At 70.7% G+C, this 57,671-nt stretch carries 47 protein-coding genes (2 of these 47 cut by a window edge); 27 read left to right on the plus strand and 20 right to left on the minus strand.

Translation table 11 applies throughout. The features are described from left to right. Both QJS31_RS20910 and QJS31_RS20915 read left to right on the plus strand, forming a co-directional pair. Positions 1 to 212, plus strand: the 3' portion of a protein-coding gene (locus QJS31_RS20910) for a sensor histidine kinase (protein ID WP_282786087.1). 1,027 nt of this gene lie to the left of the window's left edge; the window shows 212 of its 1,239 coding nt (coding positions 1,028–1,239); its start codon lies beyond the left edge, outside the window; the stop codon is at positions 210 to 212. Between the two features lie 31 nt (positions 213 to 243). Beyond that, on the plus strand, positions 244 to 906 hold the full coding sequence (locus tag QJS31_RS20915; protein WP_282786086.1) for a response regulator transcription factor: 663 nt from the start codon (positions 244 to 246) through the stop codon (positions 904 to 906). 184 nt (positions 907 to 1,090) lie between these two features. Here the strand turns inward: QJS31_RS20915 and QJS31_RS20920 are convergent, their stop codons facing one another. Further along, positions 1,091 to 1,585 carry an FxsA family protein gene (locus QJS31_RS20920; protein ID WP_306357477.1) on the minus strand — a complete coding sequence of 165 codons (495 nt, stop codon included), beginning with the start codon at positions 1,583 to 1,585 and terminating at the stop codon, positions 1,091 to 1,093. Positions 1,586 to 1,825: 240 nt separating this feature from the next. On the opposite strand from QJS31_RS20920, the gene QJS31_RS20925 reads away from it, so the two are divergent. The 6 genes from QJS31_RS20925 to ctaD all read left to right on the plus strand — a co-directional run bounded on the left by QJS31_RS20925 (position 1,826) and on the right by ctaD (position 23,516). Beyond that, positions 1,826 to 3,418 carry an amidohydrolase gene (locus QJS31_RS20925; RefSeq protein ID WP_306357478.1) on the plus strand — a complete coding sequence of 531 codons (1,593 nt, stop codon included), beginning with the start codon at positions 1,826 to 1,828 and terminating at the stop codon, positions 3,416 to 3,418. A 605-nt stretch (positions 3,419 to 4,023) separates the two neighbouring features. After that, positions 4,024 to 5,673: an apolipoprotein N-acyltransferase gene (gene lnt / locus QJS31_RS20930; RefSeq protein ID WP_306357574.1), complete on the plus strand. Its 1,650-nt coding sequence runs from the start codon at positions 4,024 to 4,026 to the stop codon at positions 5,671 to 5,673. A 424-nt stretch (positions 5,674 to 6,097) separates the two neighbouring features. Further along, positions 6,098 to 19,723, plus strand: coding sequence for a non-ribosomal peptide synthetase (locus QJS31_RS20935; RefSeq protein ID WP_306357479.1), 13,626 nt, complete (start codon positions 6,098 to 6,100; stop codon positions 19,721 to 19,723). Further along, a complete protein-coding gene (locus tag QJS31_RS20940) occupies positions 19,720 to 20,706 on the plus strand; it encodes an ATP-binding cassette domain-containing protein (protein WP_282780804.1) in 987 nt (328 codons plus the stop codon). The genes QJS31_RS20935 and QJS31_RS20940 overlap by 4 nt, the downstream gene beginning before the upstream one ends. Before the next feature lie 66 nt (positions 20,707 to 20,772). Beyond that, on the plus strand, positions 20,773 to 21,660 hold the full coding sequence (locus QJS31_RS20945; RefSeq protein ID WP_081872167.1) for an ABC transporter permease: 888 nt from the start codon (positions 20,773 to 20,775) through the stop codon (positions 21,658 to 21,660). Between the two features lie 119 nt (positions 21,661 to 21,779). Continuing rightward, positions 21,780 to 23,516 carry a cytochrome c oxidase subunit I gene (ctaD, locus tag QJS31_RS20950; protein WP_282780800.1) on the plus strand — a complete coding sequence of 579 codons (1,737 nt, stop codon included), beginning with the start codon at positions 21,780 to 21,782 and terminating at the stop codon, positions 23,514 to 23,516. Positions 23,517 to 23,543: 27 nt separating this feature from the next. Here the strand turns inward: ctaD and QJS31_RS20955 are convergent, their stop codons facing one another. Then, positions 23,544 to 23,879: an RNA polymerase-binding protein RbpA gene (locus tag QJS31_RS20955; RefSeq protein WP_029927898.1), complete on the minus strand. Its 336-nt coding sequence runs from the start codon at positions 23,877 to 23,879 to the stop codon at positions 23,544 to 23,546. Positions 23,880 to 24,068: 189 nt separating this feature from the next. On the opposite strand from QJS31_RS20955, the gene QJS31_RS20960 reads away from it, so the two are divergent. After that, on the plus strand, positions 24,069 to 24,395 hold the full coding sequence (locus QJS31_RS20960) for a hypothetical protein (RefSeq protein ID WP_282780797.1): 327 nt from the start codon (positions 24,069 to 24,071) through the stop codon (positions 24,393 to 24,395). On the opposite strand, the gene QJS31_RS20965 is transcribed toward QJS31_RS20960, so the two are convergent. Next, a complete protein-coding gene (locus tag QJS31_RS20965; protein ID WP_306357480.1) occupies positions 24,346 to 25,446 on the minus strand; it encodes a hypothetical protein in 1,101 nt (366 codons plus the stop codon). The genes QJS31_RS20960 and QJS31_RS20965 overlap by 50 nt on opposite strands. A 204-nt stretch (positions 25,447 to 25,650) precedes the next feature. Beyond that, positions 25,651 to 26,331 (minus strand): M23 family metallopeptidase, encoded by a 681-nt coding sequence (locus QJS31_RS20970; RefSeq protein ID WP_052373053.1) that lies wholly within the window; start codon positions 26,329 to 26,331, stop codon positions 25,651 to 25,653. A 183-nt stretch (positions 26,332 to 26,514) separates the two neighbouring features. Between QJS31_RS20970 and QJS31_RS20975 the strand changes: the two genes are divergently transcribed. After that, the gene (locus QJS31_RS20975; RefSeq protein WP_282784780.1) at positions 26,515 to 26,847 is read left to right on the plus strand and encodes a helix-turn-helix transcriptional regulator; all 333 of its coding nucleotides are present in this window, start codon (positions 26,515 to 26,517) and stop codon (positions 26,845 to 26,847) included. 14 nt (positions 26,848 to 26,861) lie between these two features. Here the strand turns inward: QJS31_RS20975 and QJS31_RS20980 are convergent, their stop codons facing one another. Continuing rightward, entirely contained in the window at positions 26,862 to 27,854 is a 993-nt protein-coding gene (locus tag QJS31_RS20980) for a glycosyltransferase family 9 protein (protein ID WP_306357481.1), read from the minus strand. A gap of 494 nt (positions 27,855 to 28,348) precedes the next feature. Here QJS31_RS20980 and QJS31_RS20985 point away from each other — a divergent pair, with 494 nt between their 5' ends. Beyond that, positions 28,349 to 28,699, plus strand: a complete 351-nt coding sequence (locus tag QJS31_RS20985; protein ID WP_282784784.1) for a hypothetical protein — start codon at positions 28,349 to 28,351, stop codon at positions 28,697 to 28,699. Positions 28,700 to 28,764: 65 nt separating this feature from the next. On the opposite strand, the gene QJS31_RS20990 is transcribed toward QJS31_RS20985, so the two are convergent. From QJS31_RS20990 to QJS31_RS21000, 3 genes are all read right to left on the minus strand, one after another. Then, entirely contained in the window at positions 28,765 to 29,658 is an 894-nt protein-coding gene (locus QJS31_RS20990; protein WP_306357482.1) for an oxygenase MpaB family protein, read from the minus strand. 281 nt (positions 29,659 to 29,939) lie between these two features. Continuing rightward, on the minus strand, positions 29,940 to 30,635 hold the full coding sequence (locus QJS31_RS20995; protein WP_306357483.1) for an SGNH/GDSL hydrolase family protein: 696 nt from the start codon (positions 30,633 to 30,635) through the stop codon (positions 29,940 to 29,942). Further along, a complete protein-coding gene (locus QJS31_RS21000) occupies positions 30,632 to 32,050 on the minus strand; it encodes an MFS transporter (RefSeq protein ID WP_306357484.1) in 1,419 nt (472 codons plus the stop codon). The genes QJS31_RS20995 and QJS31_RS21000 overlap by 4 nt, the downstream gene beginning before the upstream one ends. 109 nt (positions 32,051 to 32,159) lie before the next feature. Here QJS31_RS21000 and QJS31_RS21005 point away from each other — a divergent pair, with 109 nt between their 5' ends. After that, positions 32,160 to 32,774 (plus strand): TetR/AcrR family transcriptional regulator, encoded by a 615-nt coding sequence (locus QJS31_RS21005; protein WP_282784792.1) that lies wholly within the window; start codon positions 32,160 to 32,162, stop codon positions 32,772 to 32,774. A 169-nt stretch (positions 32,775 to 32,943) separates the two neighbouring features. On the opposite strand, the gene QJS31_RS21010 is transcribed toward QJS31_RS21005, so the two are convergent. The 4 genes from QJS31_RS21010 to QJS31_RS21025 form a co-directional block, all read right to left on the minus strand. Further along, on the minus strand, positions 32,944 to 33,279 hold the full coding sequence (locus QJS31_RS21010) for a YnfA family protein (protein ID WP_282784794.1): 336 nt from the start codon (positions 33,277 to 33,279) through the stop codon (positions 32,944 to 32,946). A 174-nt stretch (positions 33,280 to 33,453) separates the two neighbouring features. Continuing rightward, a complete protein-coding gene (locus QJS31_RS21015; protein WP_372341624.1) occupies positions 33,454 to 34,659 on the minus strand; it encodes a Dyp-type peroxidase in 1,206 nt (401 codons plus the stop codon). Continuing rightward, the gene (locus QJS31_RS21020) at positions 34,652 to 35,245 is read right to left on the minus strand and encodes a copper chaperone PCu(A)C (protein ID WP_306357486.1); all 594 of its coding nucleotides are present in this window, start codon (positions 35,243 to 35,245) and stop codon (positions 34,652 to 34,654) included. Before QJS31_RS21020 ends, QJS31_RS21015 begins: the two co-directional genes overlap by 8 nt. Positions 35,246 to 35,408: 163 nt before the next feature. Continuing rightward, positions 35,409 to 35,951: a hypothetical protein gene (locus tag QJS31_RS21025; RefSeq protein WP_282786365.1), complete on the minus strand. Its 543-nt coding sequence runs from the start codon at positions 35,949 to 35,951 to the stop codon at positions 35,409 to 35,411. A 101-nt stretch (positions 35,952 to 36,052) separates the two neighbouring features. On the opposite strand from QJS31_RS21025, the gene QJS31_RS21030 reads away from it, so the two are divergent. Then, positions 36,053 to 36,748: a helix-turn-helix domain-containing protein gene (locus tag QJS31_RS21030; RefSeq protein ID WP_306357487.1), complete on the plus strand. Its 696-nt coding sequence runs from the start codon at positions 36,053 to 36,055 to the stop codon at positions 36,746 to 36,748. 32 nt (positions 36,749 to 36,780) lie between these two features. Beyond that, positions 36,781 to 37,464, plus strand: coding sequence for an arsenate reductase ArsC (locus QJS31_RS21035; protein WP_306357488.1), 684 nt, complete (start codon positions 36,781 to 36,783; stop codon positions 37,462 to 37,464). Here QJS31_RS21035 and QJS31_RS21040 read toward each other — a convergent pair. Next, positions 37,461 to 38,294 carry an SGNH/GDSL hydrolase family protein gene (locus QJS31_RS21040; protein ID WP_306357489.1) on the minus strand — a complete coding sequence of 278 codons (834 nt, stop codon included), beginning with the start codon at positions 38,292 to 38,294 and terminating at the stop codon, positions 37,461 to 37,463. The genes QJS31_RS21035 and QJS31_RS21040 overlap by 4 nt on opposite strands. Before the next feature lie 118 nt (positions 38,295 to 38,412). On the opposite strand from QJS31_RS21040, the gene QJS31_RS21045 reads away from it, so the two are divergent. The 3 genes from QJS31_RS21045 (at position 38,413) to QJS31_RS21055 (ending at position 42,886) form a co-directional block, all read left to right on the plus strand. After that, positions 38,413 to 39,099, plus strand: a complete 687-nt coding sequence (locus QJS31_RS21045; protein WP_282785917.1) for a response regulator transcription factor — start codon at positions 38,413 to 38,415, stop codon at positions 39,097 to 39,099. 448 nt (positions 39,100 to 39,547) lie between these two features. Further along, positions 39,548 to 40,600: an ATP-binding protein gene (locus QJS31_RS21050; protein ID WP_282785918.1), complete on the plus strand. Its 1,053-nt coding sequence runs from the start codon at positions 39,548 to 39,550 to the stop codon at positions 40,598 to 40,600. Positions 40,601 to 40,705: 105 nt separating this feature from the next. Beyond that, positions 40,706 to 42,886, plus strand: coding sequence for a DUF4153 domain-containing protein (locus QJS31_RS21055; protein ID WP_306357490.1), 2,181 nt, complete (start codon positions 40,706 to 40,708; stop codon positions 42,884 to 42,886). 9 nt (positions 42,887 to 42,895) lie between these two features. On the opposite strand, the gene QJS31_RS21060 is transcribed toward QJS31_RS21055, so the two are convergent. The 3 genes from QJS31_RS21060 to QJS31_RS21070 are packed head-to-tail and all read right to left on the minus strand — an operon-like array spanning position 42,896 to position 45,099. Next, entirely contained in the window at positions 42,896 to 43,285 is a 390-nt protein-coding gene (locus QJS31_RS21060; protein WP_282786655.1) for a nuclear transport factor 2 family protein, read from the minus strand. Between the two features lie 53 nt (positions 43,286 to 43,338). Continuing rightward, entirely contained in the window at positions 43,339 to 44,235 is an 897-nt protein-coding gene (locus QJS31_RS21065) for a TIGR03619 family F420-dependent LLM class oxidoreductase (protein ID WP_306357491.1), read from the minus strand. Between the two features lie 60 nt (positions 44,236 to 44,295). Next, the gene (locus QJS31_RS21070; RefSeq protein WP_306357492.1) at positions 44,296 to 45,099 is read right to left on the minus strand and encodes an SGNH/GDSL hydrolase family protein; all 804 of its coding nucleotides are present in this window, start codon (positions 45,097 to 45,099) and stop codon (positions 44,296 to 44,298) included. Positions 45,100 to 45,360: 261 nt separating this feature from the next. Here QJS31_RS21070 and QJS31_RS21075 point away from each other — a divergent pair, with 261 nt between their 5' ends. Continuing rightward, a complete protein-coding gene (locus QJS31_RS21075) occupies positions 45,361 to 45,927 on the plus strand; it encodes a sugar O-acetyltransferase (protein WP_372341620.1) in 567 nt (188 codons plus the stop codon). Positions 45,928 to 46,121: 194 nt separating this feature from the next. Here the strand turns inward: QJS31_RS21075 and QJS31_RS21080 are convergent, their stop codons facing one another. Then, complete coding sequence (locus tag QJS31_RS21080) at positions 46,122 to 46,958, minus strand: SDR family oxidoreductase (RefSeq protein ID WP_306357494.1); 837 nt, start codon at positions 46,956 to 46,958, stop codon at positions 46,122 to 46,124. A 243-nt stretch (positions 46,959 to 47,201) separates the two neighbouring features. Between QJS31_RS21080 and QJS31_RS21085 the strand changes: the two genes are divergently transcribed. The 8 genes from QJS31_RS21085 (at position 47,202) to QJS31_RS21120 (ending at position 53,404) form a co-directional block, all read left to right on the plus strand. Beyond that, positions 47,202 to 48,071: an NAD(P)H-binding protein gene (locus QJS31_RS21085; RefSeq protein ID WP_306357495.1), complete on the plus strand. Its 870-nt coding sequence runs from the start codon at positions 47,202 to 47,204 to the stop codon at positions 48,069 to 48,071. Positions 48,072 to 48,168: 97 nt separating this feature from the next. Beyond that, positions 48,169 to 48,465, plus strand: coding sequence for an antibiotic biosynthesis monooxygenase (locus QJS31_RS21090; RefSeq protein WP_306357496.1), 297 nt, complete (start codon positions 48,169 to 48,171; stop codon positions 48,463 to 48,465). Next, the gene (locus QJS31_RS21095; RefSeq protein WP_306357497.1) at positions 48,458 to 49,309 is read left to right on the plus strand and encodes an RNA polymerase sigma factor; all 852 of its coding nucleotides are present in this window, start codon (positions 48,458 to 48,460) and stop codon (positions 49,307 to 49,309) included. Before QJS31_RS21090 ends, QJS31_RS21095 begins: the two co-directional genes overlap by 8 nt. An 88-nt stretch (positions 49,310 to 49,397) precedes the next feature. Further along, a complete protein-coding gene (locus QJS31_RS21100; RefSeq protein ID WP_306357498.1) occupies positions 49,398 to 50,189 on the plus strand; it encodes a helix-turn-helix domain-containing protein in 792 nt (263 codons plus the stop codon). A 347-nt stretch (positions 50,190 to 50,536) separates the two neighbouring features. Then, positions 50,537 to 51,265, plus strand: a complete 729-nt coding sequence (locus tag QJS31_RS21105) for a fructosamine kinase family protein (protein WP_306357575.1) — start codon at positions 50,537 to 50,539, stop codon at positions 51,263 to 51,265. Between the two features lie 222 nt (positions 51,266 to 51,487). Further along, on the plus strand, positions 51,488 to 52,300 hold the full coding sequence (locus QJS31_RS21110) for a VOC family protein (RefSeq protein ID WP_306357499.1): 813 nt from the start codon (positions 51,488 to 51,490) through the stop codon (positions 52,298 to 52,300). A 51-nt stretch (positions 52,301 to 52,351) separates the two neighbouring features. Continuing rightward, on the plus strand, positions 52,352 to 52,738 hold the full coding sequence (locus QJS31_RS21115; RefSeq protein ID WP_306357500.1) for a VOC family protein: 387 nt from the start codon (positions 52,352 to 52,354) through the stop codon (positions 52,736 to 52,738). A 174-nt stretch (positions 52,739 to 52,912) separates the two neighbouring features. Then, a complete protein-coding gene (locus tag QJS31_RS21120; protein ID WP_282786539.1) occupies positions 52,913 to 53,404 on the plus strand; it encodes a peptidylprolyl isomerase in 492 nt (163 codons plus the stop codon). An 89-nt stretch (positions 53,405 to 53,493) separates the two neighbouring features. On the opposite strand, the gene QJS31_RS21125 is transcribed toward QJS31_RS21120, so the two are convergent. From QJS31_RS21125 to QJS31_RS21135, 3 genes are all read right to left on the minus strand, one after another. Beyond that, positions 53,494 to 53,988, minus strand: coding sequence for a phosphoribosyltransferase (locus QJS31_RS21125; protein ID WP_282780040.1), 495 nt, complete (start codon positions 53,986 to 53,988; stop codon positions 53,494 to 53,496). 88 nt (positions 53,989 to 54,076) lie between these two features. After that, complete coding sequence (locus tag QJS31_RS21130) at positions 54,077 to 54,787, minus strand: metal-dependent hydrolase (RefSeq protein WP_306357501.1); 711 nt, start codon at positions 54,785 to 54,787, stop codon at positions 54,077 to 54,079. 187 nt (positions 54,788 to 54,974) lie between these two features. Continuing rightward, on the minus strand, positions 54,975 to 56,852 hold the full coding sequence (locus QJS31_RS21135) for a serine/threonine-protein kinase (RefSeq protein WP_282780038.1): 1,878 nt from the start codon (positions 56,850 to 56,852) through the stop codon (positions 54,975 to 54,977). Positions 56,853 to 57,012: 160 nt separating this feature from the next. Here QJS31_RS21135 and QJS31_RS21140 point away from each other — a divergent pair, with 160 nt between their 5' ends. Continuing rightward, positions 57,013 to 57,671, plus strand: partial view of a sodium:calcium antiporter gene (locus QJS31_RS21140; RefSeq protein ID WP_306357502.1) — the 5' portion only. Its footprint extends 364 nt past the window's final position; 659 of the gene's 1,023 nt are visible here — the first part of the coding sequence; its start codon is at positions 57,013 to 57,015; the stop codon falls past the right edge of the window.

The raw sequence follows: 57,671 nt of genomic DNA on the forward strand, positions 1-57,671 counted from the left end.
CGCGAGCGACCGATACCCCGGCGGGTGGGGTCGCCACCGTCGCCACCGTCGCCCCCGCGAACGGCCTGGCCACCGTCGGCAGCGGCCTGGGCCTGGTCGGCATGCGTGAGCGCATGGCCGTGCTCGGCGGCACCCTGAGCGCGGGCCGCCGCCCCGAGGGCGGGTGGCGGGTGCGCGCCACGATCCCGCTGGAACGCGCACCGGACGAGTGAATCGGTGGCGCGGGCCGATAGATTGATCTACGTGCCGATCACCGTTCTCGTAGTCGACGACCAGGAACTCATGCGCGCGGGATTGAAGATGGTGCTCGGCGCGCACCCCGACATCGAGGTGGTGGGGGAGGCCGACAACGGGGCCGCCGCCATCTCCCACGCCGCCGAACTGCGGCCCGACGTGGTGCTCATGGATGTGCGCATGCCGGTCACCGACGGCGTCACCGCCACCGGGCAGATCGTCGACTCCGGGTGTGGCAGCCGGGTTCTGGTCATGACCACCTTCGACCTCGACGAGCACGCCCTCGGCGCGCTGCGCGCCGGAGCCAGCGGCTTCCTGCTCAAGGACACCCCGCCCGAGGACCTCATCTCCGCCATCCGCAGCGTCGCCGCCGGTGACGCCGTGGTCTCCCCGAAGGTCACCAAACGCCTGCTCGACCGATTGATCGCCGACGATCCGGCCGCCGGTCGCGATCCGGGCGTACTGGACGTCCTCACCGCCCGGGAACGCGAGGTGCTCGAACACATCGCCGCCGGACGCTCCAATGCCGAGATCGCCTCGGCCCTCTATCTCTCCGAGGCCACCGTCAAGACGCATGTCGGCCGGGTGCTCACCAAGCTGGGGCTGCGCGACCGGGTGCAAGCGGTGGTGCTGGCCTACGAGACCGGACTGGTCCGCCCCGGCAGCGCGTGAACCCGGGTCGGATCGGGAGGCAGTCCTGACCGCTCGGGAGGTGGCCCGCGACGGTCCGGGGCCGCTACGCCGGGCGCACCCGGTGCGGCACCGCCCGGACGCCGTGGCCGTGCTGCCCCACCGCATGGAAAGGCCCGGTGGGTGATCCGGGTGCGGATCGCCCACCGGGCCGGTACGGGAGCGCTCAGTGCGGGTCGATCATGCGACGGGCTGAGCCCTGGCCGTCGTCGTACCACTCGGTCACCACGGTGGCGTCGACGATGTCGCCGTCCGGGTCGATCACCACATTCCGGTGTCCGTACGGGCCGACCGCGGTGGCAACCCGGCCGAGGCGGCGAGCGGCGAACGCGGCTACCAGCGGGCGGAGCAGGAAGCGGGTCGGCGGCGCCAGCGCCAGCAGACCGAGCAGCGAGGTGAGCAGGCCCGGAACGAACATGAGTACCGCGCCCACGGCGACCAGCGCGCCGTCGGCGACCGCGGAACCCGGGTCGACCTCACCGCGCGCGGCCCCGCGGAACCGCTCGAAGACGCGCCGACCCTGCGAACGCACCAGGATCAAACCGGCCGCCGACCCGCCGATCAACAGCAGGATCGTGGGGAAAACGCCGATGAGGTGGCCGAACGCCACCAGCGTGGCGACCTCGGCGACCAGATAGGCAAGGAACAACAGTGCGGGCATGGGGCGATCCTTTCGGACGATCTACCCGGACAACGTCCGAACGCGCGAAATTTCTCCCGAACGGAACTGTGGTGCGGGGCACCCGGCCGGGCTGCGCCCCCTGGCAGGGAGTGGCCGCGGCGGCATCCGGTGGGTGTGCGACCGGGTCGGGTGTCTCTCGCGCTCGCGTCGGGAGATGGCGTGGTCGAGGCCGGAGGCTGGTCGGGGGCGCGGGTGAGGCGTGCGGCAGACTGGGGACTCGTGAGTACCCAGTTGCTTGTCGGTGGCCGTATCTACAGTTCGAGTAATCCCGACGCGACCGCCATGGCGGTGAGCGACGGGATCGTGGTGTGGGTGGGTCAGGACAAGCCGGGGCGGGCGCTGCATCCGGACGCGGAGATCGTCGATCTCGACGGCGCGTTCGTGGCACCGGCGTTCGTGGATCCGCACGTGCACATCACCGCGCTGGGGTTGCAGCTCACCGGACTCGATCTGTCGCGGGCCGCGTCGCTGGCCGAATGCCTGGAACTGGTGCGGGAATTCGCGCGCACCCGGCGGGGGGCGATCCTCGGCGACGGCTGGGACGAGACGCGCTGGCCGGAGCGGCGAGCGCCGACCTCGGCCGAGATCGACGCTGCCGCCCCCGGCCGCCTGGTGTATCTGGCCCGGGTGGACGCGCATTCGGCCGTGGTGTCCAGCGCCCTGCTCGACGCCGTGCCCGGCGTGACCGAAGCCGCCGGATTCACGCGCGGAGAACCGTTGCGGGAGAACGCCCATCACCGGGTGCGTGCCGCCGTGCTGGACGGACTCGACCGCGCCCAGCGCGACCGCGCCCGGCGGGCCGCCCTCGACCACGCCGCCGCGCACGGCATCGTCGCCGTCCACGAATGCGCCGGACCCGAGATCAGTGGGCATGCGGACGTGGCCGAACTGCTGGAGTTCTCGCACGGTGTCGAGGTGCGCGTGTACTGGGGCGAGGCCGTGCGCACCGCCGATGCGGCCCGCACCCTGGTGAAGGAACTCGGCGTGCACGCCCTCGGCGGTGATCTGTTCGTCGACGGGTCCCTCGGCTCGCACACCGCCCGGCTGCGCACCCCCTACGCCGACCGCGATACCCACGGCACCGCCTTCCTCGACGCCGACGCCGTGGCCGCCCACCTGCGCGCCTGCACCGAAGCGGGTATCCAGGCCGGATTCCACGTCATCGGCGAGGCCGCCATGGATATCGTGGTGGACGGATTCACCCGCGCCGCCGCCGAACTCGGCGGCCCGGCCGTCGCCACCCGCGGCCACCGCGTCGAACACGCCGAGATGGTCGACGCCGAGCAGATCGCGCAACTCGCCGCCTGGGGCGTGATCGCCAGTGTGCAACCCGGATTCGACGCCGCCTGGGGCGGGGCCGACGGCATGTACGCCGCCCGCCTCGGCGCGGACCGCGCCGCCACCCTCAACCCCTTCGCCGCCATGGCCGCCGCGGGCATCTCCCTCGCGATCGGTTCGGACGCACCGGTGACACCGCTGAATCCCTGGGCGGCCGTCCGCGCCGCCGCCCACCACCGCACCCCCGGCCACGGCATCTCCCCGCGCGCCGCCTTCACCGCCGCCACCCGCGGCGCCTGGCGCGCGGGCGGCGTCCGCGACGGCGTCAGCGGCACCCTGGTCCCCGGCGCCCCCGCCTCCTACGCCGTCTGGGCGGCGGACGACCTGGTGGTCGCCGCGTCGGCCGACTCCGTCCAGCGCTGGTCCACCGACCCCCGCTCCCGCGTCCCCGGACTCCCACCCCTCGACCCCACCGCGCCACTGCCGCGCTGCCTGCGCACCGTGCACCGCGGGGTCACCATCCATGGCGATTGAATCCATGGCGAATGGACCCCTGCGGCACAGCGCCCCGAAGCCCAGCTTCCCGCGGCATGGCGCCGTCACTCGCGGCTGTGTCGAAAGCTGCTCGTCCACCCCGCCGCGCCGCCGCTCGTCCGTCGTGGGTCCGACGGCTGCGGCGTGCGTCATCCCCACCCGCAGGTCCGGCGAAACACGCTCCGCTCCTGCCGGATTCGGTGCCACCACGCGTCGACACCCATCGGGCGTGCCCGGTGCGGCGGTGAGCATCGGTGGTGGCAGCCGGTTCGCTGCGGTCCGGTCGTCGGCGCCACCGTGTCCCGTCGAACCGCAGGATCACGCGGGCTCCGTAGCCGAGGCGAGTCGACCGGGCGCGAAATTCGACTGCGGGCACCGCCTGCACTCTGGGCATCGGGATCTCGGGACCGTGGATTTCGACGGCGGTCGTCGTGTGCGCCTTCTTCACCTCGGCACGCGGGGGCGACCTCGGTGGGCATCGGTGCCACCCGAGGCGGTCGGCAGTGTGGTCTGCCGGGTCATCGGTAGCGGGACCGATCAACTGCGTGGAGGGCACGGCCGTGAGTGACGGTGGGGCGGTGACGGACGCGGTGGACCTCGGTGGGGTGCGTGGCCGCGTCGAGGGTGTGGTGCGGCGGTATCCGGTGGTGGCGCGATCGTTGGCCGCCGCGGTGGCCGGGCTGTTGCTGTTCGCGAGCTTTCCGCCGCGGACGCTGTGGTTCCTGGCCCCGGTGGGCATTGCCGTGCTGACGCTGGTGGTACGCGGCAGTGGGCGGGCGCGTGCGGGATTCGGGTACGGGATGCTCGCGGGGCTGGGATTCTTCCTGCCGCTGCTGCCGTGGACCGGGATCTATGTGGGACCGGTGCCGTGGTTGGCGCTGTCGGCGGTGTGCGCGGTGTACGTGGGGCTGTTCGGCGTGGTCGCGCGGTGGGTGGGGTGGCTGCCGGGGTGGCCGCTGTGGGTGGCGGCCGGATGGTCGCTCACCGAGTGGCTGCGGTCGAGTTTCCCGTTCGGCGGATTTCCTTGGGGGAGGCTGGCTTTCGGTCAGGGTGACGGCTGGTACCTGCCGTACGCCATGCTCGGCGGCGCACCGCTGGTCAGTTTCCTGGTGGCGCTCACCGGTACCGGGCTGGCCGCGCTGGCGGTCGCGGTGCGGCGGTGGCGGGCGGGTGCGGAGGCCCCGGCCAACTCCCCGCGTCGTCCCAGATGGGGAGCTTGGCGTCCCACATCCTGGAACTTGATTATTTCCGCGACCATGCTTGTGGCTATCATTCCACTCACCGGAGTGATCCTCCGGACCGCGCTGCCCGGCCCGGAGGACGGCAACCGGCCGATCACGGTCGCCGCGATCCAGGGCAGCGTGCCCCGCCTCGGCCTGGACTTCAACGCCCAGCGCCGCGCGGTTCTGGACAATCACGTCCGGCGCACCGAGGAATTGGTCCGCGAGGTGGCCGCCGGTCGCGTCCCGCGCCCGGATGTGGTGATCTGGCCGGAGAATTCGTCGGATATCGATCCGCTGCGCAACGGCGACGCCGCCGCGCTCATCACCCGGGCCTCCGAGTCGATCGGGGCCCCGATCCTGGTCGGCGCGGTGCTGGTCAACTCCGACCGCACCACCACGAATTCGGTCATGGTGTGGGACGGCGCGAACGGTCCGGTCGACCGCCACGACAAGAAGATCATCCAGCCCTTCGGCGAATACCTGCCCTACCGTGAGTTCTTCCGGCACTTCTCCGAATACGCCGACCGCGCCGGATATTTCGTGCCCGGCGCGGGAGACGGTGTGGTGGACGTGCCGACCGCGGCCGCCGGGAGCGTGCCGATCGGCGTCGCCACCTGCTACGAGGTCGCCTTCGACCGCGCCTTCGAACAGTCGCTGCGCGCGGGCGCGGAAATCCTCACGGTGCCCACCAACAACGCCACCTTCGGCAAGAGCGAGATGACCTACCAGCAGCTCGCCATGTCGCGGGTGCGCGCGGTGGAGCACGGTCGCGCACTGGTGGTCTCGGCCACCACCGGGGTGAGCGCGATGATCGGCGCGGACGGCCGAATCCAGCAGCAGACTGCCCAGTTCGTGCCCGCGGCGCTGGTGGCCGAGCTGCCGCTGCGCACCGAGACGACACTCGCCACGCGGATCGGCCCCGCGCCGGAGTATGTCTTGTGTATTCTGGCCGCGGCCGCACTCGTGGCGGCAGCGATCCGCCGGCGAACGACCACCCCCGCACCGCCGGCCGACCAGGACGCAGCCGGATAACCGTCCGGCTCCACACGCGAGGTGGCCCGTGCCCGGCGCGGGGTGTGATCGGTCCGAGCCGGAGCAGCCCTGCCGTTCGTGGCGGCGGCGCGTATGAGGGACGCCCGCCGAACCCGCCTGCCGCAGCTTCACCTGATGTTAGCTAAGTCACAGTAGCACCGCTGGTATCGCGCACTCTGAATCCTATCAATACTGGTAGATCACGATTTTCGCGAAGTTTGCGGTGAGATAGCTAATCAATAATCCACTCCGCCAACGAGGTTCGTTGCCGGACAACTCGAGATCGCCACCAGTCCGGTCGGCGGGATGCACCGAATCATAGGGCGTGGATCACGTCCTACGACTACACGCGTGCGCGTGGCAGTCGCAGCGTCGGGTGCGGTGCTCGGGGAGTTGCGTCAACAGCGGCAGAACGGAGTGATTGATGAGTTCATTGGCCACGGATCGCGTCGACCAATGCTCTTCTGGTGAATTCTCAGCACAACCTTTCGCGCTGTCGCCCGCGCAATCGGCCCTCTGGTATGCCCAGCGCATCCGGCCCGATATTCCGCTCACCATCGCGCAATACGTGGAGATCCACGGCGATCTCGATGTCGGCCGCCTGCTCTACGCCATCGAGCGCTTCGGCTCCGAAACCCAGGTGGGCCATGTGCGACTCGCGGAGATCGACGGCATCCCGCACCAGGTGGTCGACCCCAGCTGGCGGCCCGGCTGGGCGCGCATCGACCTGCGCGCCGAACCCGACCCCCGGGCGGCCGCGCTGACCTGGATGAACGAGCACGCCAGCTCGGCCATCGACATCGAACACGATCCGCTCACCATCAATGTGGTGCTGCGGGTCGGGGATTCGGAGTACTTCTGGTACTCGCGCGCCCACCACATCGTCATCGACGGCTACGGCGCGATGAACGCCGTCACCCGCACCGCGGAGATCTACAGCGCGCTGGAGAACCACACCGAACCGGTGGTCTCCCGCGCGACCCCGCTGGCCGGCATCTACGCCGACGAATCCCGCTATCGCGAGACCACCCGCTTCCTCAAGGACGGGGAGTACTGGCGCGAACAGCTCGACGGTGTGGGCGATCCCATCACCCTGTCCGCCGCGGGCGCGGTCGCCACCGTCGCCGACGCCGGTCGCCGACTCGCGACCGCGGTCCTGGCCCCGGCGCTCGAGGACACCGTCGCCGCCACCGCCGCGGCCCTGGGCACCAACTCCTCCACCCTGTTCGTGGCGGCGCTGGCCGGCTACGTACGCGGTGTCACCGGCACCCAGGACGTGGTGCTCAGCCTGCCCGTCTCCGCCCGCACCACCGTGGCGCTGCGGCGTTCGGCCGGTGTGGTGTCCAATGTGGTGCCGCTGCGCATCCGCTTCACCGACGAGAGCACCGTCGCCGATACCGTGCGCGCGGTCGAACTCCAGATCACCGGCGCGCTGCGGCATCAGCGCTACCGCAGCGACGACATCCGGCGCGACTGCGGCTACTCGCGGGACGCGCGCGGCTTCTTCGGGCCGATGGTCAACATCATGCTGTTCCACAGCGAATTGCGCTTCGGCAGCCTGGTCGGCTCGCTCAACATCATCTCCACCGGCCCGGTCGAGGACCTGTCCATCAACCTCTACAACGGGGAGGGCGGGCGCACCCACATCGACTTCGAGGCCAATCCGCGGCTCTATGGTCCCGCCGAACTCACCACCCACCACGGCCGTTTCCTCGACTACCTGGACCGATTCCTCTCCGCCGCACCCGAGACCGGCGTCGCCACCCTGCCGGTGCTCACCGACGACGAACGCGATCGCGTACTGCGCGAATGGAATTCGACCCGGGTGGCCCGACAGGAGGGCACCCTCGCCGGACTCTTCGCCGACCGGGCCGCCGCCTGCCCGCACCGCGTCGCCCTGGAATTCGAGGGCGAGACGCTCACCTACGCGGCCTTCGACGAGCGCGCCAACCGCCTCGCCCGCGAACTCGTCGCCCGCGGCGCGGGCCCGGATACCGTGGTGGCCCTGGCCATTCGGCGCGGCATCGACCTGCTGGTGGGCATGTACGCCGTCGTCAAGGCGGGCGCGGCCTACCTGCCCCTCGATCCGGACCACCCGGCCGAGCGCATCGGACAGGTGCTGGAACAGGCGCATCCGCTGTGCGTGCTCACGGTCACCCGCGACGCGCTGGACCTGCCCGTGGCCGAGCGGCTCGATATCGACACCGCCGACCTGTCCGGGCACAGCCCGCGCCCGATCACCGACGCCGATCGGCGCGCCCCGCTGCGCGCCGAGCACCTGGCCTACGTCATCTTCACCTCCGGCTCCACCGGTAAGCCCAAGGGCGTCGGCGTGAGCCACGCCGCCATCGTGAACCGACTGCGCTGGATGCAGCACGCCTATCCGCTCGACAGCGGCGATGTGGTGCTGCAGAAGACCCCCGCCACCTTCGACGTCTCGGTGTGGGAGTTCTTCTGGCCCTTGCAGATCGGCTCGCGGCTGGTCATCGCCACCCCGGACGGCCACCGCGACCCCGCCTACCTCGCCCGGGTCATCGCCGAGAAGGGCGTCACCACGGCGCATTTCGTGCCGTCCATGCTGTCGGTCTTCCTCACCGACACCGATGTGCGCGGCTGCACCGGGCTGCGGCGGGTGTTCTGCAGCGGTGAGGGACTGCCCGCCGCCACCGTCGCCGAATTCCACGCCGCCCTGGGTTCCGGGCCGGATGCCCCGCAGCTGCACAACCTGTACGGCCCCACCGAGGCCGCCGTGGACGTCACGGCCTGGCATTGCGCGCCCGGCGCGACCGATGTGCCCATCGGCTCGCCCATCTGGAACACCAGCACCTATGTGCTCGACGCACGGTTGCAGCCGGTCGCTCCCGGGGTGGTGGGTGAGCTGTATCTGGCGGGCGTGCAGCTGGCCCGCGGCTATCTGGGCCGGGCGGGCCTGACCGCCGACCGGTTCGTGGCCAACCCCTTCACCCCCGGCGCGCGCATGTACCGCACCGGCGACCTGGTGCGCTGGCGGGTCGGCCGCGTGGGTGTGCTGGAGTACCTGGGCCGCAGCGACTTCCAGGTCAAGATTCGCGGCCTGCGGATCGAACTCGGCGATATCGAGGCCGCCCTGCTGGCGGATGCCCGGGTCGCCCGCGCGGTCTGCGTGGCCCGGCGCGGCCGCGGCGGTGACGATCTGGTCGGCTATGTGGTGGCCGCGCCCGGCGTCGCCGAACTCGACACCGCCGAGCTGACCGCCGCCCTCCAGCGCACCCTGCCCAGCTACATGGTGCCGTCGGTGCTGGTTCCGCTGGACGAACTACCGCTCAGCGCCAACGGCAAGGTGGACCGCAAGGCCCTGCCCGATCCCGGGGCGGGGCCGCGGCGACCGGTGCCCACCCCGGCCGCGCCCCGCACCGACGTGGAGCAGCGGCTCACCGGCATCTTCGCCGAGGTGCTCGGCGTCGACGAGATCGGTGTGGGGGAGAGCTTCTTCGACCTCGGCGGCAATTCGCTGTCGGCGGCCCGCGCCGTCGGCCGGATCAACGCCGCGCTCGGCGGCACGCTCACCATCCGCGACCTCTTCGAACACCCCACGGTCGCGGCACTGGCCGCGCACTTCGACGACCACGGCCCCGACGATTCCTCGCCGCGACTGGTGGCCGGGCCGCGACCGCGGCACATCCCGCTGTCGCAGGCCCAGCAGCGACTGTGGATCCTCAACCGCTTCGACGAGCACGCGGCCGCCTACAATATGCCCCTGGCCGTGGAACTGACCGGGGCGCTGGACATCTCGGCACTGCGCGCCGGTCTGCTCGACGTGCTGGAACGGCACGAGGCGCTGCGCACCACCTTCCCGGACTCGCCGGAGGGTCCCTGCCAGCTGGTGCACCCGGCCTCGGAGATACCGCTCACTCTGGACCCCATCGACGCCACCGACGCCGATGTGGTCGCCCTGGCCACCGAATACGCCGGGTACGGCTTCGATCTGCGCAGCCAGGCCCCGATCCGGGTGGCGCTCTACGCCACCGGCCCGGACACGCACGTCTTCCTGGTGGTGCTGCACCACATCAGCGGCGACGGCTGGTCCATCGCACCCCTGGCCCGCGACATCATGACCGCCGTCGCCGCCCGTACCGCCGGGCACGCCCCGGGCTGGACGCCACTGCCGGTGCAGTACGCGGATTTCGCGCTGTGGCAGCGGGAACTGCTCGGCGACGAGTCCGATCCGGCCTCGGCACTGGCCCGGCAGCTGGCCTACTGGCGGTCGGCCCTGGCCGAGCTGCCCGATCAGCTGGACCTGCCCCTGGACCGGCCGCGCCCGCGGCAGCGGTCCACCGCGGGCGGCCGCGTCGAATTCACCATCGCCGCCGAAACCCGGCGTGCCATGGCCGAATTGGCCGCCGAACGCGGCGTCAGCGTGTTCATGGTGCTGCACGCGGCGCTGGCCGCGGTGCTGGCGCGGCTGTGCAATACCGGTGATATCGCCATCGGCACCCCCATCGCGGGCCGCACCGATCCGGCGCTCGAGGATGTCGTCGGCATGTTCGTCAACACCCTGGTGCTGCGCACCCGGGTGGATCCGGCGGCCGGATTCGACCGCATGCTCACCGAGGTCCGCGATACCGACCTCGATGCCTTCGCCAATGCCGACGTGCCGTTCGAACGCCTGGTGGAGGTGGTGAATCCGGAGCGCTCCGCCGCCCGGCATCCGCTGTTCCAGGTCATGCTGTCCTACGACAACACCCCGGACCTGCGCATCGACCTGGCCGGACTGTCGTCGCGGGTGCTGCCCATGGCCGTGGACGTGGCGAAGTTCGACCTGCAGCTCACCGTGCACGAGCCCGGCCCGGGCGGCGACGGTGCGCCGGACGGTCCGCTCACCGCCGAATTCGGTTATGCCACCGATGTGTTCGACCATGCCACGGTGGAGGCCATCGCCCGGCGCTTCACCGCGGTGCTCACCGCGGGTGTCGCCGATCCGAGCGTCGCCGTCGGCGATCTGCCGCTGCTGGACGTCCGCGAAACCGCGAAACTGGTGCCCATCATGGGATCTCCGGCCGAACCGGCGGTGACCCTGGCCCGGCTGCTCACCGACACCGCCGAACGCGTGCCCGACGCGGTGGCGGTGCGCTACCTGGGCGTCGACACCACCTACCGCGAACTCGACGAGCGATCGAACCGGTTGGCCCGGGTGCTCATCGAACACGGTGCGGGCCCGGAGGTGGTGGTGGCCATCGCGCTGCCGCGCACCCTGGACTGCGTGCTCGCGGTCTGGTCGGTCGCCAAGACCGGCGCCGCCTACGTGCCGATCGACCCGGACTATCCGGCCGACCGCATCGCGCACATGCTGTCCGACTCCGGGGCCATGCTCGGGCTCACCGATCCCGAATACCGCGATGCCATGCCGGACTGGCCGGGCAGCCGCGGCCGCCACCGCAAGTCCTACGTGGACTGGCTGCTCATCGGCTCCGCGGAACTGGCCGCCGAATGCGCCCGATTCCCCGATACCCCGCTCACCGACGCCGACCGGCACCACCCGCTGCGCATCGCGCATCCGGCCTACCTCATCTACACCTCCGGATCGACGGGCAAGCCGAAGGCCGTGGTGGTGACGCATGCCGGTCTGGCCTCGCTGGCACATGAGCAGATGCATCTGTTCCGGGTCACCGACAGCGCCCGCACCCTGCACTTCTCCTCACCCAGCTTCGACGCCTCGGTGCTGGAACTGCTGCTCGGCTTCGCGGCCGGCGCCACCATCGTGGTCGCGCCCGCGGGGATGTACGGCGGCGCGGAACTGGCGCGCCTGCTGCGCGAGGAGCGGGTGACGCACGCGTTCATCACGCCCGCCGCGCTCGGCACCGTGCCGCCGGAGGATCTGGACGACCTCGAAGCCGTCATCGTCGGCGGTGAAGCCTGCCCGGAGGAACTGGTCCGGACCTGGACCGATCCGCTGGCACGCGGCGGCGCGGGCCGCCGCATGCACAATATGTACGGCCCGTCCGAGGCCACCGTCGCCGCCACCGCCACCGGACCCATGGTGGCTGGCCGTCCGGTGCCCATCGGCCTGCCCGTGCGCGGTATGCGGCTGTTCGTGCTCGACGGGCGACTGCATCCGGTACCGCCCGGCGTGGCGGGGGAGCTGTATCTGTCCGGGCCCGGCCTGGCGCGCGGCTACCTGGGTCGCCACGGTCTGACCGCGCAGCGCTTCCCGGCCAATCCGCACGGCCGCCGCGGCGAACGCATGTACCGCACCGGCGATCTCGTGGTCACCGACGGCACCGGGCAACTGCGCTTCCTGGGCCGTGCCGACGATCAGATCAAGATCCGCGGCTTCCGCATCGAACTGCGCGAGATCGACCATGTGCTGCGCGCGCATCCGGGCGTCACCTTCGCGCTCACCGTGGTGCACTCCGACGAGCGCGGCACGCCGCGCCTGGTCGGCTACCTCACCGCGGAGGGCGATGTCGACACCGCCGCGGTGCTGGAGACCGCGCGCGGTCGCCTGCCCGGGTACATGGTGCCCGCGGCACTGGTGATGCTCGACGCCATGCCGGTCTCGCCGTCCGGCAAACTCGACCGCAAGGCCCTGCCCGCACCGGATTTCGCCGCCGCGACACCCTCGCGCGCGCCGGAGACCGACACGGAGAAGCGGGTGGCGCAGACCTTCGGCGCCGTCCTCGGCATGCCGGTGGCGGGCGCCGACGACAACTTCTTCGATATGGGCGGCAATTCGCTGCTCGCCACCCGCCTCACCGCCGCCCTGCACGCCGAGTTCGGGGTGGAGTTGCCGGTGCGCGCCATCTTCGAGGTGCCCACCGTGGCGGGGGTGGCCGCGCGGTTGGCGGAAGCGCCCCGGACGCGACGGGCGGCGCTGGCTGTGCATGCCCCGCGTCCGGAACGCATCCCGCTGTCGCTGCCCCAGCAGCGACTGTGGTTCCTCAATAGATATTCCCCCGAATCCAGCGCCTACAACATCGCTTTCGCGCTGCGAATCAGCGGCGACCTGGATGTGGCGGCGCTGCGGGCGGCCCTGGCCGACCTGATGCGGCGGCACGAGGTGCTGCGCACCGTCTTCCCGGAGGATGGCGACGGCGCGCACCAGGTGGTCCTGGACGCCGCGGGCTGCCTGCCCGACCTGGCGGCCGTCGAGCTCGACGCGGCCGAGGTCGACGCCGAACTGGGCCGGTTCGCCCAGCGCGGCTTCGACCTCGCCCGGGAGATCCCGCTGCGGGTCAGCCTGCTGCGCACCGGATTCCACCAGCACGTGCTCGGCATCGTGCTGCACCACATCGCCGCCGACGGCTGGTCGCTGGGACCGCTCACCCGGGATCTGGCCAATGCCTACACCGCGCGGCGCGGCGGCGCGGCCCCGGTCTGGTCGCCGCTGCCGGTGCAGTACGCGGATTTCAGTCTGTGGCAGCGCGACTGCCTGGGCGCGGAATCCGATCCGGACAGCGCCGCCGCCACCCAGCTCGCCTACTGGCGGCACGCACTGGTCGATCTGCCGGAGGAACTGCCGCTGCCCTACGACCGGCCGCGCCCGAGCGAGCCGACCCAGCACGCGGCGGCCGTGCGCTTCGAGGTGGCCGGCGACATGCAGCAGCGGCTCGCCGATATCGCCCGTGCGCACGGGGTGTCCACCTTCATGATGCTGCGCTCGGCGCTGGCGGTGCTGCTGCGCATCGTCACCGGCGGGCGCGACATCGTCATCGGTACCCCGGTGGCCGGACGTACCGACACCCGACTCGACGACCTCGTCGGCATGTTCGTCAACACCCTGGTGCTGCGCTCGGATGTGCACCCGGACCGGCACTTCGGTGAACTGCTGCAGGCCGACCGCGATACCGAACTCGCGGCCATGGCCCATGCCGAGGTGCCCTTCGAACGGGTGGTGGAGGCGCTCGGCGCGACCGCCGGCGGCCTGCGGCCGCTGCTGCAGGTGGCGCTCACGGTGCAGGACACGCCGCGTCCGGTGCTGCAACTGCCGGGGCTGGCGCTCGAGGCCTCCGAACTCGATATCGCCCGCGCCAAATTCGATCTGGAGCTGCGGGTGCTGCCCGGTCCCGACGCCGAGCAGCGGGCCTACGAATTCGTCTATGCCACCGAACTTTTCGATCGGCACACGGTCGAGACCCTGGCCGAGCGGCTGGTGCGCGTCCTGGACGCGATCAGCCTCGACCCGCGGGTGCGCATCCGCGATATCGACGCCCGCACCGACGCCGAATGCGAACTGCTCGCCCCGGCGTGGGGACCCGCGCCGGAACCGCAGTGCAGCCTGGCGGCCTACTTCGCCGCCACCGCGCACCTCAACCCGGACCGGGTGTTCCTCAGCGCCGACGGCACCGAACTCACCTACGCCGAGGCCGACGCCTACTCGAACCGGCTGGGCCGCGCCTTCATCCGGCGCGGTATCGGACCCGGCGACCGGGTGGCGCTGGGCCTGACCCGCTCCCTGGAATCGGTGCTCACCGTGCTCGCGGTGGCCAAGGCCGGGGCGGCGTTCGTGCCCGTGGATCCCAACTATCCCGCCGACCGGATCCGGCACATGCTCACCGACTCCGGATGCCGAGTGGGCGTGAGCATGTCCGATCACGCCGCCCGGCTGGAGGCCGCCGCCGAGGGCCACGCCATCGACTGGCTGCTGCTCGACGATCCCGGCCTGATCGAGGAATTCGAGGCCGTGGACGGCGGTCCCATCACCGATATGGACCGGATCACCACGCTGTGGACCGGGGATCTGGCCTACGTCATCTACACCTCCGGATCCACCGGGCGACCCAAGGGCGTGGCCGTCACCCACGGCGGACTGTCCAACTTCGCCGATGAGATCCGCGAACGCATGCGCGTCGAACGCGATTCGCGCACCATGCACTTCTCCTCACCCAGCTTCGACGCGGCCGTTTTCGACCTGCTGCTGGCCGTCGGCTCCGGTGCGACCATGGTGATCTGCCCGCCCGATGTGTACGGCGGCGACGAACTGGCCGCGCTCATGGACCGCGAACGCGTCAGCCACACCTTCATGACCCCGGCCGCGCTGGCCACCATCGACCGTGACCGGTGGGAGCTGCCGCACCTGCGGGCCGTCATGGTCGGCGGTGAGGCGTGCGGGCCGGAACTGGTGGCGCGCTGGGCACCCGGGCGGATGATGTTCAACGGCTACGGTCCCACCGAGACCACCGTCGTCATCAGCATCGCCGGACCCATGGTGCCGGGCGATCCGGTCACCATCGGCACCCTGGTGCGCGGGGCGCGGGCGCTGGTCCTCGACGAACGGCTGCGGCCGGTGCCCGTCGGGGTGCCGGGCGAGCTGTACCTCGGCGGCATGGGCGTGGCGCGCGGCTACTTCGACCGCTTCGGGCTCACCGCGGCCCGATTCGTGGCCGACCCGTACGGCCCCGAAGGCGGGCGGATGTACCGCACCGGCGATGTGGTGCGCTGGACCGGCACCGGAGAACTCACCTACCTGGGCCGCAGCGACCACCAGGTGAAGGTGCGCGGCTTCCGCATCGAACTCGGCGAGATCGACGCCGTGCTCACCGGGCATCCGGGAATCCGCTTCGCGCACACCGAGGTTCGCGAGATCGCGGGCACCCCGCGGATCGTGTCCTTCGTACTGCCCGCCGACGGCGGCGCATTCGACCCGGAGGCCCTGCGCGCACGCGCCGCCGACCAGCTGCCCGCCCATATGGTGCCCAGCAGCCTCACCCCGCTCGACCGCATTCCGCTCACCCCGGTCGGCAAACTCGACCGCGACGCCCTGCCCGCACCGCAGGCGGTGGTGGCGGCGGTTTCCCGGGACCCGGAGACCGACACCGAGCGGCTCGTGGCCGCCGTGATGGCGGAGCTGGTGGGCGGTGAGGGCATCGGCGCGGACGACTCGTTCTTCGAGATCGGCGGCAACTCGCTGCTGGCGACCCAGCTGGTGGCGCGACTGGCGGCCGCCACCGGGACCCGGCTCGAGGTGCGCACCGTGTTCGCGGCGCCGACCGTGGCCGGACTCGCCGCTCAGCTCGACGCCGGCGCCGGCACCGCCGAACTGCGGCCCGAACCGCGCAAACAGACACGGCCGGAACGGATTCCGCTGTCCGCGGCGCAGCGACGGCTGTGGTTCCTGGAACGCTTCAATGCCTCCGGGGACGCGGAGACGCTGGGCGCGTACAACATCCCCGTCGCCCTGCGCCTGCACGGCGAGCTGGACGTGGCGGCCCTGCGGGCCGCCGTGCACGCGGTGCAGCGTCGGCACGAGACACTGCGCACCGTCTTCCCGGAGCTGGACGGCGAACCCAGCCAGCGGGTGCTCGACGCCGACGCCTGCGCCATCCCGCTGCCCGTGCGCGGCGCGGACCCGGAACGGGTGCACGCCGAGATCCAGCGCATCGCCGCGGCCGGATTCGACCTCGGCACCCAGGCCCCGCTGCGCGCGGAGCTGCTGCGCCTGGCCGCCGACGACCACATGCTCGTCCTGGTGGTGCATCACATCGCCATGGACGGCTGGTCGCTGGGACCCCTGGCGGCCGACGTGGCCGCCGCCTACCGGGCGCACGTCGCCGGACAGACCCCGGAGTGGCCGGAGCTGCCGGTGCAGTACGCCGACTACACGCTGTGGCAGCGGGACGTCCTCGGCCGTGAGGACGATCCGGAATCGGTGATCAGCCGTCAGCTCGGCTACTGGCGCACGGCCCTGCACGGCATTCCGGAACTGCTCCAGGTGCCCGCCGACCGGCCGCGCCCGCCGGTGCCGAGCTACCGCGGCGGCACCGTGAACTGCCATATCGACGCCTTCACCCACCGCGAGCTGCAGGCGGTGGCGGCCGAGCACGGCGTCACCATGTTCATGGTGCTGCACGCCGCGCTGGTCACCCTGCTGCACCGGCTCACCAGCGGGGACGACATCACCGTCGGCACGCCCATCGCCGGACGCGGCCACCCCGCGCTCGACCGCATGGTCGGCATGTTCGTCGGAACCCTGGTGCTGCGCAGCCGGATTCGCGGCGGGGCCACCTTCGCCGAGCTGCTGCACCAGGTGCGCGACACCGACCTGGAAGCCTTCGCCCACGCCGACGTCCCGTTCGAGCGGCTGGTCGAGGTGCTCAATCCGGTGCGCTCCCAGGCCCACCACCCCATGTTCCAGGTCATGCTGTCGGTGCAGAACCAGCCGCTGCGGGTGCTCGAACTGCCCGGCCTGCGCATCGAGGCCGACGACGCCGACCCCGGCATCGCCAAATTCGATCTCCAGTTCACCCTCACCGAGGCGTGGAGCCCGGAGCGCGAACCCGACGGCATCACGGTGAACGTGAACTACGCCGCCGACCTGTTCGACGAGGCCACCGCGCGTCGGCTGGGTGAGCGCTTCGTGCGGCTGGCCAGCGCGGCCGCCACCCATCCCGGCACCGCGGTGGGCGATCTGGAACTGCTCGACTCCGACGAATGGTCGGCGCTCGCGCCGGTGCGGGGCAGCACCCCCGGACGGCCCATCACCTTCCCGCAGGTGTTCGAGGCCGCCGCCAATGTCGACCGGCAGGCCGTGGCCGTGCGCGCCGCGGGCACCCAGATCTCCTACGACGCGCTCGACCGCTGGACCAACCGGCTGGCCCGGGTGCTCATCGGACAGGGCGTGGGACCGGAAACCCTGGTCGCCATGGGCATTCCGCGCTCGGCCGAATCCGTGGCGGTCATGCTGGCCGTCGCCAAGGCGGGCGCGGCGTTCGTCCCCGTCGACCCGAACTATCCGGAACACCGCATCAGCCATATGCTCGCCGACTCCGGCGCGGTCATCGGCATCACGCTGGCCGCGCACCGGCAGCGCATGCCCGACGGAGCCAACTGGACCGTGCTGGACGCGCCGTCGTTCCGGCGGCGGGTGCTGGCCACCTCCGACGCGCCCATCACGGACCTGGACCGGATCCTGCCGCTGCGCATGGACAATCCGGCGTACGTGATCTACACGTCCGGCTCCACCGGCACCCCCAAGGGCGTGGTGGTCACCCACGGCGGCATCTCCAACTTCGCCGCCGAGACCGCCGCCCGGTTCGAGGTGCGGCCCGGCTGCCGCATCCTGCACTTCGCCACCCCGAGTTTCGACGCCGCCATGCTCGACATCCTCTTCGCCCTCGGCGGGGCGGCCACCCTGGTCATCACGCCACCCGGCGTGGTGGGCGGCGCGGAACTGGGGGAGGTGTTCCGGGAAGAGCGCATCACCCACGCCTTCATCACCACCTCCGCGCTCGGCACCGTCGATCCGACCGGGATCACCGAGATGCGGCACATCCTGGTGGGCGGTGAGGCGCTGCCGCCGGATCTGGTCACCCGGTGGGCCAACGGCACCAGCAAGCTCTACAACGTGTACGGGCCGACCGAGACCACCATCGTCACCGTCATGTCGGAGCCGATGGGCGAGGGCGTGCCCATCACCATCGGCGAACCCATCCGAGGCGTGCACGCTACCGTGCTCGACGGGCGGCTGCATCCGACGCCCGCGGGCGTCACCGGCGAATTGCAGCTGGCCGGACCGGCATTGGCGCGCGGCTACCTGCACCGGCCGGGGCTGACCGCGCAGCGGTTCGTGGCCAATCCGTTCGGCAAACCCGGTGAGCGCATGTACCGCACCGGTGACCTGGTGCGCTGGTGCGCCCGCGACGGTCGGGTGCGCGATCTCGAATACATGGGCCGCACCGACCATCAGGTCAAGATCCGCGGGTTCCGCATCGAACTCGGCGAGATCGACGCCGCGCTGGCCAAACATCCGGCGGTGGAGTTCGCGCACACCATCGGCCATCGCACCCCGGCGGGCGTCACCGCGCTGGTCGCGTACGTGAAGCCGCGCGCCGGCAGCGCGCCGACCGTCCTGGAGTTGACCACCTTCCTGGCCGACCTGGTACCGAATTACATGGTCCCGCAGGCGATCATGCTGCTGGACCGGGTGCCGCTGTCGCCGGTGGGCAAACTGGACCGCAAGGCGCTGCCGGAACCGGTGTTCACCGCCCGCGAGGGCTACCGGGCCCCGACCAACCCCACCGAAGCGGCGCTGTGCGCGGCCTTCGCCGATGTACTCGGCCTCGACCGGGTGGGCGTGGACGACGGCTTCTTCGAGCTGGGCGGCAACTCGCTGCTCGCCACCAAGGTGGTGGCGCATCTGCGCGCCGACGGCATCGCGCTGCCGGTGCAGGCCATGTTCGGCGAATCCAGTCCGGCCGCCATCGCGCACAAGCTGCAGGAGGCGCACGGCGATCTGGATTCGGTGCTGTCGGCCGCGCTGGAACCGGTGCTGCCCATCCGGGCCGGGGTCGCCGCTACCCGACCGCCGCTGTGGTGCGTGCACCCGGCCATCGGGCTGTCCTGGTGTTTCGCGGGCCTGCTCGCGCACCTGCCCGCCGACCGGCCGCTCTACGGTCTGCAAGCGCCGCACGTGAACGGCGCGGACAGCCACAGCTCCGTGACGGAGGCCGCGAAATACTATGTGGCACAGATGAAGACGGTGCAGGCCGAGGGGCCGTACCATCTGCTCGGCTGGTCGCTGGGTGGCCTCATCGCCCACGAGATGGCCGTGCAGTTGCAGGAAGCGGGCGAGGAGGTGGCGCTGCTCGGGCTCATGGACAGCTTCCAGCTCTCCGACGAACTGCTCGAACGCGGCATCCCGTCCATCGCCGACATCATCGGTGAGTTCGGTAGCGACCTGCTCGGGGGCGATACCGACATCGATCCGCGGATGAACCTGCAGGAAGCGGCCGAACTGCTGCGCAACCGGCCCGGCCCGTTCGCGGCGCTCACCGTCGAACACCTGGAACGGCTCTACGTGGGTTGCACCAATGGCGTCACCCTGGCGCACGGCTTCCGGCCGCGTGTCTTCGACGGCGACATGCTGTTCTTCACCGCCGCCGACGACGAGATCAACCGCGCCCACCCGGACCGCTGCGCCGACGCCTGGCAGCCGTACGTCACCGGCACGGTGCACGACCACCTGGTGCGGTGCCGCCACTCCGGGATGACCACACCGGAATCACTCAGCGTGATCGGACCGGTGCTGCGAGAACAACTGGGCGGCAACGCAACCGAAGGGGAGGAGACCCGATGAGTCTCGCGGTGGAGATCTCCGGACTGGTCAAGTACTACGGCAAGGTGCGAGTGCTGGACGGGATCGATCTGGAGATCCCGTCCGGGACCGTCATGGGACTGCTCGGACCCAACGGCGCGGGCAAGACCACCACGGTCCGCATCGTCACCACCCTGCTGCGCCCCAGCGCGGGCACGGTGAAGGTGGCGGGTGTGAACGCGCTCAAGGAACCCGCCCGGGTCCGCACCCGGCTCGGGCTGTCCGGGCAGTACGCGGCCGTGGACGCCAACCTGTCCGGCTTCGAGAATCTGCGGATGGTGGCGCGGCTGTACGGCATGAGCCACCGGCAGGCCGCCGACCGCGCCAGTGAACTGCTGAGCGCGCTCGGCCTGGAATTCGCGGCCGGGCGGCGGGCGGGCACCTACTCCGGGGGGATGGCGCGCCGCCTCGACCTGGCGGGCGCGCTGGTCTCCCGCCCGCCGGTGGTGGTACTCGACGAACCCACCACCGGACTCGATCCGCGCGCCCGCCTCGATATGTGGCGGGTGATCGGCGACCTCGTGGACGACGGCACCACCGTGCTGCTCACCACCCAGTACCTGGAGGAAGCCGACCTGCTCGCCGACCGGATCACCGTCATCGATCGCGGGCGGGTCATCGCCCGCGGCTCCGCCGACGAACTCAAGACCTCCATCGGTGGCGACAAGCTGACCGTCACCCTGGCCGCCGGACAGGATCCGGCCCCGGCGCGCAAGGTGCTGGCCGAGGTGGGCATCGGCGAACCGGCCTACGAGGAGGGGACCGACCAGGTCGTGGTTGTGGTCGGCGACAGCACCCGCACCATGGTCGAAGCGTTGCGGCGGCTCGACGACGCGGGCGTGCACGTGGTCGACGCGTCCGTGCACCGGCCCAGCCTCGACGACGTATTCCTGTCGCTCACGGGCACATCCGCGAAGAAGTCCGCGCCGCGCCCGACGGGCGTCCAGGAGGAAGTGCTGTCGTAACCGGCAGCGGGGGGATCGGGAGATCGGGTGGGGATTCGAAGTCGTCGTGGCCGAGGAGGACTGGATATGAGTGTCGATGTGGCAACCGAACCCGCGCCCAGCGAGGACGCGGCCCAGGGGAAGGAGGGGCGCACCGCGCCGGAACATCCCGTCGTCGGCTGGCTACCACGGGTTTTCCGGGACAGCGCGATCGTGGCCTACCGCAATCTGCTCACCATTCTGCGGGTGCCGACCCTGCTGGTGACCGCCACCATCCAACCGCTGATGTTCGTGTTCCTGTTCGCCTACATCTTCGGCGCGTCCCTGGGCGGCAGCCAGTACCGGGAGTTCCTGCTGGCCGGAATCTTCACGCAGACAGTGGCTTTCAATGCCGCCTTCACCACGGTCGGGCTGGCGAACGACCTGCAGAAGGGCATCATCGACCGGATGCGGACGCTGCCCATGTCGCGGCTGGCGGTGCTCATGGGCCGCACCCTGTCCGATCTGGTGGTGAACATCCTCGCCCTGAGCGTCATGGTCGGCTGCGGCTACGCGGTGGGCTGGCGCATCAACGGCGGAATCGCCGACGCCGTCCTGGCTTTCGCGGTGATCCTGCTGTTCGCCTTCGCCATGTCCTGGGTCGGCGCGCTCACCGGACTGCTGTCGCCCAGCGTGGAGGTGGCCCAGAGCGCCGGACTCATCTGGCTCTTCCCGCTCACCTTCATCTCCTCGGCGTTCATCTCCGGCGAGACCCTGCCCGGCCCGCTGCGCACCATCGCCGAATGGAATCCCATCACCGCCGTGTCGGCGGCGGGGCGCAAACTCTTCGACAACGGCGCGCCCCCGACGTTCGTACCCGCCGACGGCTGGCCCGCCGACCACTGCATCGAATACGCGGTGCTGTGCTCGCTCGGCATCCTCGCCATCGCGGTACCGCTGGCCCTGCTCCAGTACCGCAAGGTCGCCAGCCACTGAGGCCCTCGAGCCACTGAGGTACCGAGCGGCCATGCGCGACCGCTCGCACACCGGTGATCGTTTGGCATCGCGATTCATGGGTACCTCGGCGCAGACCGGCGCCGATCGAGGAGGGACCCGTGACGACCGACTCGTCGAGCGAGGTGCGCGAGCTGGTCGCCGCTCGGCCGTATCCCGCGCGGTTCGCGCCCAAGGGCTCACGACTGTGGCGACTGCTCACCACCACCGATCCCAAACTGCTCGGGATCATGTACCTGACCACCGCGACCGCGTTCTTCCTCATCGGCGGCCTGATGGCGCTGCTCATGCGGGGCGAGCTGGCCCGGCCGGGGCTGCGATTCCTCTCACCCGAGCAGTACAACCAGCTGTTCACCATGCACGGCACCATCATGCTGCTGTTCTATGCCACCCCGGTGGTGTTCGGTTTCGCCAATGCGGTGCTGCCGTTGCAGATCGGGGCCCCGGATGTGGCGTTTCCACGGTTGAACGCGCTCAGCTACTGGCTGTATCTGTTCGGCGCGACCATGGCGACCGCCGGATTCGTCACCCCCGGCGGTGCGGCCGGGTTCGGCTGGACCGGCTACACCCCGCTGAGCCTGATGACGAACTCGCCCGGGGTGGGCGCGGATCTCTGGATCATGGGACTGGTCGTCTCGGGACTGGGCACCATCCTGGCCGCGGTCAATATGCTGACCACGGTGGTGTGCCTGCGCTGTCCGGGCATGACCATGTTCCGGATGCCGCTGTTCGTCTGGAATATCGTCGTCACCAGCGTGCTGGTGCTGCTCGCCTTTCCCATCCTCACCGCCGCGCTGCTGGCGTTGGCCTACGACCGGCATCTGGGCGGGCATATCTACGATCCCGCGAGCGGCGGCGCGGTGCTGTGGCAGCACCTGTTCTGGTTCTTCGGACATCCCGAGGTGTACATCGTCGCGCTGCCCTTCTTCGGCATCATCAGCGAGATCATCCCGGTGTTCAGCCGCAAACCGCTGTTCGGCTATGTCGCGCTGGTGTACGCCACCCTCGCCATCGGCGGACTGTCGGTGGCGGTGTGGGCGCACCACATGTACGCCACCGGTGCGGTGCTGCTGCCGTTCTTCTCCCTCATGACCTTCCTGATCGCGGTGCCGACCGGCGTGAAGTTCTTCAATTGGATCGCGACCATGTGGCGCGGGCAGCTGACCTTCGAAACCCCCATGCTGTTCGCGGTCGGCTTCATCGTCACCTTCCTGCTGGGCGGTCTGTCGGGAGTGATCCTCGCCAGCCCGCCGCAGGACTGGCATGTCACCGACACCTACTTCGTGGTCGCGCACTTCCACTACGTGCTGTTCGGCACCATCGTCTTCGCGACCTTCGCCGGGATCTACTTCTGGTTCCCCAAGCTCACCGGGCGGCTGTTGGACGAGCGCATCGGCCGCCTCCACTTCTGGACCACGCTCATCGGCTTCCACCTCACCTTCCTGGTGCAGCACTGGCTCGGTAACGAGGGCATGCCGCGCCGGTACGCCGACTATCTGCCCGACGACGGCTTCACCGCGCTGAACACGATCTCGACCATCGGATCGTTCGTGCTGGGCGTGTCGATGGTGGCCTTCGTCTGGAATGTGTTCAAGAGCTACCGGTACGGCCAGGTGGTGGGCGTGGACGATCCGTGGGGATCGGGCAATTCCCTCGAGTGGGCCACCACCTGCCCGCCACCGCGGCACAACTTCCACGAACTGCCCCGAATCCGTTCCGAGCGACCGGCTTTCGAACTCCACTATCCGCATATGCGCGAGCGCATGCGGGTGGAATCGCATGCGGGCAGCCGTTTCCGTGCGGGCGACGGCGAACACGACGAAGGCCCCCACGCCTAGGCGAGGGGGCCTTCGAATCGGAACGCGTCAGCCGCGCCGACGGTTCTTGAGCAGTTCCATCCGCTCCTGGAGCAGCTCCTCGAGCTCCTCCTTGCTGCGGCGCTCGAGCAGCATGTCCCAGTGGGTGCGCGGCGGCTTGACCTTCTTGGGCTCCTGCGTGGTGCCCTCGAGGAGCACGCCCTCCTGGCCGTTGCGGCACAGCCAGGTCGGCGGGATCTCGGCGTCGTCCGCGAACGGGACGTCGAATTCCTCCCCGTTGTCGGTCCGGTACCGCGCCATCCGACGCGGCGCCAGGTCGTGGTCGCGGTCGGTCTCGTAGCTCACCGCTCCGAGCCGACTGCCTCGGAGTACGCGATCTGCCATGGGTGCGGTCCCTTCTCGCCTGTCGGCAACGTTAACTCGGTGTCGACGCCTTACTGGAGCATCAACGCTTCGGTGGACGATTCGGTTCCCGTGGGGAGAACCCGACTATTCTACTCGCTGCGGCATCGGCCGGGTTATCGGCGTGCCCCTCGCCCATCCGGGCGGTGGTGAGCGCTACTCTCTCGACTCATGTCGCGCCGCCAGGGGTCGTCGTGTTTATGGTGTGGTCGGGAGATCGGCGAATCCGAGGTCGGGCGACGCCGACGATACTGCCGCCAGTCCTGCCGCCAGCGCGCCTATGAACATCGGAACAGCGTGAAGGGCACCGGAATTCCCGAGGACTCGGTGGTGCTGTCGGCGCAGGAGGTGTCGGATCTGTCCGACCGCTGGTTCGCCGCCCGCTGCGCCGCCGAGGATGTGGCCACCGCGGTCGCCGAGGGCGCCGATCACAGCGAACTGACCGCGCTCACCGCGCAATTGGTGGCCTTGGCCCGGGACGCCGAACGGCTGCGCTGAGCCGCTGTACGGGGCTGAGCCGCCGTACCGGAATGGGCACGGTCGGCGCGGCCTCGATCTCGGGCAGTACCGGCCGCGGGTGGCGTGCCCGGGCGCGCACCAGCGCGAGGGCGGCCACCGTCCCGGCCGCCAGGACGGCGAACGCGGCCAGGGTGGCGGCATCGGGGCGGGTCACCGGGTGCCCGCGCAGCGCCTGCCACAGCAGTACCGTCATCCATCCGGTGTAGGACAGCGCCAGCACGCCCACGATGCGGGCGCGGGTGCGTTCGGTGCGCAGCCACGGCACCCGCGGCGCGTAACGGGCGAGCAGGACCGCGGCCAGGATGAGCAATTGGATGCCGTGCATACCGAGGAAATGCGGGATGCGCAGGTCGCCGCCCTCGGTGCTCCAGCGCAGCACCGGCACTCCGGCGCCCACGCCGTCGCGCACCGGGGGATCGCCGGGCATGACGGTGTGGCCAGCGCCCAGTTCCACCGGACGGCCGTAAGCGTCGGTGACCCGCTGCGGGCCGGTGCCGCCGACCAGGTATGCCATCGCCATGCCCAGCACCGCGATCCCGAGTCCGGCCGAAATGGCCCGCGAGGTGGGGCGGTCGGTGACCCGCTGCCACGAAAGCAGCACCGCGATAACCAGGTTCGCGGCGAACAGGCCGAGCACCCCGGACATGAACACGGTCTGGCCGATGGTGTTGACGGCATCGGTCTGGTTGTTGAAGTGGCTGAAGGTGCCCCGCGCGGCCTGCACCACGATGAATCCGACGTCCACGATCCCGGTGACGGCGAACGCCGTGCCCATCCACCACGTGACCCGGCTGCCGCGGTGCGGGAACGACAGCAGCCATGCCAGGGTCGCGGTGTAGAGGACGAAGGCGAGTCCGAACTTGAACGGTTTCAACCAGATCGACTCGCCGAGCAGTCGACGGTCGTCGACGACCATGGCGCACAGGGTGACGACCACGAGGACGGCCATGACGGCCGTGCACGCCAGCAGTGGCCGATGCGGGCGGCGGGTGCGCGGTGTCGGGGGAGCGGCGGGCGAGGCGCTGAGCATGGGGCCGACGCTAGGGTCGGACGGCCGCGCGCCGGGTCACCCCACGGAGCCGTTCGCCTCTCGTACCCGGGTATGACGACGCCCCCGGCGGTACCGGGGGCGTCGTTGCTGTTCGTCGATACTGCTGTTCGTCGATACTGTTGTCCGCCGGATCGTTTCGGCAGCCCCTCATCGGCTGTCGATCCGCGGCGGCGGGGTGTGTCGCTAGCCGACGCTCACACCGCGGGCGGCCAGCCACGGGTGCGGGTCGATCGGACCGGCGTCGGTGTGCACCTCGTAGTGCAGGTGCGGGCCGGTCGAGTAGCCGCGGCTGCCGACGGTGGCGATCACGTCACCGGCGCGCACGTGCTGGCCGACCGACACCAGGATGTCCTGCATGTGGCCGTAGACGCCGATGGTGCCGTCGTCCTGCTGGATGCGCACCCACAGGCCGAAGCCCGAGGCCGGGCCGGCCTCGATGACGGTACCGTCGGTGACGGCGGCGATCGGCGCGCCGAAGCCGTCCGCGAAGTCCAGACCGGAGTGCATGGCACCCCAGCGCATGCCGTAACCGGAGCTGAGCGGGCCGGCGACCGGTCGCACGGTGCGCGGCCGGTGGTCCTGGGCCATCCCATTGAGCAGGTCGTCGATCTGCGGGGGAACGGGAATGAAATCGGGGATCTCGATGCCGCCGACATTGGCGACCGGACGGATCTCGTGGGCGGGCGCCTCCTGCTGCGGCGCGGCGGTGAGCTTCCCGGCGGGGGTGCCGTCGGCCTGCTGGTCGGCGGCGGCGAGTACGGACAGCGAGGCCCCGGCAATCGCGGTGACGGCCACGGCACGAGTTGCAGCGGCCCGGTACCGGCGCAGTGCGCGGCCCTTTGATAACGGAACGGTTACGGGCATGGCACGAACGTACGGGAGGTAAACCCCGGAACCGAAACCTTGTCGTTACCGTCACAGCGCCGCAAAAGCCCAGCTGATATGTCACAGCCTGATAACGACACGCCGGTAATTTCGAAATGACGTTGGGAAATGGCGAAACGAGCGATCTTGACCGACACGCCGTGCGGGGCACACACTATGTAAGTGCCTGCTAACGGAGTTCGGGTGCTGGTCGCGCTCGCCGACCCCACCCGCCGCACCATCTTCGAGGCCCTGCCGCAGGGGCCGCGCTCGGTCGGCGAACTCTCGGCGATCTCCGGGGTGAGCAGCTCCGCGGTGTCCCAGCACCTCAAGGTGCTGCGCGAGGCCCGCCTGGTGATGATGCGCGCGGCGGGCAACCGCCGCCTGTATTCCCTGGACCCGCGCGGGCTCGCCGACGCCCGCGACTATCTCGAGCAGTTCTGGCCCAGCGCCATCGCCGCCTACTCGGCGGCACTGTCCACGGCCAGCGCGGATATGGCGGAAGGCGAGAGTTAGGCCGCCCGCGTCGGTCAGCCGACCCGGCGATACGCCTGCGGGCCGCGCCGCTGTTCCATCCCGGGCGCGGGCCACGTCCGCTTGTGGAGCTGCTTGTCGACCGCAGTGATCACCTCGGTGGTGCCGATCTTCAGCAGACCCGGATCCGGGCTGGTGGCGTAGGGGTCGCCGAGCTGTCCGGCCCACAGCACCACGTGCCGGCCCAGCAGATGCGGCGGCGGGCCGCTGCGCGAGGGCGGATTGGGGCCGAACAACAGCACGGTCCGGGTGCCGAAGGCGGTGGCCAGATGTGCGACGCCGGTATCCCCGCACACCACCAGGGACGCCTCGGCGATCGTGGCGGCCAATTCGATGAGGTTCTGCTCCCCGGCGAGCACCCGTGAGACCGGCAGGCCCGCCCGGGTGGCGATCCCGAGGGCGATATCGCGCTCGAACTCGTCACCGGTGAGCACCACCTCGCGCCCCTGGACCAGCAGATGCCGGACCACGGCGGCGAAACGGTCCGGCGGCCAGCGGCGGGCGGGCGCGCCCGCGCCGACGTGCACCACCACGCAGTCGCGGTGGCTGGTGGTGGCGACCGGGGGTACCAGGCCCAGATTGCGACGGTCGGCGGTGATCCCGTCGGTCTCGAGCAGATGGCACCAGCGGTCCACATCGTGCATATCGGGTTCCCATTCCGGTCCCGGCAGGTCCGGGAAGGCGGGATTGCGGTAGGTGAGGATGCGTTCGGGTTTGGTGCGGATCAGCTCGACCAGGCCCTCGGGGCCGTGACCGTCCAGATTGACCGCCAGGGCGGGCGGCGGACCGTCCCAGCGCATCCCGGTCGGACCCGTGATCGGCACCATCTCGTCCACGGAGGCGATCAGATCCACGATCGGTTTCAACCGGTGCGGGGCCGCGAGTGCGATGTGGTCGCCGGGCCTGGCCCGGCGCAGCGCGCGCAGCGCCGGGACCGCGGTGAGGAGATCACCCAGTCCGCGTGCGCGTAGCACGAGTACAACCGCCACCCTCAACTCCTCCGACCGCGCTGGTGCCCATGCGTCCGACCCACCCCCGCCGCACACGGACCGATGTGAGCCACTTGGAGTGGACTACCCGGCCCGGCCCGGCGCGAAACGCGACATCGGCCTTGTTGTGGGGTTCCCGACACTCCGGTACGGGACCTCCGGTCTCGTACCGGAGTACTTGGGCCCTGGGGAGGCGGATTGTGCTCGTAGTTTGCTGTGCTGATCGACGGGACGACACGAAAGGGTGACGATAGTGAGCGCAGCTGCACACCGGGCGGGCCCCGGTCACCTTCCGGCGCGGCCGGGCGCGCGCGGAGGTCCTCGCTCGCCACGGTGGCGCCGTCGAACAGTTCGTGGCGCTCGGCCGTTCCCTCGATGCCGGTATCGGTGCGCGGAGGTCGGACCGTCCGTCCGTGACCGCCTGATCCGGTCGACGCGCCCATGCGTACTACCGACTGTCGTTGACCCCGGGCGATCAACTACCGTGTGTATCCATGGATTTCGTCTACAACCTCGTGGTCGTGGCACATCTGCTGGGCATGGCCGCGGTGGTCGGCGGCTACGCGGCCGGACAGCCGCGGGTGTCCGAGCTGATGGTGTGGGGAGCCCGCCTCCAGCTGGTCACCGGGGTCATCCTGGTCGGCCTCGCCGAATCGATCGATTCGCTCGGCAAGGATCCCAATATGACCAAGATCGGCATCAAGCTGGTGATCTCGCTCGCCGTGGCGGCCTTCGCCGAGATCGGGCGGGCCGACGCCAAGCGCGGCAAGGCGGTGCCGTGGATGACCCACGCCTCCGGTGGGCTGGCCGTCCTGAACGTGTTCATCGCCGCGCTCTGGACCTGATCGACGGCGTGCTCCACCGTCCGGCCCGGGGGCACGACGGCCCGGGCCGGACGGAATCCTGTCCGCTAACCGGCCGCGCGCAGGGGTTGCCGCCGATCGGCCGCGCGATCCAGCGCGACGCGCAGCCCCGTGCGGCCCTCGCGGTGGTAGGCCGCCCGCGCCCGCGGCATGATGCGCAGCGTCTCCGGGAGCAGCGGCCAGGTGCGCGCCACCGCGTGGCGGAAGGTGTCGAAGGCCAGCTGGTTGGCGCGGGTCCACCGGTAGCCGTACAGCTCGCGGATGTGCGGGGGCAGGGTGCCGACCAGCACGTGCCGCCACGCCTCGCTCGCGCTGGGCGCGAGAATCCGCCACAGTGCCGTCGGTAGCCACGGCTGCGGCATATCGGCCGCGCCGTCGAAGTAGTCGATGAGTGCGCGGGCCGACGGCGTCGGTTCCAGTACGTGCTCGACCGTGTGGTTCCAATAGTCGAGGAAGTCGTCGTAGGTGGTCGGGACGATGCGGGTCGACATACCGTACATGCCCCACCAGCGCAGCCCCTCCGCGTACACGGCGGCCTTCTCGTCCCGCGTGTAGGGCCGCCGCGCGAACAGGTCCCGGGCCCGCCACGCGGTGTCGATGAAGGTGGCGTGCGCCCAGAAGTAGGTGTGCGGGTCCAGGGCGTGATAGCGCTCCCCGGTGGGCATGGTGCCCTTGATATCGGAGTGGAAGTCGCGGATCCGCGCGGCGGTGCGCATCGCCTCGGGTCCGTCGAAGATCATGCCCTGGATCTGCGGCACCGACCGGAACAGCCGCTCCCACGGTTCGTTGAAGAAGTCCGAGTGTTGCTCCACGCCGCGTCCGAGCGAGGGGTACATGAGCTGGAGCAGGCCCTCCATGGGCGCGAGCAGGTATCCGCGCCGGTCGCCGTACGTCTCGTACAGCAGCGATCCGGGTCCGAAACGCGGTGCGTCCGTGTCCATGGCAACCTCCACATTGAGGATGAGAGAATTGGTGTCACTATCTCTCACTGGTGTGGGTGCGTCAAGCAGGCGATCCGGCCGCTGCCGAGGGTGTCGAACGTCGTGGAATTCGGTGTGGTGCCGAGGGGTTCGACAGCGGCGGAACCGGCGGGTCGGATGTGTTTCACGTGGAGCCGACTCGATGCCGTTGTGCGCGAAAGGCATTGCTGCACAGTGTGCATCGCCGCCGCGCCTGCCGGACGGAGCCGGCCCCGACCGATGGTTCGACCCTGCGCGGCAGGTCAGCGGCCGCTGTCGGTCGTGATCGAATGCTGGTGGCGGGCGAGGGCTGTGGCGATTTCGGACGCCACCACCGCTTGTCCGGCCATGGTGAGGTGGATGCGATCGGTGCTGAGCCAGTCGGGGCGAAGCCGCGCCGGATGCTCCCAGAACTCCGTCACGATGGCGTCGTGCCTGGCCGCGACCCCACGCGTGATCTCGGTGAAGGCCGCGAAACGCGGACGCAGTGAGCGCAACCGGTCGGTGAAGGCGTCGGCGAGGGTGAACAGCGACAGCCGCGCCCCCGTGGCCGCCAGTGCCGCGCACAGTTCGTCGAGATCGCTCTGCACGGTCGTGAGATCCGCATCGGGCTGGAACAGATCGTTGCCGCCGCAGCTGACGTGCACCAGATCCGGCGCGAAGTCGAGCACGCGCCGTAGTTGGCCGTCGCGGACCTCCCGGATGGTCGCGCCCATCACCCCGGTATTGAGGTACTCGGCCTCCGGATGAGCCGCGCGCAGCGCCCGTGCGAGACGCTCCGGCCACGGCACGGTGTCGTAGCCCGGCCACGGATCGCCGGTGCCCGCCGCGGTGGAGTCGCCGAGCACGGCGAACCGTCGCCACGGCAGCGGTGTGAGCAGATCGCGAATGGCCTCGGCGGACAGCACCATGGGGTCGTCGGCCTCGGTGCGCGGTTCGGTCGTCACGTGTCGATTCATCGGGTGGTCTCCTCGGTGCGGGTGGGGAGGGCCGCGAGGATCGCGGCGGCGAAGGCGATGGCGGCGCAGAGCGCGAAGAGGATATGGAAGGCGGTCAGCGGTGCGTCCGGATGGGCGGCGAACACCGCGGCCAGCATCGCGACGCCGAGCGCGCCGCCCGATTGGCGGGCGGTGAGGTTCATGCCGACACCGGCCGCGAAGTCCTGCGGCGGCAGCGCGCGGGCGGCCGCCGCGCCCAGCACCGTGACGATGAGCCCGATGCCGCCGCCGCCCAGCAGTCCGGCGGGCAGCCACGCGCGCCAGAGTTCCGGTGTGGTGTCCCAGAAATCGGTGCTCATGTACAGCGTCGAGGCGGCGAACAGCAGCGCGCCGAGCACCCCCAGCCAGCGCTGCGCGGTCTCGGATGCGCGCCCCGCCAGGACCGCGGTGATCATGGACGCGACCGCGCCGAAGGTCATGGCCCCCGCCGATTCCAGCACCGAGTACCGCCAGATGGCGTCGAGCCACAGCGGTCCGGCCAACAGCCAGGCGAACATGGCCGCGCCGAAGACGAACGAGACGGCGTTGACCAGTGCGTAGCGGTGGTTGCGCCACAGTCCGACCGCGATGGCCGGGCGGGCGCTGCGGCGCGACCGCAGCAGTGCGAACGCGAGGAGGGCGAGCCCGCCGAGTCCGGTGGCCGCGGTGCGCCCGTCGGTCCAGCCCCAGTGCTGTCCCTCGGTCACCGCGGCGACCAGCCCGCCGATGCCGAGCGCGGTCGCGAGGGTGCCGAGCGGATCGGGCAATCCGCCGTCGTGCCGGTCGGCAACCCCGGTGACGCGCAGTCCCGCCAGGATGAGCAGCGCGGCCACGGGCGCGTTGATGACGAAGATCGAACGCCACCCGAACCATTCGACGAGCGCGCCGCCGAGCGCGGGCCCGACCAGTGCGGCGAATCCGCTGGCCGCCGTCCACGCGGCGATGGCGACGCCGACCCGTTGGGGTGCGGTGACGGTGAGGACCAGGCCGAGTCCGGCCGGAATCATGAAGGCCGCGGTCATGCCCTGGAGGAATCTCGCGGCGAGCAGCCACCCGGCGGCGGGAGCCAGCGCGCACAGCACCGAGGTGAGGGCGAATCCGGCGATGGCCCAGAGGAATACGCGCCGCCGCCCGAGGGCGTCGGCGCAGCGCCCGGCCGGGGTGAGCAGGGCGGCGAAGGCCACCGCGTAGCCGCTGACCACCCAGGTGAGGGTGGTGGTAGCGGTGCCGGAGTAGTCCCGGGCGATGGCGGGGAAGGCGATATTGACGACCGAGAGGTCGAGGAAGGCGAGGAAGGCCGCGCCGCAGGCGACCAGCAGGGCGCGCCGGGCGGCGGCGGGTGGGGGAGCGGGTGTCGTGGCGGGTGTCTCGGCGGATCGAGCGGAGACATCGGTCATGGCGCTGAACTTTTCTGTGGGAGGAGCAAAACAGTACGTACGATCGTTCGTGTTTATGAAAAGTACGACCGATCGTGCGTTTGCGCAAGGGGAATGGAAGGATGAAGGCATGGCCGACCAGACGGAGATCTCCGATCAACGCTTGCTCAAGGGTGCGCGGGCTCGGGCGGCCATCGCACGGCACGCCGCCGACGTCGCCTCCGCGGAGGGGCTGACGGGATTGAGCCTCGGACGGCTGGCCGGCGATCTGGGGCTGAGCAAGAGCGGGGTCGCGACGCTGTTCGGCAACAAGGAGAAGTTGCAGCTCGCGGCCGTCCGGTCCGCGCGGGAGGTGTTCGTCGAGACCGTCGTGCGGCCCGCGCGATCCGAACCCGAGGGCTGGCCGCGCCTGCGTGCCCTGATCGGCAACTGGCTCGACTACGTGGACGAACCGGTCTTCCCCGGCGGCTGTTTCCGGGTGGCCGGAACCGTGGAATTCGACTCGCGGCCCGGTCCGGTCCGCGACGCGCTCGAGGCGGACCGCGCCGACTGGTTCACCGTGCTGGAACGTGAGATCCGGCGCGCCCAGGAACAGGGGCAGGTGACCGGGCGGGACCCACACCGGCTGGCCTTCCAACTCGACGCGCTGGTCGGCGCCGCCAATGTGGCCGCCCGCCTCGGCGACGAGACCGCCGTCCCCACCGCCCGCGCGATCATCGACGAACTGCTGGGTGCGACGCCGTAGCGGTGATGCGCCGCTGTGCCGTCGGACCGCGGTTCACCCCGGCCGGGGCCGGTCCGGTGAGGTGTATCCATCGCGGGGACCGGCGATCGGGTTCGGCTCCGGCTCAGCTCGGTGGCGAGCGTCCGGTGTGCCCGCCGCGTCCGGTGTGCCCGCGGCGGATCAACGCCGGTCAGGCCGCGCGCGGGGCGTACATGATCACGGCCACGCCGAGCAGGCAGATGAGCGCGCCCGCGAGATCCCAGCGGTCGGGGCGGTAGCCGTCGGCCACCATCCCCCAGGCGAGTGATCCCGCGACGAAGACACCCCCGTAGGCGGCCAGGATACGGCCGAAGTTCGCATCCGGTTGCAGGGTGGCGACGAAGCCGTACAGGCCGAGCGCGATCACGCCCGCCCCCATCCACACCCAGCCGCGGTGTTCGCGCACGCCCTGCCAGATCAGCCACGCGCCACCGATCTCGGCGATCGCCGCCAGCCCGAACAGCAGAATCGAACGCAGGACGGTCATGAGCACGCATTGTACGGGCCGAGGCCGACGTGCTCGGCGTGTGGGGCGCACGCCGCGCAGACCTGCGATGGACTCCCGGTTACGAGGTTCGCCCCGAGGGGCCGGTGCGCGACGGGGCCGGCCGCACGGAGTCGCCGCACTCGCTGCCACGATGCAGCGGGTGCGGCGACCCGTTCACGCCTCGAACAGCGGCTGGCCCAGATATCCACCGGGCGCGGGCACACCCGGCGGGATGGCGAACACCGCCGATCCGATCGGCGTCGTCCACTGGTTGAGCGCGTCGAATTCGGCCAGTCGCTGCTGCACCGGCAGAAACTGGGCGTCGATATCACGCTGGAAGCAGGCGAACAGCAGTCCCGAATTCGAGACGGTTCCGGGTGCGGGCGCGTCGTCGTAGTTGTAGCCGCGGCGCAGGAACCGTTCCCCGTCATGGGTGTGATGGGCGCGGGCGATATGCGAGGACGGCGGGATCACCGGAATACCGGTGTCGTCGACGGCCTCGAAATCGGCCTCGTCGAATTCGCGGGTACCGGTGAGCGGCGCGCCGTTCGACACGCGGCGGCCGACCGTGAGCTCCCGGGCGTCGTCGTCGAGTTCGTCCCAGGTGTCGAGGTTCATGGCGATACGGCGCAGCACCATGGAGGTGCCGCCCGCCAGCCATGCCCGGCGCGCACCGTCGTCCCACACCAGGCGGTCCATATCGACGCCGGGTGCGATATTGACGGTGCCGTCCACCTGCCCCATGAGATTGCGCATGGTCTGCCCCGCGGACGCGTTGCGGAATCCGCGCTGCACCCACCGCACCCGCACCAGCGAGGTGACGTTCTTGCACAGCACCCGCACCGCATGCGAGACCGTGGTGGCCTCGTCCGCGCAGATCTGCAGCAGCAGGTCGGCCCCGGTGTAGGCGTCCTCCAAGCGGTCGATGGTGAACGGCGGCAAGGGTTTCAACCAGTCCGGCCGCCGGTGTTCGAGCCCGGCGGCGGTGAACAGGCCGGGGCCGAATCCGACGGTGACGGTCAGCCGGGCGGGACGGACCGCCAGTTCCGCCTCGGTGTCGGCCAGCGCGGGCCGCCCCTGGGTGAGGCGTTGCGCGTCGTCGGTCCAGATCCGCAGCAGGCCGACGATGTCGTCACGGTCCACCCCGGGGGCGAAGTCGAGTCCGACGAACGCCGCGTGATCCTGCGGTGCGGTGGCGATACCGGCCTGGTGTACACCGAGGAACGGCACCGTCGCGGTGGCCGGATCGGCGTGGTGTTCGCGATGGGCGAGCGTGGCCGCACCCCACCCGAGTCCGGCGGCACCGGCCGCCGCGGCGCCGCCGCCGAGCAGCCGTCGCCGCGAGAGCCGGGTGGGGCGCGGTAGCGGCCGCTCAGCCACCGTGCGCGGGGGCCGTGGTCGCACCCGACGGCTCGTAGTTCTCCTTACCGCCCACGAAGTCGCGCACCTGCGCGGAGACGGTGGTGCTGGAACCGTCGGCGAAGGTGAGCGTGATCGGCGTTTCCGCGCCGGTGCGCAGCGGCTCCTTCAGCCCGATGAACATCAGATGCTCACCGCCCGGCTTCAGCGTGGCCGACCCGTGCGCGGGAATGGTGAGCCCGCCTTCCTTCTCGCGCATGGTCTTGTCGCCCTGGGCGTCGGCGACCACCTCGTGGATCTCGACCGTGTTCGAGGCCGGACTGGACGCCGCCACCAGCGTGACGTCCTGATCGCTCGAATTCTCGAGCACGCCGAACGCGGCGGACATCCCGCTGTCGGCGGCCTTGATCCACTGATCGCTCATCCGCACCGCGTCGGCGGACGCGGCCGGGGCGTCGGAGGAGGACGAGGACGAGGAACAGCCCAGGGGCAGCAGGGCCAGCGCGGAGACGGCGGCCACCGCGCCCAGGCGGCGGACCCGACCGGTCGCCCGGGTGCGGGCAGGGGGGAATGTCGCCCGGCTGCGGGCAGGAGAGAGTACGGACATGACGGAACTCCGATCGTCGAGGGAAGAGTGATTCGCTCCGGCGAGAACCGCCACGATCCGACGAGGTATCGCGCCGCGGGGTCGGGCCGCCGATGCGTGACCGCATTCGACGCCGCTCAGCCGTCGGCGCGTGACATCCGAATCCAAAGGGGGGACCGCGTGGTCACGCGGGAGCGAGAGGGAGGCGTACCCGCCACGGCGGCCCCCGGCGTCCGACTCCGGAACTCACCAGCAGTCGCGCCGGTACCGGCCGCTGATCGAAGGCGACGGGCAGTACCCGTCCGGGTGCCACCGGCATCGGCCCGAGTGCGACGATGAACCGGCGCACGCTCGTCACGGCGCGCCGCAACCCCACCTCGGCCGCCCGAATCGCGAACGCGCCGACCGGAATCGCCACCAGATGCGCCGCCACCATGGCCGCGCTCGGCCCGTGCTGATGCTGCTGCGGGGCCAGCGACAGCGCTTCGTGCCCGACGCTCTGCCCGACCGCCAGCATGCCCATGGTCGACAGCACCCCGGCCCGTGGCCGCACCGAGGCCACCACCACGCCGATCAGCCCGCACGCCACGATCAACAGCGCCAACGCCGACCCCCCGACGTCGGTGCTCCCACCCCCGAGCCCGTGGGCCGCCACGGCCACCGCCCCCGACGCCGTACCGACGGCGGCCCCTCGCAGGCGCGCGGCGTGATCGGTCGGTGACAGCACCCGAACATGCTACCGACCTCGCCACTGTCGACTTCACGGCAGGCCGACCCGGCCGGTCTTCCGGCTTGACACCGTTATTTTACTCAATAATCATTGAGTCAATGAATGCTGAGCGATTGTGGTCGGTGGAACGGCGTGCCGATGTGCACGCCGCACTGGCCGACGCCACCCGGCTGCGCATCGTGGATGCCCTGACCGCCGGAGATATGTCGTCCTCGGAGCTGTGCGCGCTACTGTCGATCCCGACAAACCTGATGGCACACCACCTGAAGGTGCTCGAACGCGCGGAACTGCTCGAACGCGGGCGGTCCGAGGGGGATCGGCGGCGCAGTTATCTGCGGCTGGTGCCCGGGTTCGAGGGGAGGCTGCTGCCGCGTGCAGGCTATGCGGCGGCGCGGGTGGTGTTCGTGTGCAGCCGCAATACGGCGCGGTCACAGTTGGCGGCGGCCGCCTGGGCGCGCCGCAGCACCGTGCCGGTGGTCTCCGCGGGGACCCATCCCGCCGAACGCGTGCATCCGGGCGCGGTGGCCGCGGCCCGGCGACATCGGCTGCCGTTGCGACCGCGACGGCCACGCGGCGTCGACGGACTGCTGCGCTCCGGTGACCTCGTCATCGCCGTCTGCGACAACGCGCACGAGGAGCTGCCCGCCGAGATCGAACGCCTGCACTGGTCGATCCCGGATCCGGTGCGGACAGGCACGGACGCGGCCTTCGATCACGCACTGGACCTGATCGCCGACCGGATCGAGCGCATCGCCGACACCGTCGCACCCGCCGCGGCCGATCCGCATCCCTGACGTCCAACCACCCCTCACCATCGGAGCCCGTCATGACCGAATCTCCCCTCGCCGCAGCGGCACACCGGCGCGCGGATCTGTCCATCGACCAGCAGTTGGCGCTGAAAACCGCCGCGACCCGACTGCACGACGATTTCGCCACCATGTTCGGCGTGGAGACCATCGAACGGTTCCTGCACTCCTCCTACGACCAGTTCGCCGGGCATGCGACCGTGGTCAACTTCCTACCTCTGCTGGCGGAACGGTTCGCGCGACAGCGGTTGCGGGCGCTCGCTCGCGTGGAGGGCAGGATCGCCGACGGCAAACCCACCGTGCTGTTCCTGTGCACGCACAATGCGGGCCGCTCCCAGATGGCGCTGGGCTGGTTCACCGAGCTGGCCGGGGACGATGCCGTCGCCTGGTCGGGTGGTTCCGAACCCGGCCGCGAGATCAACCCGGCGGCCGTCGCGGCCATGGCCGAGGTCGGCATCGACATCTCCGGCGAGTTCCCCAAACCGTGGACCGAGGAGATCGTGCGCGCGGCCGATGTCATCGTCACCATGGGCTGCGGCGACGCCTGCCCGGTCTATCCCGGCCGCCGCTACGAGGAATGGGTGCTCGACGATCCGGCCGGTGCCGATGTCGCCGCGGTTCGACCGATCCGCGACGAGATCGAGCAGCGGGTGCGGCGGCTGCTCGCCGAACTCGGTGTCACCGTCGCGGACCGCCGCACCTAGCGTTGCGCGTCGAGTGCCCCCGCACGCTGGGTCACCGGCGGATGCGGGCGGACCGGGGTGAGGGTGGGGCGTTTGGCGGTGATGACGTCGCCGGAGGAGCGGCCGCGCAGCCGACGCGCCACCCAGGGCGCGAAATGGTAGGCGGTCCAACGGAATTCGGCGGCGAGCAGGGCGTCGACCCCGCGGCGTTCCGGGGGGAGCGGGTTCCGCCACGTGCTGTCCGCGCCGGGCAGGCGCAAGGTGTCGGCGAGGGCACGGGCGACCAGGTCGTGGCCGAGCGGGCTCAGATGCAGGCGGTCCTCGGCCCAGACCCGCCGATGGGTGGTGGCGGCCACCGGTTCGAAGTCCACCAGGGTGGTGGCGTGGCGGGCGGCCAGGGTGCGCACGGCGGCGTTCATGGCGCGGATGCGGCCCGACAGCGGGCGCGCGATCGGGGTGGTCGCGCCGATGTCCGGGTAGGTGAAGGTGACCACATGCGCGCCGGCCGCCCGCAGCGCGGTGATCATGGCCTCGATGTCGGCGAGGGCCGCGTCCATGGCGAAGAACGGTCGCACCAGGTCGTTCATCCCGGCCATGACGGTGGCCAGATCGGGGCGCAGGGCCAGCGCGGGGGCGAGTTGTTCGGCGCGGATGCGGGCCGCCAGCCGACCGCGCACGGCCAGATTGGCGTAGTGCACGTCCGGTGTGCTCGCGGCGAGCAGGGTCGCAAACCGGTCGGCCCAGCCGCGGAATCCGCCCGTACCGTCGGGGTCGCCGATCCCCTCGGTCTGGCTGTCTCCCAGGGCGACGAAGCGGGTGAAGGGTGTTGGCGCGTGGAGTGTCCGGTCCATCGTCGCTCCTTCGAAGCGGGTGCGCGAACAGAATACGCAGGCGAGGGCGACATCGTCTCCACAAGATCTTCACATGCGGTGCGAACCATCTCCACGGCGACTGCATAGGGTCACCTGCATGGAACAGCAGCAGCGAGGCGGGCGGCGCATCCTCGTGGTGGAGGACGAGCCGACGATCGCGGAATCCATCGCGGTGCGGTTGCGCGCCGAGGGGTTCACCGTGGACCTGGCCCACGACGGGCCGGCTGCGGTGAGCAGCGCCGAACGTCTGGACCCGGATCTGATCGTGCTCGATGTCATGCTCCCCGGCTTCGACGGGCTGGAGGTGTGCCGGCGGGCGCAGGCGCGGCGGCCGGTGCCGGTGCTCATGCTCACCGCCCGCGCCGACGAGACCGATATGCTCGTCGGCCTCGGCGTCGGCGCGGACGACTACCTGACCAAACCGTTCTCCATGCGGGTGCTGACCGCGCGCGTGCACGCGCTGCTGCGCCGCGTGGACCGCACCGCCGAGCGCGGCGCCACCATCCTGGTCGGCGATCTGCGCATCGATGTCGACCAGCGACGGGTGTGGCGCGCGGACGCCGAAACCCAGCTCACCCCACTGGAATTCGAACTGCTGGTGCACCTCGCCCGCCGCCCGCGCGCCGTACTGGCCCGCGAACGGCTGCTCAGCGAGGTGTGGGGATGGGCCGACGCCTCCGGTACCCGCGCGGTCGACAGCCATATCAAGGCCCTGCGCCGCAAACTCGGCGCGGATCTCATCCGCACCGTGCACGGTGTCGGGTACGCGTTGGAGGCGCGATGAGTCGCATCGGCGCGAGCTGCGCGGCCGGATGGGGCGTCGACCCGGCGCGTCTGCGCGTGACCCGCCGGGTCGTCGTGCGCTACCGCTCCGGTGTCGATGCCGCTGCCACCGACGCGACGCCCCCCGAGACCCCTGCCACGGGTGGAGCGCCCCGTGAACCCGTTGCCACCGGTGGGTCGCCCCGTGATACCGCTGCCACGTGTGGAGCGGCCTGTGATATCGCTACCACGGGTGGATCGCCCCTCGAGACCCCTGCCACGGGTGGGTCGCCCCGTGATACCCCTGCCACCGGTGGATCTCCCCGTGATACCGGCGGCACCGGCGTCGGCGCTGCCGACCCAACCGCCGCGGACGCATCGCCGCCGGGAAGCGATCCCGGAGCGGATTCGCCCCGCCGCACCGGGGCGTCGCGGGTGTGCGCGCGTCCGCGCCGGGAACGGGCGCGGTCGTGAGTAGCGCGGCGCGGCTGCGGGAGTTCACCGACCGGCTGGGGGAGCGGCTGCCGCGCCCGCTGGACCGGGTGCGGTCGATCAAGCTGAAGCTCGCGATTCTGATGGTCGGTTCGGGTGCGGTGGCGTTCGGGTTCTTCGCGGTGCGCATCGGCTGGCTGCCGCCGCGCACCACCATCGCCGCGACCCTGATGGCGCTGGCCCTGTCCCAGGTGCTGGCGCACGGGATGACGCGCCCGCTGCGGGAGATGACCGCCGCCGCCAAACGCATGGCCCAGGGCGACTATTCGCGGCGGGTCCGCGCCACTTCCCGGGACGAGGTGGGGCAGTTGGCGGAGGCGTTCAACCAGATGGCCGCCGATCTCGCCGCCGCCGACCAGCAGCGCCGCGACTTCATCGCCAATGTGTCGCATGAGCTGCGCACCCCGATCACGGCCCTGGGCGCGGTGCTGGAGAACCTGGTGGACGGCGTCTCCGAACCCGATCCGGCGACCCTGCGCACCGCCCTCGCCCAGACCGAGCGGTTGAGCCTGCTGGTCTCGGAGCTGCTCGCGCTGTCCAGCGTGGAGGCGGGCGCGGTGCGACTGGATATCGAACGGGTTCCGCTCGCCCCGCTGGTGAAGGAGGTCGTCGCCGAGGCCGAGGTGGTCGCCACCGCCGTCGACCGCGACACCCGCTTCACCGTCGACGTGGACCCCGACCTCACCGTCCTCGCCGATCCGGCCCGCCTGCACCAGGTGCTGATCAACCTGTGCGACAACGCCATCCGGCACGGTCCGGTCGGCGGTGAAGTGCGGATCAGCGCGCGGGCGGGCCGCGGCCAGCTCACCATCGAGGTCCGCGACGACGGCCCCGGCATCCCCCCGGCGCAGCGCTCCCGCATCTTCGAACGCTTCACCCGCGGCGGCGCCACCGACGGCGGCGGCACCGGCCTCGGTCTCGCCATCGCCCGCTGGATCGTGGACCTGCACGGCGGCACCATCACCGTCGCCGACCCGGGCTCCCGCATCCGCATCACCCTGCCCGACCCCCGCCTCACCACAACCGACTGACCCACACCCGACCGCGAACCCGCCGCAACCTCGCGTCCGGGGCGGTCCCGCACACCCTGGGAGGGGATATCCGTGCCGGAGAATCCAGCCGACGACAGCTCGACAGTGCCTGTCGAACAGAATGACTCGACCGCATCCGGAAACGGTCGCGAGACCGCCGCCGCCGAGCCGACCGTCGTCGCCACGACCGAATCGGACGGAGACCGGATCGTCGGTGCGGCGGCGGTCGAGCGGCATGCCGCATCGGCGGACGACGCAGAACGCTCCGGCACGGCAGATCGATCCGGCATGCGGTCCGCAGGCGCCCCCGTCGACGCGGTCCGCCGCCGCGACCCGGTGACCGCGGTCGATCCGGGCGGCGATGCGGAGGCCGCGACCGGTACACCCGAGGCCGGACCGTCCACGACCGATGAGGTGACTGCGGCGGGGCCGATCGCCGCGACGGACTCCGTCACCGCACACGCAGCTCGCGCCGACTCACCGCCCGCCACCGGTGCGGCGACCGGACATCGCCCCGCGGTGGGCACTCCCGCATCGAACAGCGGTACGGGCGTCACCGGGACCGCGGTCGACTCCGCCGCGAAGCAGCCCCCGACCGTCGCCCGGGTGGCGTTCCCGCGGGGCGTTCTGTCCGCCACGGCCCTGAGCGGTGTGGCGGCGGCGCTGTTCATCCCGGTGGACCGTCCGGGCATCGGCTGGCTGCTCACGGGAGTGATCGTCGCGGCCGCCATCGTCACGGTGGACTACACGGCGCGGCGTTCGGCGAACCGGTCCGCGCGGACGACCGGCGAGGGTGCGCTCGCCGATACGGTGATCGAAGCCGTGGAGCGTGCCCCGGAATCCGACGCCTCGACAATCACGGCCCAGCCGAAATCAGCCGAAACGCCGGGGTCCGCCGTGCGGGTTGCCGATTCCGAGCACCCACCCGCCGCTCCACCCGTGAGCGGTGCGGCCACTCGCACCGCCGACGGGACGGCGACTTCATCGAACGTTGCTGAAACCCGCAGGCGCACAACAACTCCCACATCTGGCGGTGAGCAGGCCGAGGTTGGGGCGAGCGCATCACCGTTCCGGTTCGGGGCGCGGGTGTGGTGGTCGGCGCTCGCGCTGGCGCTGCTGGCGGTCGGCGCGTTCCGCGCCTCGGAATGGCTGTTCATCCTGTGTGTCCTCACCGCCGGAGTGGTCGCCTCCCTGGCCGTGGTGCGACGCTCCGCGCACGGTGTGGTGTTCGAGATGGCGGCCGTGCCGCTGACGGCGATGCTGTTCGCGGTGCCGTGGCTGTATCACGGGGTGACGCGGGTGCGGCGGGCGCGGATGTCCTCGCAGCAGCGGGTGTGGTGGTCGGCGCTGGTGACCGTCGCACTGCTGGTGGTGTTCGTGCCGCTGCTGGCGGGCGCGGACGCGGTCTTCGCGACCCTGGTGGACGGTGTGCTGCCCAGTATGGACGCGGCCGAGCTGTGGCGGTGGGTGCTGCTGTTCCTGCTCGCGGCGCTGGGCACGGCGGGTGCGCTGTACCTGCTGGCGGCCCCGCCCCCGGCCGCGGGCACGGTGGTGCGGCAGCGGGTGTCGCGGCGGCTGACACGGCTGGAGTGGACGCTGCCGGTGGGCGCGCTGACCATCCTGTTCGCGGTGTTCGTGGGCACCCAGCTGGCCGTGCTGTTCGGCGGTGACGACTATGTGCAGCGCACCGCCGACCTCACCTACGCCGAGTACGCGCGCAGCGGATTCTGGCAGCTGTCGGCGGTCAGCGTCCTCACCCTCGCCGTCATCACGGTCGTCCAGCGATGGGCCGCCCGCGACACCGGCGCCGACCGGGCCTGGCTGCGGGCCGCACTGTCGGCGGTGAGCGTGCTGACCCTGGTGATCGTGGCGTCGGCGCTGTCGCGCATGTGGACCTATCAGCAGGCGTACGGATTCACCGTGCTGCGACTGCTGGTGGAGGTGTTCGAACTGTGGATCGCCGCGGTCTACCTGCTGGTGCTGGCCAGCCTGGTGCGGCTGCGGCAGGGATGGCTGCCCCGCGCGGCGGTCGGCGCGGCCGCCGCCACCCTGCTGGCGCTGGCGATCATGAATCCGGAACGGTTCATCGCCGACCGCAATATCGACCGCTGGGAAGCCGGAAAGAGCCTGGACACCGACTACCTGAACGATCTGTCCGCCGATGTGCTGCCCGCCGCCGACCGCCTCCCCGACGCGCTGCGCCGCGAAGTGGTGGCCCCGATCGTGCTGCGACTCGACGAGGACGGCTGGCGGGACTGGAACCTGTCCCGCGCCCGCGCCCGGTAGTCCACCGTCTCAGGTGTGCCGCGGCGATGCGGCGTAATTCGGGGTGAGCGCGGTGACCGAGCCCAGCCAGCGGTCGTCGCGCCGGACGAAGACGTTCGTGGCCCACTCGTCGGCCGCGAACGGCTGCCCCTGCCACGCGCCCGCGTTGGTGCCATGCGTAATGGCCACCGCCGCATCGCCGAACACCCGGACCTCCAGCACCTCGAGCGCCATGGCGGTGTGCACCAGATCGCCCGCCGCGACCAGCGCGAGGAACCGGTCACGGTGCCCGATGCCGCCCTCGGGCCCCAGCAGCAGCCAGTCGGGGGTGGCGAACCGGCCGATCCGCTCGGCGTCGTTGTCGACGATGGCGCTCGCCCAGTCGTCCATGATCGACTGGAATTCTCGTGTGGGATCCATACGACGAGCATCGCGCCGGGCCCGACCCGCTGGCTTGGACGAATGGGAACCGGCTACTCGCGCAGGCGTCGCAGCAGTGCCAGCGCGGTCTCGCGCATCGGGTCGACCGAGCGGGTGACGTACATGAGATCGACGAAGAAATCGTCGAACCCGGCGGCCGCGACCTCCGTGACAGCTCGGACGATGAGCTCCGGATCGGTTCCGGCCGCCACATTGACCCGCACGGTCGTCCCGATGGCCGCCGAATCGCGCCCCGCCGCCGCGGCGGCCCGCTCGATCACCGTGCGCGACTCGGCCAGCCGCGCACCCCAGCCGGGCGGACCCGGCACCGGCAATACCGGCAGCCAGCCGTCCGCCCGTCGTCCGATCCGCGCCAACCCCTCCGGACTGAACGCGCCCAACCAGATCGGCGGCCGCGGCCGCTGCACCGGCCGCAGCTCACTGCGATGCGACGGCACGCTCACATACCGGCCCGCATAGCTCGCCGGGTCCGTGGTCCAGATGGCCTCCAGCGCGTCCAGAGTCTCGTCCAGACGCGCCCCGCGCCGCGTGAACGGCACCCCCGCCGCCGCGTACTCCTCCGGCGACCAGCCGATCCCGAAACCGGGCACCAGTCTCCCGCCGCTGGCGATATCCAGGGTCGTCAGCGACCGAGCCAGCAGGGCCGGCCGATACAGCGGCGCGATCAGCACATTCGTGCCCAGTCGCACCCGGTCGGTGGCCGCGGCCGCCAACCCCAGCAGCAGGAACGGATCGAGCACCGCGTTGAACTCCGCCGGAATGGTGTCCGCGCCCGCGTACCCCACCGTCGGATGCGTGGCGGCGATGAGCCGTTCACCCACCCACAGACTGTCCGCCCCCGCCGCCTCCAACTCGGCCGCGAACCCGGTCACCCGCGCGGCCTCCCGTGCCTGCGGACCGTATTGGGGAAGTGCGAAGCCGACTTTCACTACTCCTGGATACCAGAGCCCGCACCCCGCGAACCGGACCTCGATACCCGCCTCTCCCGCTCAGCGCACCGGCGGCAGGGCGATGAGCCGATCGAGCACCAATGCCGCCGCGGCCGCCATCCCCGCGGCCGTCGGATGACACGGCGCGCCGGGATAACGCCGACCCGGCAGCGGCACATAGAAATCGATCGTCCACGCGTCCGGGGAGCCCGGCGGATGCGCCAAGCTCGGCGTCCGCACATCGATCGACTCCGCCCCGGCCCGCACCGCCGCGGCCTCGGTGCGCGCCGCCAACTCCTCGGCGAGCACCCGATAGGTGCGGTCCACCACGCTGTCGCGCGGCGACTCCGGCCCGACCACGGACAGATAGTTCACCACCAGCACCCGCGCCCACGGCGCCCGCGCCTGCACCGCCTCCAGCACTTCCACGATCCGCTCCTCGACACCGTCGACCCGCCGCAGCGCCGTCTCGGCGTCGGCGGCGCGCGCCACCGCGGGCAGCAGCCGCAGCGGTGCGGGCGCACGCCGCGCCAACAGGTACTGGGTGAGCCCGATATCGTTGCCGCCCACGGTCACCGTCACCAGATCGGTATCCGGCCGCACGGCCGTCAACTGCGGCGGCATACCGAACAGTGAATCCCGCAGAATATGGTCACAGGTGGCCCCGCTGCACGTCGCGTCGGTCAACTCCAGCCCCGCCGCCGCGGCCACCAGCTGCGGATAGTTCCCACGCGACCGCCCCACCCGCCGCGACACCCCCGGTGCACGCGGCGCGATCCCCGGTCCGGCCGCGAACGAACTGCCCAGCGCCACATAGTTCTTCCCACGCCACGCCCCGGTCCTACGGGCCGCCTCTTCGAACATCCGTCACCTCATCTCACGGCCGGGCACTCCCTCGACACCCGATCCCGACCAATCCCGCAGCCTGACGGTCCGCGCCCGGAAGCGCAAGTGCGCGCCCCGCGACCCCTTCCGCCTCCGGCGCACCCCCGGCACCGAGAGTCGTTGCGCCACAGGACGGACCGATTCGTCCGGCCTACCCGAGAATTCCCGACCGCGACCAACCCGTCCCCGGCAACCCCGCCTGTCCAGGCGTTTCTGCGCGATCGCGCGACCTCCTGGAGGATGGCGGACGTGGGGGATCACAAACAACGCATGCTCCGCGGCGAGCTCTACCGCGACAACGACCCCGAACTCGTCGCCGAACGCCAGCACTGCCAGCGGCTGCTGGACACGTACAACGCCACCGGCGCGGGCGAGGACGAACAACGCCGCGCCCTGCTGGCGGAACTGCTCGGCGAGATCGGCGCGGGCTCCTGGATCATGCCGCGCTTCCAATGCGACTACGGCTCACTCATCCGCATCGGCGCCAACAGCTTCCTCAACTACGACGCGATCATCCTGGACTGCGCACCCGTCACCATCGGCGACGACGTGTCCATCGGCCCGCGCGCGCAACTGCTCACCGCCCTGCACCCGATGACCGACCACGACCTGCGCCGCCAACGCTGGGAGACCGCCGCGCCCATCACCATCGGCGACAATGTGTGGCTCGGCGGCGGCGTCATCGTCTGCCCGGGGGTGAGCATCGGCGCGAACACCGTGATCGGCGCGGGCAGCGTCGTCACCCGCGACATCCCCGAACGCGTCTTCGCCGCGGGCAACCCCTGCCGCGTCATCCGGACACTCTGACGTCGCCGCGCCGCCACCGAACCTTCCCAGCCGCTGAACCGCACCCAAGCCGCTGAGCCGTGCCCGGGCCACCGAAACGCGCCCGAGCCGCTGAACCGCGCCCGGACGGGGAATCGGTGCCGAACGGAATCAGTACCGAACGCGGCGGGTCCCGGATACGCGCGCACGCACCCGGGACTCAGCCGGTCACAACCTCACTCCGCCAATCCGGCCAGCTCCGCGCACACCCGGTACAGCTCCCGCGCCGTCGCGTCGTCCTGCGCGGCACGCGAGGGCGCCTTCACCCGATTGCGCTGGAAATAGCACCCCGACACCGCCGCCACATCCGGATCGGTCGCCAGATAGGTGAGCGCCTCCGCCCCCTGCTCCGGGGTGATCATGAAGATGCGCTTGACCAACTCCATGGCGGGCTTGACGAACCACGGCGCCTCATCCCAGATATGGGTGGCGACCGCGCCCGGATGGAAGGCATTGGCGGTCACGCCCGTACCCCGCAACCGCCGCTCCAGATCCCGCACGTACAGGATGTTCGCCAGCTTCGACGCCCCGTACGCCCGCGCCCCGGTGTATCCGCGCCGCAACCCGAGATCGTCCAGCTTCACCTGCGAGCCGTAGTGCATGACCGAGGAGGTGAACAGGATCCGTGCGGGGGAGGAGTGCAGCAGCAGATCCATCAGCAGTTCGGTGAGCAGGAAACCGGCCAGATGATTGACCGCGAACGTGGTCTCGAAACCGTCCTCGGTCTCGGTGCGCCGCAGGTGAAAGCCGCCCGCGTTGTTCGCCAGCACATCCAGCCGGGAATAGTTGGCCTGCACGGTCTTCGCCAACCGCCGCACCTGCGCCAGACTGCCCATATCGCACTCGAGGGTGTCGACCGCGCCCGCCCCGCACTCCCGCACCGAAGCGGCCGTCGCCGACAGCTTCTCGGGATTGCGGCCGACGAGGACCAGATGATGTCCCTGGGAGCCGAGCTGCCGCGCCGCAGCCAGACCGATCCCTGACGTAGCCCCTGTGATCAGGATCGTTTTCATGCCCGCCCACCCTGCCATATCGACGCCGCGCTGTCTTCCTGCCGCGGTAGCATTCCGAAGCCGCCCCATTGCGAAAAAGATTGCCCCACAACACTCTAACGCGACAGCGGGGCAGCGCGCCCGCACTCGAGGCGGCGGGATCGGTCAATCGCGCGCCACCGAACCGCGCCCGCGACCCGCCACCCAACCGGCCCATTGCCCGAAAGCTCCCACCCCCGCCGAACCCGGTCGTACCGTAGAACGATGGAGCCGGTACTGGTCACCGGTGCCGCCGGGGGACGCCAAGGATCCACCGGCCGGCACCTCACCGCACAACTGCTCGGCCGCGGCGTCCCCGTCCGCGCCCTGATCCACACCGACGACGAACGCGCCGCCCCGCTGCGCGCCCTCGGCGCCGACGTCCGCGTCGGCGACCTGCGCGACCTCGAGACCGTTCGCGCCGCACTCGACGGCATCCGCGCCGCCTACTTCACCTACCCCGTCATCGACGGCTTCGTCGACGCCGCCGGCGCCTTCGCCGTCGCCGCCCGCGAGACCGGCGTCGAACGCGTCGTCGCCGTCTCCCAACTCGCCGCCGGACCCCAGGCCCTCACCCCGCGCATGCGCCAACACTGGGTCGTCGAACAAATCCTCGACTGGGCCGGAATCGGCGCCATCCACCTGCGCGCCGCCGTCTTCCACGAGAACCTCGCCCGCATCGCCGACACCGGCGACGGCGACCTGCTCACCCTCCCCATGGGCCCCGACACCACCACCCTGCCCCTGGTCGCCGCCGCCGACGTCGCCCGCGTCGCCGCCGGACTGCTCGCCGATCCCACCGCCGAGGCCGAACCGGTCATCCTCCTCACCGGCGACATCCAAACCATCGGCGACGCCGCCCGCACCCTCGGCCGCGGCTACCGCGACATCGACCCCGACACCTGGCACCGCTGGGCCCTCGACTTCTACGGCAGCCCGCACGCCGCCGCCCACCTCACCAAACTCTGGGAGATCTTCCGCCTGCTCGGTGAGGGCACCGGCCTCTACCAGATCACCCCCGCCATCCAGCAGTACGGCGGCCACCCGCCCACCACCCTCGCCGACTACGTCGCCCACCGCACCCGCTCCCACTGACACCATGTGACCACCGTCACCGCCCGGCCGCTGTCACACCCGGCCACCACCCGGTCTCTCACCTTGTGTCCGAAACACAACACACGAGGAGACCCGAATGACCGTCCTGGAACTGGCCCGCTTCACCGTCGACCCCACCGACGTCGACGCCATGCTGGCCGCCCGCCCGGCCATGCTCACCGCCCTGCGCGAGAAATTCGACGGCTTCGTCTCGCTGCGACTCGTCCGGCTCGACGAACGCACCTGGATGGATGTGGTGGAATGGCGAGACCGCGCCGCCGCCGACGCCGCGGCGGCCGGAATCGGCGCGGTGCCCGAATGCGCCGCCGCCTTCGCGTTCATCAAGGAGATGGTGTCGATGGAACACGCGACCGTCGAGTTCGCCGATGCCTGAGGCGGCGGGGCGGCCGGACCTCGAGGGTCTGGCCGCCCGGGCCGTCGCCGGAGACGCCGACGCCCTCGAACAGCTCTGCCGCGAACTCCAGGACCTGATCTACCGGCTCGCCCTGCGCTTCAGCTCCGACCCGGAAGCCGCCGCCGACGCCACCCAGGAAATCCTCATCCTCGTCGTCACCCACCTGTCGGAATTCGAGGGCCGCTCCAAACTCACCACCTGGGTGTACACCATCGCCTCGCGCTACCTGCTGCGCACCGTGCGCGGCCCGATCGAACTCAGCGTCGCCGGACCCGAACCCTTCGCCGACTGGATCGACCGCAACCTCGCCCCCACCCCCGCCGACCACTTCGACGAAGCCACCTTCCGGCTGCTCGCCGGCGAAGTCCGACTCGCCTGCACCTACGGCATGCTGCTCGCCCTCACCCGCGACCTGCGCATCACCTACCTGCTCGGCGACCTCATCGGCCTCCCCGACAGCGAAGGCGCACAAGCCCTGGGCATCACCCGCGCCGCCTACCGGCAGCGCCTGGCCCGCGCCCGCCGCACCATGCGGAGCATCATCGCCGACCGCTGCGGACTCGTCGACCGCGCCAACCCCTGCCGCTGCGACCGCCAGATCGACTCCAGCATCGATTACGGCATCCTCGACCCCGCCCACCCCACCTTCAGCACCCTGCCGGGCGCGCACCCACCCATCCCCGCCGACACGCTCGACACCGCCGCCCGCCAACTCGACACCGCCACGGCCATCGCCGAGATCTACCGCTCCGACCCCGAATTCCGGGCGCCCGAGCGCGTCTGGGAGACCCTGCAACGCGCCTGCCCCGCCCTCACCGGCTGACCCGGGTGGGTGACGGCACGCGTCGCCACCCACCCGCACACCCGTCGGGCAATGGTTGCGCCGCTGACCGATTCGTACGATCGAACCCATGGCAACGCAGACCGCAGGCGACCTGCTCCGGCACTGGCGCACCACCCGCCGCCTCAGCCAACTCGAACTGGCGGGCCGCGCCGAAACCTCCACCCGCCACCTCTCCTTCATCGAGACCGGCCGCGCCACCCCCAGCCGCGCCATGCTGCTGCACCTCGCCGACGAACTCGACATCCCCCTGCGGGAACGCAACCGCATGCTGCTCGCCGCCGGCTACGCCCCCGTCTACACCGAACCGGCGCTCGACAACCCCGCCATGGCACCCATCCGCACCGTGCTCCGCCAGGTCCTCACCGGCCACGAACCCCACCCCGCCCTCGCCGTCGACGCCAACTGGAACATGGTCGACGCCAACGCCGGCATCGCCCTCTTCCTCGACGGCGTCGACCCGGCACTGCTCACCCAACCCGTCAACGCGCTACGCCTGAGCCTGCACCCCGACGGCCTCGCCCCACGCATCACCAATCTCCCCGAATGGCGGGGCCACATCCTCGAACGCCTGCAACGCCAGATCGACGTCAGCGGCGCGCCCGAACTCACCGCGCTGCGCGACGAACTGCGCGCCTACCCCGGCGGCGAGGAACACCCCGGGCTACCCGATCCCGACCAGGCCGTGGTCCCGCTGCGCCTGCGCCTGGACGGCCACGACCTGTCGCTCATCAGCATCACCACCGTCTTCGGCACCCCCATGAACGTCACCGTCGCCGAACTCGCCATCGAAGCCTTCTTCCCCGCCGATCCGGCCACCGCCACCCTGCTGCGCGACCGCATCGCCGTCACCGCAGAATGACCCACATGGACGTGACCGCGCACGTAGCCGCCCTCCTGCGGGTGTCCGTCGCCCTGCGGCGGATCGGGCACAGCCACGCATGGAGCCTGTATCGCGGTGAAACCGCCGACGGCCGAGCCATTTTCGTCAAAGCCCTCGACAACGCCCCGGACGACATCCCGGACGGCGATGCCCCGGACCACAGAGTCGCGGGTGGCAACAACGCGCGCGACGACGGCGCGGCCGGGGGAGTCGCGGGTGGCAACGCACTCGACGAGGGCGAGGCGGGGGGAGTCGCGGGTGACAGCGCAGTCGACGAGGGCACGACCGGGAGAGTCCCGGGCCACAACGCACCCGACGGTGGCGCGATCGGGCCGGGCGTGGGAGAGGGGAGTGGGGTCTTCGGCGCGGAAGCGGCCGGACTACGCTGGCTCGCCGCCGCGGATCCCGGCGGTCTCGTTCCCGCCGTGCTCGCCGTCGACGCCCGCGTACTCGTACTGCCGTGGCTGCCACCGGAATCGGCATCCTCGGCCGCCGCCGAACGCTTCGGCCGCGACCTGGCCGCCCTGCACGCCGCCGCACCGGACCACTTCGGCGCGCCCTGGCCCGGCCGCATCGCCACCCTGCCCCTGGACAACACGCCGACGGCGGGGGAGTGGGGTCCCTGGTACGCCGAGCGCCGCCTCGCGCCCTACCTACCCGCCGCCGCACCCCACCTGGGCCGCGACGGCGTCCGCTTGATCGAAACCGTCATCGACCGCATCGGCACCCTCGCCGGCCCCGCCGAACCGCCCAGCCGGATCCACGGCGACCTGTGGTCGGGCAATGTGCACTGGACCGACGGCCGCGCGATGCTCATCGACCCGGCCGCCCACGGCGGCCACCGCGAAACCGACCTGGCCATGCTCGCCCTCTTCGGCGCACCGCACCTGGACCGCATCCGCGCCGCGTACGACGAGTACGCACCGCTGGGAGAGGGCTGGCGGCAACGCATTCCGCTGCATCAACTCCACCCGCTGCTCATCCATGTCGTCCTATTCGGCGGCGCGTACAGCGCGATGACGGCCGATGCCGCGGTAGCGGCCCTCGCGGCGTAGCAGCCGGAGCTGGAGCCGGACTCCCTTGCAGTCGCAGGTAAAAAATACCTACATGGAAATATGCGCATCTAAACATGTATGAGCCGCATGTCACATCGAACGCTGCGGTCTCCACGCGGATACAACACGCACGGAGGAGAAGCAGGCTCGATTCTCGATGAGATTCATCGACCTGCCTCGTCTACACGGGTGAATGCCCTTCGAGACCTTCAGGAGCGTGTCATGACCACAGTGCCGGCCTTCCGCGTGGGCGACCCCGTCTGGATCGATCTCTTCACCGCGGATCCGGATGTCAGCATCGCCTTCTACGGCGACCTCTTCGGCTGGACGGCCGAGCGGGCGGGGGAGGAGTTCGGGGGCTACATCACCTTCCGCAAGGACGGGAAGGCGGTGGCCGGGGGAATGGGCAAGACCGAGGACGGGATTCAGGGGCCCGATCAGTGGACGGTGTACCTCCGGTCCGATGACGCGCGGGCGACCGCGGAGCAGGCGGTGCGGGAGGGCGGGTCGATCGTGGTGCCCGCCCTGGACGTGGGGGAGCTCGGCACGATGGCGATTCTCGGTGATCCGTCGGGTGCGGGGATCGGGGTGTGGCAGCCGGGGACGCACCGCGGCTTCGAAGCGATCGGCATCGCGACGGGCGGTCACTGGAGCGGGCATGTCGGCGTGCCGTCCTGGTTCGAGTTGCAGACCCCGCACTACGACAAGGCGCTGATCTTCTACACCGATGTCTTCGGCTGGCAGGACCCCTTCCGGGTCGCGGTTCCCGGGGAGGGTGAGATCGGGTACACCACCATCCACTCGGAGACGCCGATGCTCGGGGGCGTCATGGACGCGCACGCCTTCCTGCCGCCGGATTCGCCCGGCGGCTGGCGGGTCTATTTCGGCGCCGACGATGTCGAGCGGGCGGTGCGGCGAGTGGTGGAGCTGGGTGGCTCGGTGATCGCGCCGGTCATGGATACGCCGTTCGGCCGGATGGCCGGTGTCGCCGACCCGACGGGCGCGCATTTCAGCATCGGAGGCAATGCGTCCTGACCCGGCGGGGGAGGGGAGTGGTTGTCGGTCCCGTGGGATAGCGTCGCGCGCATGGAACTGCGGCGGATCCATCACGTGGCGCTCATCGCGTCGGACTACGAACGGTCCAGGGCGTTCTATACCGAGGTGCTCGGGCTTCGAGTGCTGGCCGAACATTATCGCGCCGAAAGGCGCTCGTACAAGCTGGATGTGGAGCTGCCGGACGGCGGCCGGTTGGAGCTGTTCTCCTTCCCCGACCCGCCGCCGCGGCCCTCGCGCCCGGAGGCCGCGGGCCTGCGGCATCTGGCCTTCGTGGTGCCGGATGTGGCGGCGGCGCTGGCCGAACTGAGGGACCGGGGTGTGCGCGTGGAGGAGATACGGGTCGACGAGTACACGGGGAAGCGTTTCGCGTTCTTCTTCGATCCCGACGAGTTGCCGCTGGAGCTGTACGAAGCGTGAGTCCGTGGATGTGACGGTATTTCGGTGATTAAAAAATGGAAATATGCGCATCTAAACATGTTTAATCCGACCTCATATCTCCTGAACTCACCAAACAACAACCCGCGCGTTCCGGCCCAAGCACTTTCACGGCCCCGACGAGAGGGGAGAGGCGCCTCCCATAGGATGGCCCGCATGACCAAAGTGCTCCTGAAGACCTCCGCCGGGGATATCACCCTGGAACTGGACGAGGCCAAGGCGCCCAAGACCGTCGCGAACTTCGTCGACTACGTCAAGGCGGGCCACTACACGGACACCGTGTTCCATCGGGTGATCCGGGGCTTCATGATCCAGGGCGGCGGCATGACCGCCGATATGGCGCAGAAGCCGGCGCCGAACCGTGTCGAGAACGAGGCGAACAACGGTCTCCGCAACGACAAGTACACCGTGGCGATGGCGCGGACCATGGATCCGCATTCGGCCAGCGCGCAGTTCTTCATCAACACCAACGACAACGAATTCCTGAACTACCCGGGCCAGGACGGCTGGGGTTACGCCTCGTTCGGCAAGGTCGTCGAGGGTACCGACGTGGTGGATGCCATCGATGGTGTGCGCACCGGCTCCAAGGCCGGGCATCAGGATGTGCCGGTCGAGGCCGTCACGATCCTGTCGGCCGAGCTGGTCTGACGATCGTCGGTTGACGCGGCGTCGACGCCTCGACGCGAAAGCGGCCCGGAACCATCAGGTTCCGGGCCGCTTCGGTGTTCGGGCGGCGCTCAGGCGTCGAGCACCTGCTTCTCGCGCTCGACCACGGGCGGCAGCACCGACCATGGGAAGTTGATCCACTTGTCGGTGCGCTTCCACACGTATTCGCAGTCCACCTCGGAGTGCGGCTTCTGGTAGACGACCGCGCAGCGCACCTCTTTGACGTGGTCGCTGCAGAAGTCGCGGACCAGCTTGAGCGTCTTGCCGGTGTCGGCGACGTCGTCGGCGACCAGGACGGTGGCTCCGGCCAGGTCGATGGGCGCGGGGACCGGCGGCAGCATGACGGGCATGTCGAGGCGTTGGTCGACGCCGGTGTAGAACTCCACGTTCATGACGTGGAGGTTCTTCACGTCGAGGGCGTAGCCGAGGGCTCCGGCGACGAAGAGGCCGCCGCGGGCGATGGAGAGGATGAGGTCGGGTTCGAAGCCGTCGTCGGCGATGGCGGTGGCCAGTTCGCGACTGGCGTCGCCGAACAGCTCCCAGGTGAGTTCTTCCCGCTCCGCCATCCGTTCCTCGCCTTTCGCTGTCGCTGTTGGATTGCCGTTACACGATATGGCACCGGGGTGCGGTCGTGGGGCTCACCTGCCCCGATCGCTACGGCTGGTGGGTGATGGTGTACCAGAGCAGCGCGAGGGTGCCGGCGGCGAAAAGCGGTACGAGGATGAGAGTTTCCATCTTGTTGCCGGTGCGGTCGATGATGGGGAATCGGATGCGGATGTCGAAGGGCCACAGCAGGCGGCAGCCGCGGTCGGTGAGGCAGTCGCCGAGGACGTGGGCGAGGGTGCCGAGTCCGACGGAGAAGGGCAGCCAGGCGGGTTTGTCGCTGATCCAGTGGTCGATGGCGAAGGTGCCGCAGGTGGCGAGCACGACGACGGTGCCCCAGGCTTTGACGCTGTCGCCGGTGGGTGCGAGGTTGAGGGCGCGTACGGCGAGGGCGAGCAGGAAGAACACCAGGGCGAGGGTGAAGTGGCGGCCGATCCAGTGTTCGCCGGCCCAGGTGCCGTAGGTGACGAGGGCGACGAAGGCGAAGGAGTGGGTGGCGCCGCGGTGTCCGCCGGAGATGGCGGAGATGAGTTTGCACGCGTAGTGGGTGATGGGGCCGAGCACGTGGGAGATGGTGCCCTTGGGATGGTCGGCGTCGGGGAGCAGCGCGGCACCGGCGGTGAGGAAGGTGCCCATCACCAGGTCGACGGATCCGATGGTCCCGGATTGCATTGCGGGATAGGTGATGACGGTGAGTGGTAGCGCTGCTGCGGCGGCTGCCCACGCCAGCGCGCCGCTGGTGGCGTGTGAATGTCCTAGCACCGCGAGAAGGTTAGCCGATCTAATTGCTGTTGCGTCAATGCTGCTGTGTGAGGGCAGGCACGTTGCGCGGCAGGTCATTCCGGCCGCGACTTCAGCATATCGCGGTGAAAGCGGCTGTCGCAGCGAATCTTTCGCTGCGGACAGCGGTGATGCGCACCGGGCGGGACGGGTGCTGGACGGGTCCCCGCTATCGGTCCGCCGTGGGGGTCAGCAGGCGGTCGAAGGTGTGCAGATCGCTGGACAGGGCGTGGAAGACGCTCAGCGAGACCGCGACTCCGAAACAGCCACCCAGGCACAGCGTGATGACCGAGCCGACGGCGGCCTGCTGCTGCGCGGGTTCGAGGAACGCCAGCCCGGCGGCCGTGCCGAGCAGCGGTACGGTGGCGGCCGCGGCGAGGTAGACGCGGTTGCGGCGGGCGAGCACACGCAACCGGGCGCGGTCGTCGGGTGCGGTGTGGCCGCGTTCGAGCAGCCCCGGGTAGTACCAGCGCAGCACGTAGAAGGTGACGGGGAAATAGGTGTAGGACACGGCGACGGCGGCGGTGACGATGCTGGAGCAGACCACATTGAGCAGTGTCCCGGTGGACAGTTCGGCGGTGCCGAGCAGCCGGACCAGCAGGATGAGCAGGGCGATGGCCCATCCGGCGAAGTTGACCACGGCGATGCGGTCGCCGCAGGCGAGGGTGTCGGCGCGGGCACGGGCGAGGGTGTCGTCGTCGTAGTGGCGGCCGCGGCGCAGTCCGTAGGGGATCTGGATGACGCGGCGGCACCAGTACACCAGCACGGCGATGCTGGCGGGGTAGACGACGAGTCCGAGCAGGAACGCCAGGTCCACCAGCTGTTCTCGCTGTCGGTCGTCGAGGTCGTGGGCGAGGACGGCGGTGTTGTGGGTGTACAGGTAGTACCCGGCGAGCAGTTGACCGAGCGCGCTGGACACGGTGACCACGGGCATCGGCCGCATGCGGAAGCGGGCGCGGATGCTGCTGTCGGGCGGGTCGACGAGGTCGCGGGCGGTGCGGTCGAGGGCCAGGTCGAGTTGGTGGGCGAATTCCGCGCCGCTGTGGAAGCGGCTGTCGGGGTCGGGGGACAGGCAGGTGAGCAGTGCGTGCCGCAGTACGGGTGGGCAGTCGGCGGGCAGGTCGGCTTCGAAGCGCGGGTCGATGGGCGCGCGGCGGCGGGTGATCATGCGGTCGAGGCTGGTGCCGGTTTCGCCGTAGCGGGGTTCGTCGTCGAAGGGGAGGCGTCCGGTGAGCAGTTCCCACAGCACGACGGCGAGCGCGTAGAGGTCGCTGCGGGTGTCGAGGCGGCCGGGGTCGGCGTGCAGGTCGGGGTGGCAGGCTTCGAGTTGTTCGGGGGACATATAGCGCAGGGAGCCGCCGAAGTAGGCGACGGGGCTGTGTCCGGGTAGTAGTCGGCTGAAGCTGATGCCGAAGTCGGCGAGTTTGGGTTGTCCGTCGGCGGTGAGCAGGATGTTGGCGGGTTTGATGTCGCGGTGCAGGACGCCGCACCGGTCGGCGTGGTCGAGGGCGCGGGCGAGGCGGGCGCCGAGCCAGGCGACGGTTTCGGGCCAACTGAGCCGCCGCGGTTCGGCGCGGGCGGGGGCGGCGGGTTCGGCGTTCGGGCCGGCCTCGGTGTTCGCGACGGCATCGAGCAGTAGTGCGCCGGAACGCTTCTCGGCGGGTACCCGCTGCATGCGCGCGAGCACGTGCTCGAGTGTCCCGCCCGACACGTACTGCATGTACATGAGCCGCAGTCCGGTGTCGCCCAGCTGCCGCTGGTCGAAGACGCGCACGATGTGGTCGTGGTCGAGCTGTGCGAGGGTCTGCGATTCGCGGCTGTTGTCCCGGGAGATCTTCACCGCCACATACCGTTGCATGGCGTGCTGGCGTGCCAGGAACACCTTCCCGAACGCCCCCTGTCCGAGCGGCCGCACCAGATCGAATTCGTCGACGGTGGTTCCGGCGTCGATCTCGTCGAGCGGATCACCGCCTCCCGGGCGCGTGAACGCCAGGGTGGCGTCCTCGTAGCCGGCGCGGTCGTCGGTGAGCGCATTGTCGGCGAGCATGTAAGGCACATCACGAAACCCAGGGGTCGGGTTACGGGCGTCCCGGCCCCCATTTCTCGTGTCTTGTGCGATGCCCCCGGCCGTGGGGCGATCTCGGGCGCGCGATCCGGCCCCGAGTGGGTACGCGGTATGTGATGGGTATCGACGCAAGGGGGTGGCGGTGAGTTTCGCGGGCTGGCCGGTGGCCGGGCTGTTGCTGATGCTCGGCGGCTGCGGGCTGGTGCTGCTGACCGCGGGGGTGCGCTTCACGCGGATCGTGGACGAGATCGCCGACCGCACCGGGATCGGTGAGGCGCTGGCCGGGGCGGTGTTGTTGGGCGCCACCACGTCGCTGCCGGGGTTGGTGACCTCGATCGCGGGGGCGGCGGCCGGGGATGCCGGGTTCGCGATGTCGAACGCGCTGGGCGGGATCGCCGCGCAGACGACGTTCCTGGCGGTCGCCGATCTCGCGTATCGGCGGGTCAATCTGGAGCATGCGGCGGCGTCGGTGCCCAATATGGTGCAGTCGATGACGGTGATTGCCCTCATCGGCGTGGTGTTGGCGGCGGCCGCAGGTCCGGATGTCACCGGGTGGGCGGTGCATCCGGCGACACCGCTGCTGCTGGCCGTGTACGGCTACGGGCTGCTGCTGGTGCGCCGTTCGAGTGAGCGGCCCATGTGGCGGCCGCTGACCACGGAGGACACCGTCGCCGACGAACCCGGCGATACCGCGCGGCCGGAGTCGAATCGGCGGCTGTGGATCGAATTCGCGGTGCTGGCCGCGGCGGTCGCCGGGACCGGCTGGGTCATCGCGCACAGCGGTCTGGCGCTGGCCGAGCG

Origin of the sequence: Nocardia sp. CC213A (genome assembly GCF_030766805.1) — a bacterium.
Lineage (GTDB): Bacteria > Actinomycetota > Actinomycetes > Mycobacteriales > Mycobacteriaceae > Nocardia > Nocardia otitidiscaviarum.

Coding starts and splice junctions, on each gene's coding strand:
- QJS31_RS20920 (WP_306357477.1), bottom strand. CDS start 1,585: ATGCCCGCACTGTTGTTCCTTGCCTATCTGGTCGCCGAGGTCGCCACG.
- QJS31_RS20935 (WP_306357479.1), top strand. CDS start 6,098: ATGAGTTCATTGGCCACGGATCGCGTCGACCAATGCTCTTCTGGTGAA.
- QJS31_RS20940 (WP_282780804.1), top strand. CDS start 19,720: ATGAGTCTCGCGGTGGAGATCTCCGGACTGGTCAAGTACTACGGCAAG.
- QJS31_RS20945 (WP_081872167.1), top strand. CDS start 20,773: ATGAGTGTCGATGTGGCAACCGAACCCGCGCCCAGCGAGGACGCGGCC.
- QJS31_RS20955 (WP_029927898.1), bottom strand. CDS start 23,879: ATGGCAGATCGCGTACTCCGAGGCAGTCGGCTCGGAGCGGTGAGCTAC.
- QJS31_RS20960 (WP_282780797.1), top strand. CDS start 24,069: ATGTCGCGCCGCCAGGGGTCGTCGTGTTTATGGTGTGGTCGGGAGATC.
- QJS31_RS20965 (WP_306357480.1), bottom strand. CDS start 25,446: ATGCTCAGCGCCTCGCCCGCCGCTCCCCCGACACCGCGCACCCGCCGC.
- QJS31_RS20970 (WP_052373053.1), bottom strand. CDS start 26,331: ATGCCCGTAACCGTTCCGTTATCAAAGGGCCGCGCACTGCGCCGGTAC.
- QJS31_RS20985 (WP_282784784.1), top strand. CDS start 28,349: ATGGATTTCGTCTACAACCTCGTGGTCGTGGCACATCTGCTGGGCATG.
- QJS31_RS20990 (WP_306357482.1), bottom strand. CDS start 29,658: ATGGACACGGACGCACCGCGTTTCGGACCCGGATCGCTGCTGTACGAG.
- QJS31_RS20995 (WP_306357483.1), bottom strand. CDS start 30,635: ATGAATCGACACGTGACGACCGAACCGCGCACCGAGGCCGACGACCCC.
- QJS31_RS21000 (WP_306357484.1), bottom strand. CDS start 32,050: ATGACCGATGTCTCCGCTCGATCCGCCGAGACACCCGCCACGACACCC.
- QJS31_RS21005 (WP_282784792.1), top strand. CDS start 32,160: ATGGCCGACCAGACGGAGATCTCCGATCAACGCTTGCTCAAGGGTGCG.
- QJS31_RS21010 (WP_282784794.1), bottom strand. CDS start 33,279: ATGACCGTCCTGCGTTCGATTCTGCTGTTCGGGCTGGCGGCGATCGCC.
- QJS31_RS21020 (WP_306357486.1), bottom strand. CDS start 35,245: ATGTCCGTACTCTCTCCTGCCCGCAGCCGGGCGACATTCCCCCCTGCC.
- QJS31_RS21030 (WP_306357487.1), top strand. CDS start 36,053: ATGAATGCTGAGCGATTGTGGTCGGTGGAACGGCGTGCCGATGTGCAC.
- QJS31_RS21035 (WP_306357488.1), top strand. CDS start 36,781: ATGACCGAATCTCCCCTCGCCGCAGCGGCACACCGGCGCGCGGATCTG.
- QJS31_RS21040 (WP_306357489.1), bottom strand. CDS start 38,294: ATGGACCGGACACTCCACGCGCCAACACCCTTCACCCGCTTCGTCGCC.
- QJS31_RS21045 (WP_282785917.1), top strand. CDS start 38,413: ATGGAACAGCAGCAGCGAGGCGGGCGGCGCATCCTCGTGGTGGAGGAC.
- QJS31_RS21060 (WP_282786655.1), bottom strand. CDS start 43,285: ATGGATCCCACACGAGAATTCCAGTCGATCATGGACGACTGGGCGAGC.
- QJS31_RS21070 (WP_306357492.1), bottom strand. CDS start 45,099: ATGTTCGAAGAGGCGGCCCGTAGGACCGGGGCGTGGCGTGGGAAGAAC.
- QJS31_RS21075 (WP_372341620.1), top strand. CDS start 45,361: ATGGCGGACGTGGGGGATCACAAACAACGCATGCTCCGCGGCGAGCTC.
- QJS31_RS21080 (WP_306357494.1), bottom strand. CDS start 46,958: ATGAAAACGATCCTGATCACAGGGGCTACGTCAGGGATCGGTCTGGCT.
- QJS31_RS21085 (WP_306357495.1), top strand. CDS start 47,202: ATGGAGCCGGTACTGGTCACCGGTGCCGCCGGGGGACGCCAAGGATCC.
- QJS31_RS21090 (WP_306357496.1), top strand. CDS start 48,169: ATGACCGTCCTGGAACTGGCCCGCTTCACCGTCGACCCCACCGACGTC.
- QJS31_RS21095 (WP_306357497.1), top strand. CDS start 48,458: ATGCCTGAGGCGGCGGGGCGGCCGGACCTCGAGGGTCTGGCCGCCCGG.
- QJS31_RS21100 (WP_306357498.1), top strand. CDS start 49,398: ATGGCAACGCAGACCGCAGGCGACCTGCTCCGGCACTGGCGCACCACC.
- QJS31_RS21110 (WP_306357499.1), top strand. CDS start 51,488: ATGACCACAGTGCCGGCCTTCCGCGTGGGCGACCCCGTCTGGATCGAT.
- QJS31_RS21115 (WP_306357500.1), top strand. CDS start 52,352: ATGGAACTGCGGCGGATCCATCACGTGGCGCTCATCGCGTCGGACTAC.
- QJS31_RS21120 (WP_282786539.1), top strand. CDS start 52,913: ATGACCAAAGTGCTCCTGAAGACCTCCGCCGGGGATATCACCCTGGAA.
- QJS31_RS21125 (WP_282780040.1), bottom strand. CDS start 53,988: ATGGCGGAGCGGGAAGAACTCACCTGGGAGCTGTTCGGCGACGCCAGT.
- QJS31_RS21135 (WP_282780038.1), bottom strand. CDS start 56,852: ATGCTCGCCGACAATGCGCTCACCGACGACCGCGCCGGCTACGAGGAC.